Source organism: Micromonospora rubida (genome assembly GCF_009908295.1).
GTDB lineage: Bacteria > Actinomycetota > Actinomycetes > Mycobacteriales > Micromonosporaceae > Micromonospora > Micromonospora rubida.
Genome location: NZ_JAAALO010000016.1, coordinates 1 through 44,922, shown reverse-complemented (window position 1 = coordinate 44,922; position 44,922 = coordinate 1). Strand labels below are relative to the sequence as shown.

Annotated in this window: 37 protein-coding genes, 1 tRNA gene, 1 rRNA gene and 3 pseudogenes; 30 read left to right on the top strand and 12 right to left on the bottom strand. The window is 72.5% G+C overall.

Translation table 11 applies throughout. The features are described from left to right. The first annotated feature begins 8 nt into the window (after positions 1-8). Positions 9-125, top strand: a 5S ribosomal RNA gene (rrf, locus tag GVV04_RS30945). A gap of 90 nt (positions 126-215) precedes the next feature. On the opposite strand, the gene GVV04_RS34180 is transcribed toward rrf, so the two are convergent. Continuing rightward, positions 216-1,349 carry a hypothetical protein gene (locus GVV04_RS34180; protein WP_201754430.1) on the bottom strand — a complete coding sequence of 378 codons (1,134 nt, stop codon included), beginning with the start codon at positions 1,347-1,349 and terminating at the stop codon, positions 216-218. Between the two features lie 171 nt (positions 1,350-1,520). Between GVV04_RS34180 and GVV04_RS30940 the strand changes: the two genes are divergently transcribed. Both GVV04_RS30940 and GVV04_RS30935 read left to right on the top strand, forming a co-directional pair. After that, positions 1,521-2,483 carry a Replicase polyprotein 1ab gene (locus tag GVV04_RS30940; RefSeq protein WP_407938863.1) on the top strand — a complete coding sequence of 321 codons (963 nt, stop codon included), beginning with the start codon at positions 1,521-1,523 and terminating at the stop codon, positions 2,481-2,483. Then, complete coding sequence (locus GVV04_RS30935; RefSeq protein WP_161692550.1) at positions 2,480-3,502, top strand: HAD-IIA family hydrolase; 1,023 nt, start codon at positions 2,480-2,482, stop codon at positions 3,500-3,502. Before GVV04_RS30940 ends, GVV04_RS30935 begins: the two co-directional genes overlap by 4 nt. A gap of 87 nt (positions 3,503-3,589) precedes the next feature. On the opposite strand, the gene GVV04_RS30930 is transcribed toward GVV04_RS30935, so the two are convergent. Then, complete coding sequence (locus GVV04_RS30930) at positions 3,590-3,928, bottom strand: SCP2 sterol-binding domain-containing protein (protein ID WP_161692549.1); 339 nt, start codon at positions 3,926-3,928, stop codon at positions 3,590-3,592. A gap of 112 nt (positions 3,929-4,040) precedes the next feature. Here GVV04_RS30930 and GVV04_RS30925 point away from each other — a divergent pair, with 112 nt between their 5' ends. From GVV04_RS30925 to GVV04_RS30905, 5 genes are all read left to right on the top strand, one after another. After that, positions 4,041-4,649, top strand: coding sequence for a phasin family protein (locus GVV04_RS30925; RefSeq protein WP_161692548.1), 609 nt, complete (start codon positions 4,041-4,043; stop codon positions 4,647-4,649). A gap of 28 nt (positions 4,650-4,677) precedes the next feature. Further along, the gene (locus GVV04_RS30920) at positions 4,678-4,902 is read left to right on the top strand and encodes a hypothetical protein (protein WP_161692547.1); all 225 of its coding nucleotides are present in this window, start codon (positions 4,678-4,680) and stop codon (positions 4,900-4,902) included. Positions 4,903-4,921: 19 nt separating this feature from the next. Continuing rightward, a complete protein-coding gene (locus GVV04_RS30915) occupies positions 4,922-5,803 on the top strand; it encodes a TlyA family RNA methyltransferase (protein WP_161692546.1) in 882 nt (293 codons plus the stop codon). Between the two features lie 52 nt (positions 5,804-5,855). Continuing rightward, positions 5,856-6,740, top strand: a complete 885-nt coding sequence (locus GVV04_RS30910) for an NAD kinase (protein WP_161692545.1) — start codon at positions 5,856-5,858, stop codon at positions 6,738-6,740. A gap of 240 nt (positions 6,741-6,980) precedes the next feature. Next, positions 6,981-10,703: a S8 family serine peptidase gene (locus GVV04_RS30905; RefSeq protein ID WP_161692544.1), complete on the top strand. Its 3,723-nt coding sequence runs from the start codon at positions 6,981-6,983 to the stop codon at positions 10,701-10,703. 52 nt (positions 10,704-10,755) lie between these two features. On the opposite strand, the gene GVV04_RS30900 is transcribed toward GVV04_RS30905, so the two are convergent. Beyond that, a complete protein-coding gene (locus GVV04_RS30900; protein WP_161692543.1) occupies positions 10,756-11,739 on the bottom strand; it encodes a TrmB family transcriptional regulator in 984 nt (327 codons plus the stop codon). A gap of 90 nt (positions 11,740-11,829) precedes the next feature. On the opposite strand from GVV04_RS30900, the gene recN reads away from it, so the two are divergent. From recN to GVV04_RS30855, 9 genes are all read left to right on the top strand, one after another. Continuing rightward, positions 11,830-13,587, top strand: a complete 1,758-nt coding sequence (recN, locus tag GVV04_RS30895; protein WP_161692542.1) for a DNA repair protein RecN — start codon at positions 11,830-11,832, stop codon at positions 13,585-13,587. 120 nt (positions 13,588-13,707) lie between these two features. Continuing rightward, the gene (gene steA / locus GVV04_RS30890; protein WP_161692541.1) at positions 13,708-14,886 is read left to right on the top strand and encodes a putative cytokinetic ring protein SteA; all 1,179 of its coding nucleotides are present in this window, start codon (positions 13,708-13,710) and stop codon (positions 14,884-14,886) included. A gap of 27 nt (positions 14,887-14,913) precedes the next feature. Then, positions 14,914-15,849 carry a copper transporter gene (locus GVV04_RS30885; protein ID WP_161692540.1) on the top strand — a complete coding sequence of 312 codons (936 nt, stop codon included), beginning with the start codon at positions 14,914-14,916 and terminating at the stop codon, positions 15,847-15,849. An 85-nt stretch (positions 15,850-15,934) separates the two neighbouring features. Beyond that, entirely contained in the window at positions 15,935-16,783 is an 849-nt protein-coding gene (locus tag GVV04_RS30880; RefSeq protein WP_201754434.1) for a hypothetical protein, read from the top strand. 1 nt (position 16,784) lies between these two features. Continuing rightward, positions 16,785-18,482 carry a murein biosynthesis integral membrane protein MurJ gene (gene murJ / locus GVV04_RS30875; RefSeq protein WP_161692538.1) on the top strand — a complete coding sequence of 566 codons (1,698 nt, stop codon included), beginning with the start codon at positions 16,785-16,787 and terminating at the stop codon, positions 18,480-18,482. 52 nt (positions 18,483-18,534) lie between these two features. Then, positions 18,535-19,695, top strand: coding sequence for a glycosyltransferase family 4 protein (locus tag GVV04_RS30870; protein WP_161692537.1), 1,161 nt, complete (start codon positions 18,535-18,537; stop codon positions 19,693-19,695). Next, complete coding sequence (locus GVV04_RS30865) at positions 19,695-22,034, top strand: hypothetical protein (protein WP_235967262.1); 2,340 nt, start codon at positions 19,695-19,697, stop codon at positions 22,032-22,034. The genes GVV04_RS30870 and GVV04_RS30865 overlap by 1 nt, the downstream gene beginning before the upstream one ends. A 151-nt stretch (positions 22,035-22,185) precedes the next feature. Continuing rightward, entirely contained in the window at positions 22,186-23,949 is a 1,764-nt protein-coding gene (locus GVV04_RS30860; protein ID WP_161692536.1) for a CTP synthase, read from the top strand. Beyond that, positions 23,946-24,551 carry an NUDIX domain-containing protein gene (locus GVV04_RS30855; RefSeq protein ID WP_161692535.1) on the top strand — a complete coding sequence of 202 codons (606 nt, stop codon included), beginning with the start codon at positions 23,946-23,948 and terminating at the stop codon, positions 24,549-24,551. Before GVV04_RS30860 ends, GVV04_RS30855 begins: the two co-directional genes overlap by 4 nt. 135 nt (positions 24,552-24,686) lie before the next feature. On the opposite strand, the gene GVV04_RS30850 is transcribed toward GVV04_RS30855, so the two are convergent. Beyond that, positions 24,687-24,938 (bottom strand): TM2 domain-containing protein, encoded by a 252-nt coding sequence (locus GVV04_RS30850; RefSeq protein WP_161692534.1) that lies wholly within the window; start codon positions 24,936-24,938, stop codon positions 24,687-24,689. Positions 24,939-25,226: 288 nt separating this feature from the next. Between GVV04_RS30850 and ald the strand changes: the two genes are divergently transcribed. From ald to GVV04_RS30805, 9 genes are all read left to right on the top strand, one after another. After that, positions 25,227-26,342, top strand: coding sequence for an alanine dehydrogenase (gene ald / locus GVV04_RS30845; RefSeq protein WP_161692533.1), 1,116 nt, complete (start codon positions 25,227-25,229; stop codon positions 26,340-26,342). Further along, on the top strand, positions 26,339-27,346 hold the full coding sequence (locus GVV04_RS30840; RefSeq protein ID WP_161692552.1) for a site-specific tyrosine recombinase XerD: 1,008 nt from the start codon (positions 26,339-26,341) through the stop codon (positions 27,344-27,346). Before ald ends, GVV04_RS30840 begins: the two co-directional genes overlap by 4 nt. A 221-nt stretch (positions 27,347-27,567) precedes the next feature. Beyond that, the gene (locus GVV04_RS30835) at positions 27,568-28,491 is read left to right on the top strand and encodes a ParA family protein (protein ID WP_161692532.1); all 924 of its coding nucleotides are present in this window, start codon (positions 27,568-27,570) and stop codon (positions 28,489-28,491) included. An 88-nt stretch (positions 28,492-28,579) separates the two neighbouring features. Beyond that, positions 28,580-29,593, top strand: a complete 1,014-nt coding sequence (locus GVV04_RS30830) for a segregation and condensation protein A (protein ID WP_328822667.1) — start codon at positions 28,580-28,582, stop codon at positions 29,591-29,593. Further along, positions 29,590-30,585 (top strand): SMC-Scp complex subunit ScpB, encoded by a 996-nt coding sequence (gene scpB / locus GVV04_RS30825; RefSeq protein ID WP_161692531.1) that lies wholly within the window; start codon positions 29,590-29,592, stop codon positions 30,583-30,585. Before GVV04_RS30830 ends, scpB begins: the two co-directional genes overlap by 4 nt. After that, complete coding sequence (locus tag GVV04_RS30820) at positions 30,572-31,342, top strand: pseudouridine synthase (RefSeq protein WP_161692530.1); 771 nt, start codon at positions 30,572-30,574, stop codon at positions 31,340-31,342. The genes scpB and GVV04_RS30820 overlap by 14 nt, the downstream gene beginning before the upstream one ends. Before the next feature lie 184 nt (positions 31,343-31,526). Beyond that, complete coding sequence (gene cmk, locus GVV04_RS30815) at positions 31,527-32,207, top strand: (d)CMP kinase (protein ID WP_161692529.1); 681 nt, start codon at positions 31,527-31,529, stop codon at positions 32,205-32,207. Then, a complete protein-coding gene (gene der / locus GVV04_RS30810) occupies positions 32,204-33,607 on the top strand; it encodes a ribosome biogenesis GTPase Der (protein WP_161692528.1) in 1,404 nt (467 codons plus the stop codon). The genes cmk and der overlap by 4 nt, the downstream gene beginning before the upstream one ends. A gap of 193 nt (positions 33,608-33,800) precedes the next feature. Continuing rightward, positions 33,801-33,874, top strand: a tRNA-Pro gene (locus tag GVV04_RS30805). A gap of 104 nt (positions 33,875-33,978) precedes the next feature. Here the strand turns inward: GVV04_RS30805 and GVV04_RS33700 are convergent. The 4 genes and pseudogenes from GVV04_RS33700 to GVV04_RS30785 all read right to left on the bottom strand — a co-directional run. Further along, positions 33,979-34,191: a site-specific integrase gene (locus GVV04_RS33700; RefSeq protein ID WP_235967266.1), complete on the bottom strand. Its 213-nt coding sequence runs from the start codon at positions 34,189-34,191 to the stop codon at positions 33,979-33,981. Positions 34,192-34,231: 40 nt separating this feature from the next. Continuing rightward, positions 34,232-34,612 (bottom strand): annotated as a pseudogene (locus GVV04_RS33695) (helix-turn-helix domain-containing protein); the annotation flags it as partial. Positions 34,613-34,626: 14 nt separating this feature from the next. Continuing rightward, the gene (locus GVV04_RS30790) at positions 34,627-35,532 is read right to left on the bottom strand and encodes an IS3 family transposase (protein ID WP_161692527.1); all 906 of its coding nucleotides are present in this window, start codon (positions 35,530-35,532) and stop codon (positions 34,627-34,629) included. A gap of 98 nt (positions 35,533-35,630) precedes the next feature. Further along, positions 35,631-36,208, bottom strand: a pseudogene (locus GVV04_RS30785) (transposase); the annotation flags it as partial. On the opposite strand from GVV04_RS30785, the gene GVV04_RS30780 reads away from it, so the two are divergent. The 3 genes from GVV04_RS30780 to GVV04_RS30770 all read left to right on the top strand — a co-directional run bounded on the left by GVV04_RS30780 (position 36,207) and on the right by GVV04_RS30770 (position 39,431). Continuing rightward, entirely contained in the window at positions 36,207-37,793 is a 1,587-nt protein-coding gene (locus GVV04_RS30780; protein WP_161692526.1) for a polymorphic toxin-type HINT domain-containing protein, read from the top strand. The pseudogene GVV04_RS30785 and the gene GVV04_RS30780 overlap by 2 nt on opposite strands. Before the next feature lie 573 nt (positions 37,794-38,366). Further along, positions 38,367-38,546, top strand: coding sequence for a hypothetical protein (locus GVV04_RS30775; protein ID WP_161692525.1), 180 nt, complete (start codon positions 38,367-38,369; stop codon positions 38,544-38,546). Positions 38,547-38,651: 105 nt separating this feature from the next. Further along, positions 38,652-39,431 (top strand): transposase family protein, encoded by a 780-nt coding sequence (locus GVV04_RS30770; protein WP_328822666.1) that lies wholly within the window; start codon positions 38,652-38,654, stop codon positions 39,429-39,431. Between the two features lie 697 nt (positions 39,432-40,128). Here the strand turns inward: GVV04_RS30770 and GVV04_RS30765 are convergent. The 3 genes from GVV04_RS30765 to GVV04_RS30755 all read right to left on the bottom strand — a co-directional run bounded on the left by GVV04_RS30765 (position 40,129) and on the right by GVV04_RS30755 (position 43,103). Beyond that, positions 40,129-40,671 carry a hypothetical protein gene (locus tag GVV04_RS30765; protein WP_161692524.1) on the bottom strand — a complete coding sequence of 181 codons (543 nt, stop codon included), beginning with the start codon at positions 40,669-40,671 and terminating at the stop codon, positions 40,129-40,131. 621 nt (positions 40,672-41,292) lie between these two features. Next, the gene (locus GVV04_RS30760; protein ID WP_201754427.1) at positions 41,293-42,474 is read right to left on the bottom strand and encodes a tyrosine-type recombinase/integrase; all 1,182 of its coding nucleotides are present in this window, start codon (positions 42,472-42,474) and stop codon (positions 41,293-41,295) included. A 23-nt stretch (positions 42,475-42,497) separates the two neighbouring features. Beyond that, positions 42,498-43,103, bottom strand: a complete 606-nt coding sequence (locus GVV04_RS30755) for a TetR/AcrR family transcriptional regulator (RefSeq protein ID WP_161692523.1) — start codon at positions 43,101-43,103, stop codon at positions 42,498-42,500. Between the two features lie 96 nt (positions 43,104-43,199). Between GVV04_RS30755 and GVV04_RS30750 the strand changes: the two genes are divergently transcribed. Further along, entirely contained in the window at positions 43,200-44,402 is a 1,203-nt protein-coding gene (locus GVV04_RS30750; RefSeq protein ID WP_161692522.1) for an MFS transporter, read from the top strand. Positions 44,403-44,799: 397 nt separating this feature from the next. On the opposite strand, the pseudogene GVV04_RS33690 reads toward GVV04_RS30750, so the two are convergent. Then, positions 44,800-44,922: pseudogene (locus tag GVV04_RS33690) on the bottom strand (transposase); the annotation flags it as partial.

Here is a 44,922-nt window from a genome sequence, read left to right as displayed (position 1 = left end):
GATAGAGTTACGGCGGTCATGGCGGAGGGGAAACGCCCGGTTACATTCCGAACCCGGAAGCTAAGCCCTCCAGCGCCGATGGTACTGCACTCGGGAGGGTGTGGGAGAGTAGGACACCGCCGGACATTCTTTCCAGTCGAGGGCCGCCCCATCCGGGTCGGCCCTCGACTGCGTAGCGTCGTTCCGGCGCAATCAGGAAGGATGTACCTGTGAGTTCAGGACCGCACGACGGCGACCGTCCTCGTCGTTACGAAGACCGCTCCGACCGACGTGACGGGGCGCCCCGACGCGATGACCGCCCCCCGTACCGCGGAGACCGCGACGACCGTGCCGGTGGGCAGCGCGGCAGCTACGGCGCCCGCGACGGTGGTTTCCGTGGAGGTGAGCGCCGCGAGGGCGGGTACCGGGGTGCCTCCCGTGACGATTCCCGCCCCGCCGGCGGCGGTGACCGCCGGGAAGGCGACAACCGTGGGGCACCGCGCGGTGAGGGCCGCGACTTCCGTGGTGGCGACCGCCGTGAAGGTGGCTTCCGTTCCGGTCCGCGTGAGGGTGGTCCGTCGCGTGAGGGTGGCTTCCGTGGTGGCGACCGCCGTGAGGGTGGTTTCCAGGGCGGCGGTGACCGTCGTGAGGGCGGTTTCCGTTCCGGTCCGCGTGAGGGTGGTCCGTCGCGTGAGGGTGGCTTCCGTGGTGGCGACCGCCGTGAGGGTGGTTTCCAGGGCGGCGGTGACCGTCGTGAGGGCGGTTTCCGTTCCGGTCCCCGTGAGGGTGGCTCGTCGCGTGAGGGCGGTTTCCGCTCGGGTCCGCGTGAGGGTGGCTCGTCGCGTGAGGGTGGTTTCCGCTCGGGTCCGCGTGAGGGTGGTCCGTCGCGTGAGGGCGGTTTCCGTGGTGGCGACCGCCGTGAGGGTGGTTTCCAGGGCGGCGGTGACCGTCGTGAGGGCGGTTTCCGTTCCGGTCCCCGTGAGGGTGGCTCGTCGCGTGAGGGCGGTTTCCGCTCCGGTCCGCGTGAGGGTGGTCCGTCGCGTGAGGGTGGCTTCCGTGGCGGTGACCGCCGTGAGGGTGGTTTCCGCTCGGGTCCGCGTGAGGGTGGTCCGTCGCGCGAGGGTGGCTTCCGTGGCGGTGACCGCCGTGAGGGTGGTCCGTCGCGCGAGGGCGGCTTCCGTGGTGGCGACCGCCGTGAGGGTGGTTTCCAGGGCGGCGGTGACCGCCGTGAGGGCGGCTTCCGTTCCGGTCCGCGTGAGGGTGGTCCGTCGCGTGAGGGTGGCTTCCGTGGCGGTGACCGCCGTGAGGGTGGCTTCCGTGGCGGCGATCGGGCCGGTCAGGGCGAGCGTCCGCGCCGCGATGATCGCCACGGTTCCGATGACCGGCGACGGGAGGGCGGCTACACCGCCGGTCCCGCCCGCGACGACCGGCGGGACCGCGCCGGGTCGGCGGAGGGCGACCGTACTGCGGATGCGCCGGCGCTGCCCGACGAGATCGTCGCGACCGACCTTGACTCGACCGTCCGCGCCGAGTTGCTCTCGTTGGCCAAGCCGGTGGCGGACACCGTCGCTCGGCACCTGGTCGCGACCGGCCAGCTGATCGACGAGGCCCCGGTCGAGGCGCTGGCGCACGCGATGGCCGCCCGGCGGCTCGCGTCGCGGATCTCGGCGGTCCGGGAGGCGGTCGGGCTGGCCGCGTACCACACGGGGGAGTGGCAGACGGCCATCGCCGAGCTGCGCACGTACCACCGGATGACCGGGTTGCAGAGCCACCTGGCGGTGCTCGCCGACTGCGAGCGGGCGCTCGGGCGGCCGGAACGGGCGATCGACCTGTTCCGGGGCGCCGACCAGGAGAAGCTGGACCAGGCAGTCTCGATCGAGCTGTTGATCGTGGCCGCCGGTGCCCGTGGTGACCTCGGCCAGAAGGACGCTGCGGTGGCGATGCTCCAGGTGCGTGAGCTGACGAGCGAGGCGACCGAGTCGTGGGCCGGCAGGCTTCGGTACGCGTACGCCGACGCGCTGCTCGCGGTCGGGCGGAACGAGGAGGCCCGGGAGTGGTTCTCCCGGGCAGCCGACGTCGACACCGACGGCGAGACCGACGCGGCCGAGCGGCTGCTCGAACTCGACGGGGTGCTGATCGAGGGCGACGACGAGGACGACGAGCCGGCCGAGGAGATCGCCGCCGGGCCGGGGAGCCCGGGCGCGGTGCCGGCTGAGCCGGACGCCGATCTCACCGGCGCCGCCGACCGGTCCGACGACGAGGACGCCCTCGGTGTCGACGATCGGGACGACGACCTCGACTCTCCGGACGAGGACGACGACGAGGACGAGGACGACTCTCCGGCCGCCGCCGCTGACCGCGACGAGGACGATCGGGACGGTGACGCCGGGCGGCGCGCCGACGAGCTGACCGACGACGAGGCCGGCACCGCCGCGGCCCGGACCGGGTCGGCGCGTGGCGAGGAGCCGGCCGGCGACCGCGAACCGGGCGCGGACCAGCGGTGACCACGGACGCCGGGGGGCGGCTGGCCGACGGGTACTCGCTGGTCGTTTTCGACCTGGACGGGGTGATCTACCTGATCGACCGGCCGATCCCCGGCGCCGTCGCGGCGGTGGGTCGGCTGCGCGCCGAGGGACGGGCGGTCGCGTACGCCACGAACAACGCGTCCCGCCGTTCCAGCGAGGTCGCCGACCTGCTCTCCGGGATGGGTGTGCCCGCCACCCCGGAGGAGGTGCTGACCTCCGCGGCCGCCTCCGCCGAGCTGCTGGCGGAGCGGCTGCCCGCCGGTGCGGCGGTCCTGGTGGTGGGCGCGGAGGCGCTGCGCGCCGAGGTCGGCGCCGTCGGCCTGCGCCCGGTCTCCCACGCCGACGAGGCCCCGGCCGCGGTGGTGCAGGGGTACGGCCCACAGGTCTGCTGGGCGGACCTGGCCGAGGCGTCGCTGGCGGTGCGGGCGGGGGCGATCTGGATCGCCACGAACACCGACCGGACCCTGCCCAGCGGGCGCGGCCCGCTGCCGGGCAACGGATCGCTGGTGGCCGTGCTGCGCACCGCGCTGGACCGGGAGCCGGACGTGGTGGTGGGCAAGCCCGAGCCGGCGCTGTTCACCACCGCCGCCCGCCGGGCCGGCGAGGGGCGCACCCTGGTGGTGGGCGACCGGCTGGACACCGACATCGAGGGTGCACGCCGGGCCGGGCTGGACAGCCTGCTGGTGCTCACCGGCGTCAGCGACGTGCCCGAGCTGCTGGCCGCCGCCCCGGCGCGTCGCCCGACGTACGTCTCGGCCGATCTGGCCGGGCTGTTCGATCCGACGGCGGTGGTCCGGGTGCCCGGCGAGCCGGAGACCGGCGGCTGGTCGGCGACCGTGGCCGACGACGGCGCGCTGGAACTGACCGGGGCGGGACGACCGCTGGACGCCCTGGCCGCGCTCTGCGCCGTCGCGTGGGCTGCGGACGCCGGCCCGGCGGTCCGGGCGGGCTCGCCGGAGGCCACCGAGGCGCTGGCCGACCTCGGCCTGACGGACTGATCCAAGGGCCGGCCCCGCCGTACGCGATCGGGGCCGGCCCGCCTGGTCGGTGGTCCGCCGCGGCGGGGCACCGGCGTCCCGACGCGGTCAGAGCAGCTTGCGGAGCTTCAGCAGGTCGAACGGGTTTGCCTTGATCGAGACTCGCTTGGACGCCACCGCCTGGGTGACGTCGAGCTCGCCGCGGACGAGGGCGAGCAGATCGTCGCTGCTGGTGCTCAGCGCGATCTTCGCCTTCGGGTCGTCTCCGTCGGTCAGGTCGAGCAGCCGTCCGTCGGTGAGCCGGCCGTGGAAGGCAGCACTCAGATCGGTCACCCGGCAGGCCAGGGTCCGGTCCAGGTCGATCCGCTCCCGTACGGTCTCGGCGTTGTGGTCCAGCCGGGCGGCCAGATCCTGCAACGCCTGCCGGCACTCGTCCACGCTGGCCACATCGTCTCCTCACGCTCGCCACGCCCGTTTCCCGGCACCGTACCGCAATGGGCGTCGCCTGGCGCCCGGTAGCGTGACACCGGTAACCCCACCCCCGTGGAAGGACTCAGGCATGCAGGACGCGTGGCGCGCCTACCTCGGACTGGCCATGGGCCTGACGGAGGCCCCCCGGAAGAAGGCCCAGGACGTCGTACGCCGGCTGGTCGGCTCCGGCGAGGCGACGGCCACCCAGCTCCAGGCCCTCGCCGAGGAACTGCTCTCGACCGGTGTGGCGAACCGGGAGGCGCTGACCAAACTGGTGCGCTTCGAGGTGGACCGGGCCCTCGGCGCGGTGGGACTGGCCGCCGCCGACGAGGTGGCCGAGCTGACCCGCCGGGTGCACGAGCTGGAGCGTCAGCTCCGGGAGGCCAAGGCGGGCCCCGCCGGGTCCGCGCTGCCGGCCGGCGCGGCGGCACCGGCAGCCCTGCCCACCGCCGGGGCGGCGGAGCCCACGGGCACCGCCGCCGGCATGGCGGAGCCGACGGGCCACACCGCCCCGGACGCGGTGGCGACGCAGAACGTGGCGAAGAAGACGGTGGCCAAGAAGACCGTCGCGAAGAAGACCATCGCCCGCAAGCCGCCGGCCACGGTGAGCCGCACCGGTGCCGACGAGGGCGGCGCGGAGCCGGCCCGGCCGGTGAAGGCGGTGCCACGCAGGCAGCAGCCGGGCGGCGCGGAGTGAGCGTACCCGTGACGGGTCGGGGCCGGCGGTGAGCGCGCCGTTCCGGCCGGGCCCGCCCCCCGGTCCCCGGCCGGGCCCGCCGCCGCGCCCGATCGGCGTCGACGCCGACGGAGCGGTCCGGCACCCGGCGGTGGACGCCGCCGTCCAGGCGATGGCGAACGCCGCGGCGCTCTCGCCGGCCGACCAGATCCCGCAGTACGAAGCGGCGTACCAGACGCTGCGCGAGACGCTCGCCACCATCGACCAGGCCTGACCGACCGGAGAACCTTCCCATGGCACGTCGCACCCGGCTCGACGCCGAACTCGTCCGCCGCGGGCTGGCCCGCTCCAGGGAGCAGGCCGCCGCGCTCGTGGAGGCCGGGCGGGTCCGGCTTCGTGGGGTGCAGGCCCGCAAGGCCGCCGCGATGGTCGACCCCGCCGACCCGCTGCTGGTCACCGGCGCCGACCCCGTCTCGGAGTACGTCTCCCGGGGCGGGCACAAGCTGGCCGGCGCCCTGGCCGCGTTCGCCCCGGGCGGGCTGGGGGTGGCCGGCCGCCGCTGCCTCGACGCCGGCGCGTCGACCGGTGGCTTCACCGACGTCCTGCTGCGCGCCGACGCGGCCGAGGTCGTCGCCGTGGACGTCGGGTACGGCCAGCTCGCCTGGTCGCTGCGCACCGACGACCGGGTACGCGTCCTCGAACGGACCAACGTTCGCACCCTGACCCCGGAGGTGATCGGCGGGCAGGTCGACCTGACGGTGGCCGACCTGTCGTTCATCTCGTTGCGGTTGGTGCTGCCGGCGCTCGCCGCCTGCACCCGGCCCGACGGCGACCTGGCGCTGATGGTCAAGCCCCAGTTCGAGGTGGGCAGGGAACGGGTCGGGGCCGGCGGGGTGGTACGCGACGAGGCGTTGCGCGCCGAGGCCGTCCTCGATGTGGCGGCGGCGGCGGCCACGCTCGGCCTGGGGCTGGCGGATGTGACCGCCAGCCCACTGCCGGGGCCCAGCGGCAACGTCGAGTTCTTCGTATGGTTACGCCGGGGCGCGCCGGCGGCCGACCCGGAGCGGGTGCGGGCCGTCGTGGCGGCCGGCCCGCAGGGCCCGCCCCCGTCCGGCACCATGCCGGATGAGGCCCCGCAGGAGCCGGAAACGGCCCCGGAGGAGGTGGCAGGGTGAGCGCGAGGAGTGAGCTTGCGAGCCCCGCAGTCGCGAACGGAGGGCGGATCCGGTGAGTCGTACCGCGCTGCTCGTGACGCACACGGGTCGGCGCCGCAGCACCGAGCACGCCCGGGCGGTCGCGGCGGACCTGATCGCCGCGGGCTTCGAGGTGCGGGTGGTGGCCGAGGAGGCCGAGGACCTGGACCTGCCCGGCGTGGTGCCGGTGACCGGCCCCGAGGCCGCGCAGGGCGCGGAGATCGTCTTCGCCCTCGGCGGGGACGGCACGTTCCTGCGCGCGGCCGAGCTGGCCCGCCCGACGAAGGTGCCGCTGCTCGGCATCAACCTCGGCAAGGTCGGCTTCCTCGCCGAGGCGGAGATCGACGACCTCGACGTGGCGGTGCGCGACGTGGTCGAGCGCAACTACACGGTGGACGAACGGCTCACCCTCGACGTGACCGCGGAGTTCGACGGCGGCCCGACGATCGAGTCCTGGGCGCTCAACGAGGTCAGCGTCGAGAAGGGCGAGCGGGCCCAGATGCTGGAGCTCCTCGTCGACGTGGATGGTCGGCCGCTGTCCCGGTACGGCTGCGACGGCGTGGTGTGCGCGACCCCGACCGGCTCCACCGCGTACGCGTTCTCCGGCGGCGGGCCGGTGGTCTGGCCGGAGGTGGAGGCGCTGCTACTGGTGCCGATCAGCGCGCACGCGCTGTTCAGCCGGCCTCTGGTCACCTCGCCGACGTCGACGTTCTCGATCACGGTGGACCCGTTCACCACCCTGGCGGTGCTCTGTTGCGACGGCCGGCGGGTGTACGACCTGCCGCCGGGCGCCCGGGTCACGGTGCGTCGTGGCGCGTTGCCGGTGTGTGTGGTGCGGCTGCGGGCCCGGTCGTTCACCGACCGGTTGGTGGCGAAGTTCGGGCTCCCGGTGCACGGCTGGCGGGGCTCCCGCCGCTGACCCGTCCGGGCCACGCGCGGGTCGCTCCGGCGGCCGTGCCCGCGCCGAGGCGCGGTGAGACATCTCGGCGGTGACCTGCCGGACACCTACCGCGCCGGCGGGTGCCTGTCCGGTGTCCACCTGGCGACATGTCGCCGGTGCGGCGCGCCGCAGCTAGTGACCGTGCGGTGAGCTGCGTCGCAGACTCCGAGCGGTTGATCTCCGTGAGAGGTCGGCCTTCGGAGAAGAGGAGCGCATCGCATGCACAGGCCCCCACGGTGGCTCACCGCCGGCGCGGTCGGCGCGTTGGTCGTCGGTCTCGCCGCACCGGCGTCCGCCGACCCGCCGGCCCGGCCCACCGGCCCGAATCCGGGCCCGACGGCCCCGGGTACCGCGCCCGCCCGCATCACCCTGATCACCGGTGACCAGGTCGACCTCGTTCCGGCGGCACCCGGCCGGGTCGCCGCCACCGTTCGCCCCGGGCCGGGGCGTGAGCGGGTCATCTTCCAGACGGTGGAGGTCGACGGCGGACTGCGGGTGCTGCCCAGCGATGCCGTGCCCTACGTCTCCGCCGGGGTGCTCGACGGCAACCTGTTCGACGTGCAGGAACTCGCCGAGGAGGGCTACGGCGACGCCGCGCAGGGCGTCCTGCCGCTGATCGTGCGCTACCGGGAGCCGGCCGCCGGCCGGGTCCGGCCGCTCTCCGTCGCCGCCGACGCCCGCCCTCTGGGGAGCATCAACGGCGCGGCGCTGCGGGTCGGCAAGGGCGACCTGGGTGGCCTGTGGACCACGCTGGCCGGGGCGCCGGCGGCCCGGACCACCCCGGCGGCCGCGCCGCGGCTGGGCGGCGGCATCGCCCGCGTCTGGCTGGACGGGCGGGTCCGCCCGACGCTCGAACACAGCGTGCCGCAGATCGGCGCGCCGGCGGCCTGGGCCGCCGGCCGGGACGGCAGCGGCGTGAAGGTGGCCGTGCTCGACACCGGCGTCGACGACACCCACCCGGACCTGGCCGGCCGGATCGTCGACGCGCAGGACTTCTCCGGCAGCGGCAGCGCCCGCGACGGGCACGGCCACGGCACCCACGTGGCGGCCACCGTCGCCGGCAGCGGCGCCGCCTCCGACGGGAGACGCAAGGGCGTCGCGCCCGGCGCGCGGCTGCTGGTCGGCAAGGTGCTCGACGACGGCGGTTCCGGCTACGACTCGTCCATCATCGCGGGCATGGAATGGGCCGCCCACTCCGGCGCGAAGGTCGTCAGCATGAGCCTCGGCGGCGCCGCGACGGACGGCACCGACCCGATGAGCCAGGCGGTCAACGACCTGACCGCCGAGACCGGGGCCCTCTTCGTGGTCGCGGCCGGCAACGAGGGCACGCCGCGCAGCGTCGGCACGCCGGGCGCGGCCGCGGCGGCGCTCACCGTCGGCGCGGTGGACCGCGACGAGAACCTGGGGGAGTTCTCCAGTCGCGGGCCGCGCCTCGGCGACAACGGCCTGAAGCCGGAGATCACCGCGCCGGGCGTCGGCATCGTCGCCGCCCGGGCCGCCGGCACCAGCATGGGTACGCCGGTCGGCGAGGCGTACACGGCCGTGTCGGGCACCTCGATGGCCACCCCGCACGTGGCCGGCGCGGCCGCGATCCTCGCCCAGGAACACCCCGACTGGCCGGCCGGGAAACTCAAGGACGCGTTGGTCAGCACCGCGAGGGCGAATTCGGAGCTGACAGTGTTCGAGCAGGGCGGCGGCCGGGTCGACGTGGCCCGGGCGCTCGGCCAGCGGGTGTACGCCTCGGCCACCGCCGACTTCGGACGGGTGAGCGCCGGTGGCGCGGCGGTCGAGCGCAGCGTCACGTACACCAATGGCACGGCGGCCCCGCAGACCCTGCGGCTGGCCCTGGAACTGCGCAACCTGGACAGCGGCGCGGCCGAGACCGACGGCGTCTCCGTCGCCTCCGATGAGGTGACCGTGCCGGCGGGCGGCAGCGTGGCAGTGTCGCTGCGGGCCGACCCGGCGAAGCTGGCCCGGGGACCGCACGGCGGCGCTCTGGTGGCGACCGGTGCGGACGGCGTCGCCGTGCGCACCCCGGTCGCGCTCACCCTCGCCGGCGCGGTACACCAGGTCACCCTGAAGGCGCTGGACATGCAGGGCCGGCCGACCATCTCTCCGGCGGTGACCTTCTTCGGCGAGCATCCCGAGTCGGACTACTGGGGCTGGATCGACGGCGAGGCCACCCTGCAGGTCGAGGAGGGCCCGTACACGGTGACCGCGCTGATCGAGCACGGCGCCCCGCTGGACGAGCAGCTCACCGAGATCATCGAGCCGGAGCTGGTCGTCGACCGGGACCTGACCGTGGTGCTCGACCCGCGCAAGGGCACGCCGGTGCGGATCGAGACGCCGAAGCCCACCGAGCAGCGGGACACGATCAGCTACTACCTGCACCGAGTCTTCGGCAACGGCCGGCAGGTCGACCACGGCGTGATGGCCTTCAGCACCATCGAGCAGGTCAACGTCACGCCGACCCGTCGGGTCAGCCAGGGCGAGTTCGAGTTCTCCTCGCGCTGGCAGTTGGTCGCGCCGATGGTGGACGCGAAGATCAGCGGGGTGTCCGGCCCGCTGGACATCAACCTGCTGGGCCAGTCGCCGGCGCCGACCGGCCGGCGGAAGCTGCCGCTGGTCTGGGCCGGCACCGGCACGCCCGCCGAGCTGACCCGGGTGCGCGGCGCCGCCGCGCTGCTCGCCGCCGACCCGGATCGCTCGGAGGAGGAGCAGGTCGCCGCCGCCGCGACTGCCGGCGCCGCCGCCGTGCTGATCGTTCGGCCGGCGGACTTCAGCGCGTGGACGGTGTGGCGCCCGACCGGCGACCGGTTGCCGATCCCGGCCATGGTGGTGGCGTACGACGACGGGCAGCGACTGATCGCGTCGGCCCGCAGGGGCCGGCCGACGCTGGACCTGACGCTGACCGTGGACAGCCCCTACCTGTACGACGTGTGGCAGGTGGCGAAGGGGCGGGTGCCGGAGCGGATCGTCCACCGGGTGACCGCGAAGAACACCGCCGAGGTGACCGCGAGCTACGGCGACACCGGCGCGGAGTGGGCCAGCGAGCAGCGGTTCGGCTGGCGCTCGTGGCAGGAGTACTCCTGGAACGACGACCAGCGGATGGTGCGCACCGGCACCACCCGGCAGGAGTTCGTCAGCTCCGGGGACCACTGGTGGCAGCACCGGGTGCAGCACAAGCTCATGTTCGACCAGTGGGGGAAGCTGATCGGCGGGCTCACCCAGGAGCCCCGGCGGTACGCCGCCGCCGACCGGGAGACGGAGACCTGGCACGCCCCGGTGGTCCGGCCGGCCGTGCCGGCCACCGGCGCAAGGGTGCCCACCCGCACCGGTGACAGCCTCGACCTGCGGGTGCCCGAGTTCGTCGACGCCGGCGGCCACTACGCTGCGGCCGGCCGCAGCGGGGAGTCGGACACCGTCGGGGTCCGGATCAGCAGGAACGGGCAGCAGATCGCCGACCTCTCCGGCGGTTGGGCACCGGTGCCCACCGTCGCGGCCCCGGCGCGCTACCGGCTGGACGTGAGCACGCGGCGGTCCTCGGCCGAGTGGCGCTACGCCACCCGCACCGACACGGCCTGGCAGTTCACCTCGGCCCGCCCGGCCGGGACCGCCGCCACGCCGCTGCCGCTGCTTCAGGTCGACTACCAGGTGCCCGCCGACCTGCGCGGCAAGGTGCCCGGTGGCCGGCCGCACCGGCTCGGCCTGACCCTGCGCCAGCCGACCGGGGTGTCCGCGCCGACCGGCACCAGCGTACGGGTCGAGGTGTCGTTCGACGGCGGGCGGACCTGGCGGAAGGCGCCCGTGCAGGGCCACGGCACCCGGTTCACCGCCACGGTGCCGGCCGGCCGTGGCACCGTGTCGCTCCGGGTGCACGCGAGCGACCGGGCCGGCGACAGCGTCGACCAGACCGTGATCGACGCGTACGGTCTGCGTTGACGCGGCTGGGGCGGGGCGGCGCGGTGCCGCCCCGCCCCCTCGCCCGTCGGGGTCAGATCCAGCCCCGGCGGGCGACCTGGAAGGCCAGTCCGGGGCGGGTGTCCACGCCGGCGACCGCCATCAGGTCGGCGAGGCGGCGTTGCACCGTACGCCGGCTCACCCCGAGCTGGGAGGCGATGGACTTGTCCGGTACGCCGGCCACGAAGAGCGACAGCAGCCGGACCTCGTCGGCGTCCGGCCGGTAGCCGTCCCCGCCGGGGTCGGCGGACAGGGCGGCGGAGCGCAGCGGGGTCGCCATCAGCCAGTGGCTTTCGAAGAGGGCGAGCAGCGCGTCGAGAAGTTGGCTGCGGCCGATCACCGCGGCGCTCAGTTCGCCGCTGTCCCGGTCCGGCACGAGCGGGCAGACCGCCGTCGTACCATCGACGATGGCCAGCCGGACCGGCAGCCGGTCGAGCACGCGGGCCTGCTCCCCGGCGTGGATGCCCTGATGGACGTCCTCCAGCGCGCCGGGTTCGAGGAGAATGTCGCGTTCGTAGATGGCCCGGTACCGTACCCCGCGAGCCAGCGCGTCGAACTCCTCCACGTTGTCCTGGCCCGGCATGGTCAGCGGGTTCGCCCGGCAGAACCAGAGCACCTCGACGCGGGCGCCGTTCTGGAGGTCACGCAGGCGCTCGCGGAGGACCTCAGCGCCGGTGATGACCTCGACCAGGTGGTCGGCGTCGTGGCGGCGCATTCCGGTCTGGTACTCCTCGGTCAGCTGGGTGACCGCCGCGCGGGCCGCCTCGAGGGCCTCCTGCCGGCGCAGCAGCGCCGCCCCGAGCGGGATGTCCGGCGCCAGCGGGCGCAGCGGCGCGTCGGGTTCCGGGCCGGCGGGCACCACCAACCCCTTGCCCCGCAGCGTGTCGAGCCCGGCGAGGATCTCGGCGCGGGGGCGGTGCAGCCGCTCGACCAGCTCGTCGACCCGCGCGGCGTTGAGCTGGACCAGGCAGCGGTAGAGGTCCTCGTCGCCCGGGGTCAGGCCGATCACGTCCAACACGGGGCAGAACTGTACGTCGCCGGCGGACGGGCCATGACGCGGCGTTGCCGGCTGGTCAACTGTCGGGGCTCGCGTCTACTGTCGGGTGCTGTGTTGGAAGAGCTGCGCATCACCGGACTGGGCGTCATCGAGGACACCACGCTGCCGTTGACCGCCGGGATGAACGTCATCACCGGCGAGACCGGTGCCGGCAAGACCATGGTGGTGACCGGCCTCGGCCTGCTCTTCGGCGGCCGGGCCGACGCCGGCCGGGTGCGCGCCCAGCCGGGCCGCGCGGTGGTCGAGGGGCGGCTGCGCCTCGGCGGCCGGGTCGCGGCGGCCGTGCACGCGCGGGTCACCGACGCCGGCGGCGAGCCCGACGACGACGGCACGCTGCTGCTGAGCCGGACGGTGACCGTGGAGGGGCGCTCCCGGGCGCACCTGGGCGGGCGGAGCATGCCGGTGGCGATGCTCGGCGAGGTCGGCGAGCAGGTGGTGGCGGTGCACGGCCAGTCCGACCAACTGCGCCTGCTGCGACCGGCCGAGCAGCGGGCCTCGCTGGACCGGTTCGCCGGGCCGGAGCACGAGAAGCTGATCGACGCGCTGCGCGAGGCGTACACCCGGTGGCGGACTGTGGTCGAGGACCTGGCCGACCGGCGGCGCAACGCCCGGGCCCGCAGCCAGGAGGCCGACCTGCTCCGGCTGGGGCTGGACGAGATCAGCCGGGTCGACCCGCAGCCGGGTGAGGACAACGAGCTGAAGGCGGAGGCACAGCGCCTGGAGCACGCCGAGGGGCTGCGCACGGCGGCGCAGACGGCGCATCAGTGCGTGGCCGGCGGCACCGAGCCGAACGACGAGACGCCGGACGCCACGGCGCTGCTCGGGCTGGCCCGGCGCACGCTGGAGGCGCAGGCCGGCACCGACGCCGCCCTGGGCGACCTGGCGGCCCGGCTGGAGGAGGCGGCCACCCTGGTCGCCGACGTTTCCGCCGAGCTGTCGGCGTACCTGGCGTCGCTGGACGCCGACCCGGCGCGGTTGCAGACCATCTACGAGCGGCGGGCGGCGCTGCGGGGGCTGACCCGCAAGTACGCCGACGACGTCGACGGGGTGGTCGCCTGGGCGGAACAGGCCCGCGCCCGGCTTTCCGACCTGGGCACCTCCGACGAGCTCCTCGACGAGCTGGACCGGGAGGCGTCCCGGCTGGCCGGTGAGGTGGCCGAGCTGGCCGGGCGGGTGTCGACATCCCGACAGGAGGCGGCGACCCGGTTCGCCGAGCAGGTCACCGTCGAGCTGGCCGGGCTGGCCATGCCGCACGCCCGGATCGAGGTGGCGGTGCTGCCCCGGTCGGTGGGGAAGTCGGAGCCGAGCCTGCCGGTCAACGGCGTCGAGGTCGGCGTCGGTCCGGACGGCGGTGACGAGGTGGAGCTGCGGCTGCTGGCCCATCCGGGCGCACCGTCGCTGCCGTTGCAGCGCGGCGCGTCCGGCGGTGAGCTGTCCCGGGTGATGCTCGCCATCGAGGTGGTCTTCGCCGGCTCCGGCGGCCCGCCCACCCTGGTCTTTGACGAGGTCGACGCCGGTGTCGGCGGCCAGGCGGCGGTGGAGATCGGCCGCCGGCTGGCCCGGCTGGCCCGCAGCCACCAGGTGCTGGTGGTCACCCACCTGCCGCAGGTGGCCGCGTTCGCCGACCGGCACCTGGTGGTGTTGAAGGACACCGGGGGCGCGGTGACCACCAGCGGGGTGCGGGTGGTGGAGGACACCGAGCGGGCCCGCGAGCTGGCCCGGATGCTGGCGGGTTTGCCGGACTCGGATCTGGGTATCGCCCACGCGGAGGAGCTGTTGGCCGTCGCGGCTCGGGAAAGGCGGCCCTGACCGCGGCCGATTGTGAGCGCAGGCACACCAGTGTGCGCTGCGGTGTGCTTCCCTGGGTAGGCGGCCCTGCCCAGGCATGTCGCGACAGAAAAGCCTGCCTCACATGCCAGGATGGTCACGATGCGTCTACCCACGTTGCGCCGGAACCGGAGCGCGGAACCGGACACAGTCCTTGGCACCGCGCGCCTCGATCGCCGGACGAAACGCCTGGTCGGCCGGCTGCGCCCGGGCGACATAGCGATCATCGACCACGTCGACGTGGACCGGGTGGCAGCCGACTCGCTGGTCGCTGTCGGGGTCACCGCGGTGCTCAACGCCAAGCCGTCGGTCTCCGGCCGATATCCGAACCTCGGCCCCGAGGTGCTGGTCGCGGCCGGCATCCCGCTCCTGGACGACCTCGGTGAGGGGATCTTCGAGCAGGTCCGGGAGGGCGACACCGTCCGGATCGAGGGCAACACCGTGTACGTCGGCGGCGAGCCGGTCGCGCACGGTGCCCTCCAGGACGCCGAGACGGTGGCCAAGGCGATGGCCGACGCCCGGGAGGGGCTGTCGGTGCAGTTGGAGGCGTTCGCCGCCAACACCATGGACTACCTCAGGCAGGAGCGCGACCTGCTCCTCGACGGCGTCGGCGTGCCGGAGATCCAGACCCAGATGCGGGGCCGGCACTGCCTGATCGTGGTGCGCGGCTACGACTACAAGGACGACCTGGACGTGCTGCGCCCGTACATCCGGGAGTTCAAGCCGGTGCTGATCGGCGTGGACGGCGGGGCGGACGCGCTGGTCGAGGCGGGCTACACCCCCGACATGATCATCGGGGACATGGACTCGGTCACCGACGACGTGCTGCGCTGCGGCGCCGAGGTGATCGTGCACGCGTACCCGGACGGGCGGGCGCCGGGGCTGCCCCGGGTCAACGGGCTGGGCGTCCCGGCGATCACCTTCCCGGCGGCGGCTACCAGCGAGGACCTGGCGATGCTGCTGGCCGACGAGAAGGGCGCGTCGCTGCTGGTGGCGGTCGGCACGCACGCCACCCTGGTCGAGTTCCTCGACAAGGGCCGGGGCGGGATGGCCTCGACGTTCCTCACCCGGCTCAAGGTCGGCGGGAAGCTGGTGGACGCCAAGGGCGTCAGCCGGCTCTACCGGCAGAGCATCTCCGGTTCCTCCCTGCTGCTGCTGGTGCTCGCGGCGGTGGCGGCGATGGCCTCCGCCGTGGCGGTCTCCACCGTCGGCAAGGCGTACCTGGGCGTGGTCAGCGAATGGTGGAACAATTTCGTGTTCCAGCTCGGCCAGCTCTTCTAGCTCCCGACCGATCAAGAGGCTGCAAGCGTGATCAACTTTCGCTACCACGTGGTGTCCCTGACCGCGGTCTTTCTGGCGTTGGCCATCGGCCTGGTGGTCGGCACGGCCGCCCTCAACGGCCCGGTGGCCGACTCGCTCAAGGACCGGGTGAACGAGCTGAGCAAGGACAACCAGCAGAGGCGCCAGATGGTCAACAGCATGCAGAAGGAACTGGAGATGGAGCAGCAGTTCGCCGCCGAGATCGCCCAGGTCATGCTGCCGGGCAAGCTCACCGGCCGCCGGGTGCTGCTGCTCGCCCTGCCCAGCGGGCGGGAACACACCGACGGCGTGCTGAAGATGCTCCGGACCGCCGGGGCCACCGTCACCGGGCGGGTCAACCTCCAGGACAAGTTCATCGAACCGGACAACAACAGCAACCTGATGGAGTTGGCCGTCACCGCCGCCCGACCCAGCGCCCCCGCCTCCGGGCTGCCCGGCAACGGCCACGGCGTGGAGACCTCCAGCGCCCTGCTGGCCAGCGTCCTGCTGGACCGGCCCGGCGGCACCCCCGTCACCGAGGCCGACCGCATGGCGGTGCTGGCGTCGTACACCAAGGCCGGTTACCTGACGACCGACGAGAAGGTGACCGGGCCGGCCGAGGCGGTGGTGCTGGTCAGCGGGCAGCCGTACGTGGACAAGGACTCGGCGAAGAAGGACGAGTCGGTGGTCAAGGTCGCCGAGCAGTTCGACCGGGCCGGCGCGATCGTGGTGGCCGGCACCGGCTCGGCCGACGGGAACGTGGTGTCGGTGGTCCGGAACGACCCGGTCCTGTCGCAGACCATCTCCACCGTCGACGACGCCAACACCACGCAGGGGCAGCTGGTCACCAGCCTGGCGCTGGCGCAGCAGGTCGTCGAGAAGAAGGCCGGCCAGTACGGCGTGGGCGACAACGTCACCGCGCTGCTGCCTAGACTGCCCCAGTGAGCGAACGACGTACCCGGCTGTCCGATCCCGCCCGCCACGCAGGCGGCGTCATGAACGGGGTGACCGAGTGAGCCTGTTGGGCCGCATGCTGATCGCCGGGGCCGGCGCCGCCGCCGCCCGGTACGCGCTGCGCGAGCTGCGCACCTCGCCGGTCGCCCCGGCCCTGGAACGCACCAACTTCCGGGGCCGCACCCTCACCCTGGCCGCCGGCCCGGCGCTCGCCGCCGGTGCCGCCGCGGCCGGCGCGCTCGGCGCTCCGAGCGGGGCCGCCGGCGCCGCCGCGTTGGTGGCCGGAGTGGGCGGGGGAGCGGTCGGCGTCTACGACGACATGGTCGGCGCCCGGCCGGAGCAGAAGGCAGCCAAGGGCTTCGCCGGGCACCTCGCCGCGCTGCGGGAGGGGCGGGTCACCGCCGGCCTCGTCAAGATCGTCGGAGTGGGCGCGGCCGGGCTCGGCGCCGCCGCGCTGCTCGCCGCCGACCCCGCCGTCGCCGCCCACCCCCGCCGGCAGCGCCACGGCACGTTCGGTCGCACCGTCGACGTGCTGCTCGGCGCCGGGGTGATCGCCGGCACCGCCAACCTGCTCAACCTGCTCGACCTGCGGCCGGGCCGGGCGTTGAAGTCCGGCCTGCTGCTCGGCGCGCCGCTGGCCCGGGGCCCGCACGGCGGGATCGCCGCCGGTGCGGTGGGCGCCGCCGCCGGCCTGCTCAGCGAGGACCTCGACGAACAGGTGATGATCGGAGACGGCGGGGCCAACGCGCTCGGCGCGCTGCTCGGGGTGGCCCTCGCGGCCCGCACCGGGCCCCTCGGCCGGGCCGGCGTGCTCGCCGTGCTCGCCGTGCTCACCGCGGCCAGCGAGAAGGTCAGCTTCACCCAGGTCATCCAGGCCACCCCGGGCCTGCGCGAGCTGGACGCACTGGGCCGGCGCACCGACTGACGTGAAGACTCCGGCACCCCTCGCCGGCGCCGGCCGGGTGGCCGGAGCGGCCGCGCTGATCGCCGTGCTCACCGTGGTCAGTCGGCTCGCCGGCTTCGGCCGCACCCTGGTGTTCACCTGGACGCTGGACTTCAGCGACCTCGGCGACATGTACGTCGTCGCCAACACCGTGCCGAACATCATCTTCGAGATCGTGGCCGGTGGGGCGCTGGCCAGCCTGGTCGTACCGCTGCTGGCCGGTCCGGTCGCGGCGGGGGACCGGCGGGCGGTGGGCGCGACCACCGGGGCACTGCTGACCTGGACGGTGACCCTGCTGGTGCCGCTGGCCGTCGCGGTCGCGCTGCTGGCCGGCCCGATCGTCGAGGCGTTCAGCTCCGGCCGCAGCCCGGCGGAGCTGGCCGCCGGCGCCCGGATGCTGCGGGTCTTCGCCCCACAGCTGCCGCTCTACGGCATCGGCATCGTGCTCGCCGGGGTGCTCCAGGCACACCGCCGGTTCGCCTGGCCGGTCATCGCCCCGCTGCTGTCCAGCCTCACCGTGATCGCGGTGTACCTGGCGTTCAGCGCGGTCGAGGGGCGCCGGGCCACGGTCGCCGGGGTGAGCCGGGGCGGCGAACTGGTCCTCTCCGGCGGCACCACCCTCGGCGTGGTGGTGCTGTCGCTGTCGCTGCTGATCCCGCTGCGCCGGTTGGGCCTGCGGCTGCGCCCCGGGTACGCGTTCGACGCCGACACCCGGGCCCGGGTCGGCGGCCTCGCGGTGGCCGGTGTGGTCACCGTCACCGCCCAGCAGATCGCCCTCGCGGTGATCATCAAGAGCACCTCGGGCGGCCCCACCGGCTCCCTCCAGGTGTTCAACCTGGCCCAGACGATGTACCTGCTGCCCTGGGCGGTGCTGGCCGTGCCGCTCGCCGTCGCCGCGTATCCGACCCTCGCGGCGGCGTCGGCGACGGGCGACGAGGCCACCTACCGGGCCACCCTCGCCTCGACCACCCGGGGGGTGTTCCTGTTCAGCTGCCTCGGCGCGGCGGCGCTGGCCGGCACCGCAGCCCCGGTCGCCGCGTTCTTCCGCCCGGAGGACCCCGCCCCGGTCGCCGCCGGGATCGCTGGCTTCGCCCCGGGGCTGCTCGGCTACGGGCTGTTCGCGGTGCTCTCCCGGGCCCTGTACGCCCGGGGCGACACCCGCCCGGCCACCGCCGCGATCAGCGTCGGCTGGCTCGCCGTACCGCTGGCCGTCGCCCCGCTGGCGGCGCTGCTGCCCCGCGCCGACCGGGTGCTCGCGGTGACCCTGGCCAACTCGGCCGGGATGCTGCTGCTCGGCGCCCTGCTGCTGCTCGCGGTGCGCCGCGCGGCCGGGCCCGCCACGCTGGCCGGCGGGGCCCGCGCCGGGGCCGCCGGGCTGCTCGGCGGGGCGCTCGGCGCGCTCGCCGGGGCCGGCGTCGCCCGGGTGCTGGCCGGGGCCGGCGGCGGCACCCCGACCGCACCGACGGCACTCGTGCAGGGCATGCTGTCCGCAGCCGTGGTCGGCGTCGTGTTCCTCGCCATCGTGTACCTGACCGACCGGCGGGACGTCCGGCCGCTGCTGGCCGCCGTGCGCCGCCGGCTGGGCGGGGCGGGCCGGGGAGCCGGGCGCGCCGTTGGGCCTCGGCAGGAGGGCGTGGTCCCCCCGGAGCGGGGCGACGGAAAGGAGACGGTGTCCGGGTGAGCGCGACGACGTGCGGCGGGCCGACGGCGATGGCGGCCCGGGGGTGGTCGCGGTGACGGACGCGACGCCGAACGTCCGCCGGAACGGCACCGTGGCACTGCTGATCGCCTCCAGCACCGGCGGCGTCGGCCAGCACGTCCGCTCCATCGCCCGGGGGTTCACCGAGGCGGGCACCCCGGTGCTGGTCTGCGGTCCGGCCGCCACCGAGGAGCAGTTCGACTTCACCGGCGTGGGCGCCCGGTTCCGGCCGGTGGAGATCCCGGCCAGCCCCACCCCCGCCGACGTCCGGGCGATCGCCGCGTTGCGCCGCGCGCTGGCCGCCGAGCCCGTCGCCGTGCTGCACGCGCACGGGCTGCGCGCCGGGCTGGTCGCCGTCCTGGCCCGGCAGGCGGCCCCACTGGTGGTCACCTGGCACAACGCGGTCCTCGCCCGGGGGTTGCGCGGCGGCCTGTCCCGGCTCGCCGAGCGGATCGTCGCCCGGGGCGCCCGGGTCGCGCTCGGCGCCTCGACCGACCTGGTCGAGCGGGCCGCCGCGCTCGGCGCCGCCGACGCCCGGCTCGCCCCGGTCGCCGCGCCGGCGCTGCCCGCGCCGCGCCGCCGCCGGGCCGCCGTCCGCGCCGAGTTCGGAGTGGCCGCCGACCAGCCGCTGATCGTCTCGGTCGGCCGGCTGCACCCCCAGAAGCGGTACGACGTGCTCATCGACGCCGCCGCCCGGTGGCGCGGCCGGACCCCGCCGCCGGTCGTGGTGATCGCCGGCAGCGGGCCGGCGTACCTGCCGCTGGCCGCCCGGGTCTCCGCCGCCCGTGCCCCGGTCACCCTGCTCGGGCACCGCACCGACGTGGCCGACCTGCTGGCCGCGGCCGACCTGGCCGTGGTGACCAGCGACTGGGAGGCCCGCCAACTCTTCGCCCAGGAGGCGCTGCACGCCGGCGTGCCCCTGGTGGCGACCGCAGTCGGCGGCCTGCCGGGGCTGGTCGGCGACGCGGCCGTGCTGGTACCCCCCGGCGACGTGGACGCGGTCGACGCCGCCGTGCGGGGACTGCTCGACGACGTGACCCGCCGGGCCGACCTGGGCCGGGCCGGCGCGGCGCGGGCCGGGACCTGGCCCACCGAGGCGGACACCGTCGCCGAGCTGGCCGCGCTCTACGCGGAGCTGGCCTCCGACGCGGCCGGCCCGGCCACCCCCGACGCCCCGTCGACGGGACGCCGGTGATGCTGCGCAGAGTCACGCCGATCCTGCTGACGCTGCTGGTCGTGGTCCTCGGCGTCGCCGCCCTCGCCGCGCGGCCGACCGGGGAGGCCCCCCGGCGCACCGCCGATTTCGTGGTACTGGCCGGGGTGGCGGGCCTGCGCTGGGACGACGTGGACCCGCAGACGACCCCGACACTGTGGCGAATGGCGCAGGAAGGCTCCATCGGCTCCCTGTCGGTGCGCTCCGCGCACCGGCCCACCTGCCCCGTCGACGGCTGGCTGACCCTCGGCGCCGGCAACTTCGCCGCCTGGAACGGCGGCCGCGGCACGGGCGCCTGCCCGTCCGTCGGGGTGACCGTGGAGCAGCCCGACGGCATCGGCGCGAACCTGCCCGACCAGGGGGCCGTCGTGCGGTACAACCAGCAGCGCCTGTCCTGGGGCGCGGTGCCCGGCGCGCTGTCCGAGTCGGTGCGCTGCTCGGTCGCGGTCGGCCCCGGCGCGGCGGTGGCCGCCGCCCGCCCGTTCGGTCGGGTCGACCGGTACGCCGCGGAGCTGCCCGACGATCCGGCCCCGCTGCTCGGCTCGTGCGTGCTGAGCATCGTCGACCTGGGCGCCGTCTCCGGCGAGGACCCGGCGGCCCGGGCCGAGCAGGCCCGTCGGGCGGATGCCGACCTGGCCCGGGTGCTCGCCGCCCGGCCCCCGAGCTCCCTGGTGCTGGTCGCCGGGGTCTCCGACACCGGCCTGCCGTCTCGGCTGCACGTCGCCGTCGCCGACGGCCCCGGCTGGGAGCGGGGTTGGCTCACGTCGCCCACCACCGGGCGGGAGGGCTACCTGCAACTGGTCGACCTGGCGCCGACCGCCCTCGCCGCCCTCGGCCGGCCGATGCCGGAGCGGCTGTTCCTCGGCCGGCCAGCGGTCACCGTCGGCGGCCGGCCGGCGGACCTTTCGACCGCGCTGACCGCACCGGCCGACGCCGACCGGGAGTCCGCCGCCCAGCGGCGGGTCGCCGGCTGGTTCTTCGCCCTGCTCGTCGGCGCGCAGGTGCTGCTCGCCCTCGCGGTGCTGCCGTTGCTGCGCCGCGCCCGCCGGCACGCCGGGCCGGTCGGCCCGAAGCCGGTGCCCCGGCGGGTGGTGGCGACCGTGGAGTTACTGCTCGTCGCCGTCGCACTGGCCGTGCCGGCGGCCCTGCTCGCCGACGTCGTGCCCTGGTGGCGCGGCGAGCACGCCGGCTGGTGGTTCGCCACGGTGACGGCGTTGCTGGTGGTCGGGGGGACCGTCGCCGTCCGGTTCGTCCCCGGGCACGCCTCGACGCTCGGCCCACTCGGCGCGGTCGCCGGCCTGGCCACCCTCGTCGTCGCCACCGACGTGCTCACCGGGGCCCGGTTACAGCTCAACGGGGTGATCGGCTACTCGGCCCTGCAGGGCGGCCGGTTCGTCGGCCTGGGCACCGTCGGGCTCGGCGTGTTCATCGCCGGGTCCCTGCTCTGCGCCGGCTGGCTGGCCCAGCGGGTCCGCCGCCAGTGGCGGCCCATGGTGATGGTCGCCGTCGGCGGGCTCGCCGTGGTGGTGGTCGGCAGCCCGTACCTGGGGGCGGACTCGATCGGCGCGATCGCGCTGACCGCCGGGGTGAGCGTGGCCGCGGCGATCAGCACCGGCGGCTGGCTGACGGTCAGCCGGCTGGTCTGGGCCACCATGGCCGGGCTGGCCCTCACCATCGGCTACGCGGTGATCGACCTGCGCCGGCCGGCCACCGAGCGGGGCAGCCTCGGCCGGTTCCTGGCCGCCGTCGGCGACGGCACCGGCGGGCTGACCGTGCACCGGTCCAGCAGCTCCAACTTCGAGACGTTGGTCAACAGTTCGCTGACCGTGCTGGCCGTGGTCGGCGCCCTGTTGGTCTGGTTCGCGCTGCTTCAGCCGTGGGGCGGGCTGATGCGGCTGTTCGGCATCTACCCGGCGATGCGGGCCGCGATGGCCGGCACGGCGGTTGCCGCCGTCATCGGTGGGGTGCTCAGCGGCTCCGCGCTCGACGTCGCCGGGGCCGCCGGGGCGCTGGTGGTGCCGATGGCGGCCCTCGCGGCGCTGCGGGTGCTCGACCACTCCACCGACCGGACCCAGCCAGCCGACGGCGGCCCGGCCAACGGCCGCCCCGGCGGGCCGCCGCGCACCCCGGACAGGGGCGACCTGGACGCGGTGCCGGCCCGGGGCGGCGGCCCTGCACCGGCCCGCCCGGCGGACGCCCCGGCCGACGCTTTGGCGGACGCCCCGGCCGACGGCTCGGCCGGTGACGCCGGTGGCGGGGACCCGGCCCGACGCACGCCGGGTCGGGACGCCCGCGCATCAACCGAGGTCGCTACGGCCTGACCTCCCGGCGCTGCACTGGCGGGGGACCTCGGGTGCGGGCTGCGGGCCCGGCCCGGGGAGGTGTTAGCGTGGAATCCCGTGGATCGCGTGATCACTTTGCTGATCGGCACGGCGGTCTGCACGACCGCGACGGACGACACGGGAGCAGGCCTTGGCCCCTTCAGCACGGACGACCAGGCACATTTTCGTCACCGGGGGAGTCGCCTCCTCGCTGGGTAAGGGCCTCACCGCCTCCAGCCTCGGCAGTTTGCTGAGCGCGCGCGGGCTGCGCGTGGTGATGCAGAAGCTCGACCCCTACCTCAACGTCGACCCGGGGACGATGAACCCGTTCCAGCACGGTGAGGTGTTCATCACCGAGGACGGCGCCGAGACCGATCTGGACGTCGGGCACTACGAGCGCTTCCTGGACCGGGACCTGTCCGGCAAGGCGAACGTCACCACCGGCCAGATCTACTCCGAGGTGATCGCCAAGGAACGGCGCGGCGAGTACCTGGGCGACACCGTCCAGGTCATTCCGCACATCACCAACGAGATCAAGGCGCGGATCCTCGGCATGGCCGACCCGGACGGCGACGGTCAGGCTCCGGATGTGGTGATCACCGAGGTCGGTGGCACCGTCGGCGACATCGAGTCGCTGCCGTTCCTTGAGGCGATCCGGCAGGTCCGCCACGACCTGGGCCGGGACAACTGCTTCTACCTGCACGTCTCCCTGGTGCCGTACCTGGCCCCGTCGGGGGAGCTGAAGACCAAACCGACCCAGCACTCGGTGGCCCAGCTGCGCAACATCGGCATCCAGCCGGACGCGATCGTGCTGCGCTGCGACCGGGAGATCCCGGACAAGCTCAAGGAGAAGCTCTCGCTCTACTGCGACGTGGACCGGGAGGCGGTCGTCGCCGCCCCGGACGCGCCGAGCATCTACGACATCCCGAAGGTGCTGCACCGGGAGGGCCTCGACGCGTACGTGGTGCGCCGGCTCGGCCTGTCCTTCCGCGACGTCGACTGGGCCAGCTGGGACGACCTGCTGGACCGGGTGCACCAGCCGCACCACACGGTGACGGTGGCGGTGGTCGGCAAGTACGTCGACCTGCCCGACGCGTACCTGTCGGTCAGCGAGGCGATCCGGGCGGCCGGGTTCGGCCACCGGGCCCGGGTGCAGCTGCGTTGGGTGCCCAGCGACGACTGCGTCACCCCGGCCGGCGCGGCGGCGGCCCTGGCCGGCGTGGACGGCATCGTCATCCCCGGCGGCTTCGGCGTGCGCGGCATCGAGGGCAAGATCGGCACCGCCCGGTACGCCCGGGAGAACGGCGTGCCCCTGCTCGGCCTGTGCCTCGGCCTGCAGTGCATGACCATCGAGGTGGCCCGCCACCTCGCCGGCCTGGACGGGGCGAACTCGCTGGAGTTCGACGAGGAGGCCGCGCACCCGGTCATCGCCACGATGGCCGACCAGGAGGACATCGTCGCCGGCCGGGGCGACCTGGGCGGCACCATGCGGCTCGGGGCGTACCCGGCGCGGCTCGCCGAGGGGTCGCTGGTCGCCGAGGCGTACGGCAGCACCGAGGTCAGCGAGCGGCACCGGCACCGGTACGAGGTGAACAACGCCTACCGTGACCAGCTCACCAAGGCCGGGCTGGCCATCTCCGGCACGTCCCCGGACGGTCGGCTGGTCGAGTTCATCGAGCTGGACCGAGCCCTGCACCCGTTCTTCGTGGCGACCCAGGCGCACCCCGAGCTGAAGAGCCGGCCGACCCGGCCGCACCCGCTGTTCGCGGCGTTCGTGAAGGCCGCCGTGACGTACTCCGAGGCCGACCAGCTCCCGGTCAACCTGGACGCCGCCCCGGCGGCGGAGGAGGCGGCCCGCCGGGCCGAGCGCAACGGTGGGGCGGCCGCCGAGAAGAAGACGACGTCGGCGTCGTGAGCGCCGTGGAGCACCGTTACGAGGTGACCGAACGGCGGCAGGTCTGGGCCGGGCGGATCTTCACCGTGGTCACCGACGAGGTCACCATGCCCGGCGGTGGCACCTCCGCCCGCGAGTACGTGAGGCACGTCGGCGCGGTGGCCGTCGTGGCGCTGGACGACGCCGGCCAGGTGGTGCTGATCCGGCAGTACCGCCACCCCGTCGGCCGGCACCTGTGGGAGCTGCCGGCCGGCCTGACGGACGTCTCGGGGGAGGACCTGGCCGCCGCGGCGGCCCGCGAGCTGGCCGAGGAGGCCGACCTCACCGCCGGCACGGTCGACGTGCTGGTCGACCTGCACAGCTCGCCCGGCTTCACCGACGAGATGGTCCGGGTCTTCCTGGCCCGGGACCTGGCCGACGTGCCCACCGAGCAGCGCCACCGGCGCAGCGAGGAGGAGGCCGACCTCCAGGTGGTCCGGGTCGACCTGGACGAGGCGGTGCGGATGGTGCTGGCCGGGGAGATCACCAACGCCTCCGCCGTGGCCGGGCTGCTCGCCGCCGCCCGCGCTCGGGACACCGGCTGGTCGGTGCTGCGCCACCGGGACGCGCCGCTGCCGCGCTGAGCGACCGCGCGGCTGGGCCGGCCGGCGGCCCGTGACCACGGGCTTTTCACCGGGGTCCGGGGCCCGGCCGGCGGGTACGACGAGGAGAGGGGCCGTGCGGCGAACCGCACGGCCCCTCTCCGTCGCTGTCGGACGTCAGTCGCGCAGGGGGCGACCCTGGCCGTCGACGCCGCCGTTGACCAGGATCAGGATGCCGTCGATGAGGCCCCAGATGCCGCCGGCGCCGCAGGTCACCAGGCTCACCACGAGCTGGATCACGCCGGTCTTGGTGTCGCCCATGTAGAAACGCCCGGCACCGAAGGTGCCGAGGAAGATGCCGAGGAGGCCCGCGACGAGTTTGCTCTTGTCGGAGGCGCCCTGCGGGTGCTGCTGATAAGGAGTGGTCATGGGGCGACACCCTAGTGATCCACTAGCGTCTTGTCCGCATCGGCACACCGGCGATGGGTCGATGGGACTCGAATACTGTCCTGACGGCTGATGCGGCCTCCACCGTCAGCCCCATCGATGCCTGACACATCGTCAGCACCAGCGGGGTCCGGATGTCACAGTGTCGGGGCTGCGCGGCGGACTGCGCGCCTAGACTGCCGCCGACGGGACCGGTGGACCGCGACGGCAACGGAGCCGCCGCGCACCGTGCGGTCGGGGTGGGACGCCCCGAAGAGAGGTGTCTGCATCGTGAAGGTCGGAATTCCCCGCGAGATCAAGAACCACGAGTACCGGGTGGCGATCACGCCCGCGGGCGTCAACGAATTCACCCGCGGTGGTCACCAGGTCTTCGTCGAGTCCGGCGCCGGCGCCGGGTCCAGCATCACCGACGACGAGTTCGCCGCGGCCGGGGCGAAGATCCTGGCCACCGCCGACGAGGTGTGGGAGACCGCCGAGCTGGTGCTCAAGGTCAAGGAGCCGATCGCCGAGGAGTACCACCGGATGCGCGAGGGGCAGGTGCTGTTCACCTACCTGCACCTGGCCGCGTCCAAGGCGTGCACCGACGCGCTGATCGACCGGAAGGTCACCGGCATCGCGTACGAGACCGTCGAGCTTCCCGACCGGTCGCTGCCGCTGCTCGCCCCGATGTCCGAGGTGGCCGGTCGGCTCGCCCCGCAGGTCGGCGCGCACCACCTGCAGCGGCAGGGCGGCGGGCGCGGCATCCTGATGGGCGGCGTCTCCGGCGTGTACGCGGCGAAGACCGTGGTCATCGGCGCCGGCGTGTCCGGGATGAACGCCGCCGCGATCGCGCTCGGCCTGCAGGCCGAGGTGCTGTTGCTGGACAAGAACGTCGCCCGGCTGCGCCAGGCGGACGCCATCTACCGGGGCCACCTGCAGACGGTCGCCTCCAACGCGTACGAGATCGAGCGGGCCGTGCTCGACGCGGACCTGGTCATCGGCGCGGTGCTGGTGCCCGGCGCGAAGGCCCCGACGCTGATCTCCAACGAACTGGTCTCCCGGATGAAGCCGGGCAGCGTGCTGGTCGACATCGCCATCGACCAGGGCGGCTGCTTCGAGGACTCCCGCCCCACCACGCACGCCGAGCCGACGTACCAGGTGCACGAGTCGATCTTCTACTGTGTGGCGAACATGCCCGGCGCGGTGCCGCACACCAGCACCTACGCGCTGACCAACGTCACCCTGCCGTACGCGCTGGAGTTGGCCAACCGGGGCTGGCGCGACGCGCTGCGCCGCGACCCGGCCCTGGCGCTGGGCCTGAACACCCACGACGGGCGGGTCGTCTACGGCCCGGTCGCCGAGGCGCACGGCGTGCCGGCCCTGCCGCTGGACGAGGTGCTGGCCTGACCGACGACGCGCGGAGCGCGACGACCGCCGGGGCCGGTTCGGGCGAGGAGCCCGCGCCGGCCCTGCGTCGCGCCGTGCGCGGCTACCTCGACCACCTCACCGTCGAACGCGGCCTGTCCGCGAACACGCTGTCGTCGTACCGTCGGGACCTGGAGCGCTACCTCACGACGCTCGCCGCGGCCGGCGTCGCCGACCTGGCCACCGTGGACGGCGGCCAGGTCGAGGCGCACCTGGCCCGGCTGCGCGCCGGCGACGACGGCCACCCGCCGCTCGCCGTCTCCTCGGCGGCCCGGGCGGCCAGCGCCGTGCGCGGCCTGCACCGCTTCGCGCTGCGCGAGGGGCTGACCGGCGTGGACCCGAGCCGCGACGTCCGGCCACCGGCCCCGCCGCGCCGGCTGCCCCGGGCGCTCGCCGTCGACCAGGTGGTCCGGCTGCTGGAGACCGCCGGATCGGTGGCCGCCACCGGCGAGGGCTCGGCGCTCGCGCTGCGCGACCGGGCTCTGCTGGAGTTCCTGTACGGCACCGGGGCGCGCATCTCCGAGGCCGTCGGCGCCGCGGTGGACGACCTGGACGCCGCCGAGGGGACGGTGCTGCTGCGCGGCAAGGGCGGCCGGACCCGCCTCGTGCCGGTCGGCGGGCACGCCGTCGAGGCGCTGCGCGCCTGGCTGGTGCGGGCCCGCCCCGGGCTGGTCGCCGCCGGCCGGGGCACCCCGGCGGTCTTCGTCAACGCGCGCGGGGCGGCACTGACCCGGCAGGGCGCGTGGACCATCCTGCGCCGGGCGGCCGAGCGGGCCGGCCTGCCGGTGACCGGCTCCGGCGCGGTCTCCCCGCACACCCTGCGCCACTCGTACGCCACCCACCTGCTCGACGGCGGCGCCGACGTGCGGGTGGTGCAGGAGCTGCTCGGCCACGCCTCGGTGACCACCACCCAGGTGTACACGTTGGTCACCGTGGAGCGGCTGCGCGAGGTGTACGCCACCGCCCACCCCCGCGCCCGGGGCTGACCCGCTCCCGCCCCACCCCGCCGGGCCCCGCCCCGGCGGCCCCGACCGGTACGGGGTGCCGGCCGACACGCCGTACCGGTGCCGATCGACCTGCTGGCCGGTGGCGTACAGTCGGCATGGCGCGGACCTCGCGGGGTGGATGACCGGGGTGCGCCGCGGCGCCGCGAGGGACGTCGGACGGCTCCGACACCGGGTGGTCGTCGGGAGGGGGCAACGAGGACATGGCTGGCAACGGTGACCGTGCCGAGACCTGGACGTCGGAGCTCCGCGAGCAGCAGGCCACGCTCGGTGCGGGTCTCGGTCCGGCGGACCCGGCGGCCTACACGATGCGCAAGCCGATCCCCGAGCCGATGCCCACAGACCGGCACGGGCCGGCCCGGATCATCGCGATGGCCAACCAGAAGGGTGGGGTCGGCAAGACCACCACCACCATCAACCTGGGCGCCGCTCTGGCCGAGTACGGCCGCAAGGTGCTGCTGGTCGACTTCGACCCGCAGGGCGCCCTCTCGGTGGGGCTCGGGGTCAACCCGCACAACCTCGACCTGTCGGTCTACAACCTGCTGATGCAGGACGACGTCACCGCCGAGGACGTCCTGATCAAGACCGACGTGGCCGGCCTGCACCTGCTGCCGGCCAACATCGACCTCTCCGCCGCCGAGATACAGCTCGTCAACGAGGTCGCCCGGGAGATGGCCCTGGCCCGGGTGCTGCGCAGCATCCGCAAGGAGTACGACTACGTCCTGATCGACTGCCAGCCCTCGCTGGGCCTGCTGGCGATCAACGCGCTGACCGTCGCGCACGGCGTGCTCATCCCCCTCGAATGCGAGTTCTTCAGCCTCCGGGGCGTGGCCCTGCTGCTCGACACGATCGACAAGGTGCGCGAGCGGCTCAACTTCGACCTGGAGTTGGAGGGCATCCTCGCCACCATGTACGACAGCCGCACCACCCACTGCCGGCAGGTGCTCCAGCGGGTGGTCGAGGCGTTCGGCGACAAGGTCTACCAGACGGTGATCACCAAGACGGTGAAGTTCCCGGAGTCCACGGTGGCCGGTGCCCCCATCACCACCCTCGACCCGGCCTCGTCCGGCGCCCGCAACTACCGCCAGCTCGCCCGCGAGGTGATCGCCCAGCAGGCGGAGCGGTAGCCCCCGTGCGCCGTCGTCCCAGCGTGCGCCCCCGATCCGGGGCGTGCCTTCCCGCCGGGGCCCGGGGAGCGTGGACTACGGTCGTCCGGTGACCGCCCCGCCCCTCGACCCGCCCGCCACCCTCCCGCCCGCCGGGGCCGGGGCGGCCGTCGACGCCGGCGCGGCGACCGGGTTCACCGTCCGGCTGGACAACTTCACCGGCCCGTTCGACCTGCTGCTGCAACTGATCGGCAAGCACAAGCTCGACGTCACCGAGGTGGCCCTGCACCGGGTCACCGACGAGTTCATCGCGTACATCCGGGCCATGGGCGACCAGTGGGACCTGGACGAGGCCAGCGAGTTCCTGCTGATCGCGGCCACCCTGCTCGACCTGAAGGCGGCCCGGCTGCTGCCCGCCGCCGAGGTGGAGAACGAGGAGGACCTCGCCCTGCTGGAGGCGCGGGACCTGCTCTTCGCCCGGCTGTTGCAGTACAAGGCGTACAAGGAGGCGGCGGCGCACATCGCCGCGCTGGAGGCGGTCGGCGGTCGGCGGTACCCCCGGGCGGTGACCCTGGAGCCCCGGTACGCCGAGGCGCTGCCCGACCTGGTCCTCGGCATCGGCCCGGAGCGGCTGCTCCGGATCGCCGTCAGGGCGATGACCCCGAAGCCGGCGCCCGAGGTGTCCATCGCGCACGTGCACATGGTCCGGGTCAGCGTCCGCGAGCACGCCGCGATCCTCGCCGAGCGGCTGCGCCGGGCCGGCACCGCGACCTTCTCGCTGCTCTGCGTCGACTGCGAGGCCACCCTGGAGGTGGTGGCCCGGTTCCTGGCCCTGCTGGAGCTGTACCGGGAGGGCCTGGTCTCCTTCGTGCAGGAGCAGGCCCTGGAGGAGCTGACGGTCCGCTGGACCGGCCCCGTCGACGGAGCCGCCGACCTGCACGTCGACGAGTACGCCGGCACCCCGCCCGAGCCGGTCGCCGAGCCGGTTGCTGTGCCGGTTGCTGTGCCGCGTGTGCCGGTCGCTGTGCCGCGCGACGGAGCCGGCGAGGCGCAGGGCGGGTCGCGGGACGAGGCGGAGGACGAGGCGGAGGACGAGGCGACGACGGAGGAGCGATCGGAATGAGCGAAGAGGAACGCCCCGACTCCCTGGCCGACCAGGCCGCCGCCTGGGTCCCGCCCTGGGACCGCCCCGCCCAGCCCCGCCCGGAACCCCCCGCACCGGTCGGCCCCGCCCAGACTCCGGAAGATCTTGGAAGCAAACGGCCCCCCGGAGGGCCGAATCCCTCCAAGATCTCCGACGGGGTCGCTGCGGCAGCGGAACCGGGCGCGGATCGGCACCGCCAGGGGGCGGAACCGCCCAGGGGCGCAGACGCGGGCGCACCGGGGGACGACGCGGACACCGCCGGAGCGGACGTGGCCGCCGCCGAGGACCTCGCGGCAGGCGGAGCAGTTGGCGGAGCGGGTGGCGGGGCCGTTGGCGGTGACGGGGTCGGCGGTGCTGCTCCTGAGGGAGGCGCGCCGAGGCGGGGCCGGCGGAGGGCACCCGAGCCGCCGCCGGCCGTGGTGCTCGACGACGCGGAGCTGCGCGGCGCGTTGGAGGCGATCCTGCTGGTGGTGGACGAGCCGGTCGCTGAGCTGACCCTCGCCCAGGTGCTGGAGCAGTCTCCCGAGCGGATCGGCCCGGTGCTCGACGACATCGCGGCCGGCTACACCGCCGCCGGGCACGGCTTCGAGCTGCGCCGGGCGGCCGGCGGCTGGCGGTTGTACACCCGGCCGGAATACGCTACGTACGTCGAGCGGTTCGTCCTGGACGGGCAGTCGGTCCGGCTGACCCAGGCGGCGCTGGAGACACTGGCCGTGGTGGCGTACAAGCAGCCGGTGACCCGGTCGCGGATCTCGGCCATCCGGGGTGTCAACTGCGACGGGGTGATCCGTACGCTGGTCTCCCGCGGCCTGGTCGAGGAGTGCGGCACCGAACCGGACAGCGGGGCGTTCCTCTACCGGACCACCACGATGTTCCTGGAAAAGCTGGGGCTGAACTCCGTCAACGAGCTGCCGCCACTCGCCCCGTTCCTCCCCGACGACGTAGAAGAGCTTGCCGATGCCACGCGATGAACGTGCCCCCAAACCCGACGCGCCCGTCTTCGAGGGGGCCGAACGCCTCCAGAAGGTGCTGGCCGCCGCCGGCGTGGGCTCCCGGCGTGCCTGCGAAGACCTGATCTTCCGCCGGCAGGTCACGGTGAACGGCCGGGTGGCCCAGCTCGGCGACCGGGCCGACCCGACCAGCGACGTCATCCACGTCGACGGCGAGCGCCTCCAGGTCGACACCCGCCTGGTGTACCTGGCGATGAACAAGCCACGCGGGGTGGTTTCCACCATGGCGGACGAGAAGGGCCGCGCCGCGCTGTCGGACTTCATCAGCAACCGGGTGGAGCAGCGGGTCTACCACGTCGGGCGGCTCGACGCGGACAGCGAGGGCCTGCTGCTGCTCACCAACGACGGCACCCTCGCCCACCGGCTCATGCACCCGTCGTACGGGGTGTCGAAGACGTACCTGTGCGAGGTGGCCGGGCCGATCCCGCGCAGCCTCGGCAGGCGGCTGGCGGCCGGGATCGAGCTGGAGGACGGCCCTGTGACGGTGGACTCCTTCAAGCTGGTGGACACCCTGGGCAAGACCGCCCAGGTGGAGCTGACCCTGCACGAGGGGCGCAAGCACATCGTCCGGCGTCTGCTGGACGAGGTCGGGCACCCGGTGGCCCGGCTGGTGCGTACCGCGATCGGGCCGATCCGCCTCGGCGACCTGCGCGCCGGGCGGACCCGCAGGCTCACCAACGCGGAGGTCGCCGCGCTGTTCAAGGCCGTGGGTGACTGACCCCGCAGTGCGGGGTACCACGACCGGTAGGCTTCCGTGGCGCCCCGGGCGGGGCGTGCGGTGGCGTGGGTCGCCACCGGCGGCGTCGCGCGCGGCCGAAAGTGGGCCGCGGGCATGATTGACGACGACAACCGCTCGCGACGGGCCGCCGGGCCCCGCGAGGCACGGGCTGAGGAGGATCACGGTGGAGGAAAACGTACGGGCCGGGCGCTGCGTGGTAGCTGTGGACGGGCCGTCCGGTTCGGGTAAGTCCACCGTCTCCCGGCGGCTCGCCGCCGGGCTCGGTGCCCGCTATCTGGACACCGGCGCGATGTACCGGGCGATCACCTGGGCGGTGCTGCGCTCCGGGGTCGACCTGACCGACGCCGCCGCCGTGGGCAAGGTCGCCGCTGAGGTCGACCTGCGCATCGGCACCGATCCCCAGGGGTACGGGGTGACCGTCGACGGGGTGACCGTCGACCGGGAGATCCGGGGCCCCGAGGTCACCGCCGCGGTCTCCGCCGTGGCCGCCGTGCCGTCGGTGCGAGCGCTCCTGGTGTCCCGGCAGCGGGAGTTGATCGCCAAGGCCGGCCGGATCGTGGTGGAGGGCCGGGACATCGGCTCGGTCGTCGCGCCGGACGCGGACCTGAAGGTCTACCTGACCGCCTCCGAGGTGGCCCGTGCCCAGCGGCGCAGCGCCGAGGACGCCGCCGACGTGGCCGCCACGGCCGCCGACCTGGCCCGCCGGGACCAGCTCGACTCGACCCGCAAGGCCGACCCGTTGCAGCAGGCGGCCGACGCGGTGGTGCTGGACACCACAGAGCTGGGCATCGACGAGGTCGTCGACCGGCTGCGCGCACTGCTGACCGAACGGGGAGTGGCATGACCACGGACGAGAGCTGGACGGAGCTGCGCGCTCCGGACCTCGACGCCGAGGAGCCGGCCGGCCCGGTGCCGGTGGTGGCCGTGGTGGGCCGCCCCAACGTCGGCAAGTCCACCCTGGTGAACAGGATCATCGGCCGCCGCCAGGCGGTCGTGGAGGACGTCCCCGGGGTGACCCGGGACCGGGTCCCCTACGACGCGCAGTGGACCGGCCGGGCGTTCACCGTCGTGGACACCGGCGGCTGGGAACCCGACGCGAAGGACCGGGCCGCGGCGATCGCCGCGCAGGCCGAGATCGCCGTTGCCACCGCCGACGTGGTGATCTTCGTGGTCGACGCGATGGTCGGCTCCACCGACGTGGACGAGGCCGCCGTGAAGATGCTGCGGCGCAGCGCCAAGCCGGTCATCCTGGTGGCCAACAAGGCCGACAACACCGCCATCGAGATGGAGGCGACCTCGCTGTGGTCCCTCGGCCTCGGTGAGCCGTACCCGGTCTCCGCGCTGCACGGCCGGGGCTCCGGCGACCTGCTCGACAAGATCCTGGAGGCGCTGCCCGAGGCGCCGCCCATCGAGGAGAACCGCCCGCGCGGGCCGCGCCGGGTGGCCCTGGTCGGCCGCCCCAACGTCGGCAAGTCCAGCCTGCTCAACCGGTTCTCCGGCGAGGAGCGGGCGGTCGTCGACGCGGTCGCCGGCACCACCGTCGACCCGGTGGACAGCCTGGTCACCATCGGCGGGGAGACCTGGCAGCTGGTGGACACGGCCGGGCTGCGCAAGCGGGTCGGCAGGGCCAGCGGCACCGAGTACTACGCCAGCCTGCGGACCGCCGGGGCGATCGAGGCCGCCGAGGTGGCGGTGGTGCTGCTCGACTCCAGCGAGCCGATCAGCGAGCAGGACCAGCGGATCCTGGCCATGGTCACCGAGTCCGGCCGGGCGCTGGTGATCGCCTTCAACAAGTGGGACCTGGTCGACGGCGACCGCCGGTACTACCTGGACAAGGAGATCGAGCGGGAGCTGCGCCGCATCCCGTGGGCGCTGCGGCTCAACCTGTCGGCGATGACCGGCCGCGCGGTCGACAAGCTCGCCCCGTCGCTGCGCAAGGCCCTGGCGAGCTGGGAGACCCGGGTGCCGACCGCCCAGCTCAACCAGTGGCTGACCGCGCTGGTGCAGGCCACCCCGCACCCGGTGCGCGGCGGGCGGGCGCCGAAGATCCTCTTCGCCACCCAGGCGGGCGTCGCCCCGCCGCGGTTCGTGCTCTTCACCACCGCGCCCCTGGACGCCGGCTACCAGCGCTTCGTCGAGCGCAAGCTCCGCGAGGAGTTCGGCTTCGAGGGCAGCCCGGTGGAGATCTCGGTACGCCCGCGCAAGAAGCTCGGCCCGGGCGGCCGGGGCAAGGCACACGGCTGACCCTTCGTCGTACGGCCTGAAGCCGGGCAGGGCCCAGTGCCCCGCCCGGCTTTTCCGTCCCCACCCACCCTCCTAGGACGCTTTGCGGGGTGTGGGGTGGCGCCGAAGTAGGCGGGGCCGATGCGGGCGCGGGGAAGATCGTGGGTTAAGCTGTATCGGCTATCGCGGGAAGGAAACGCCGCGCGGGAGCAATCGGGACGTGGCGCAGCTTGGTAGCGCACTTGACTGGGGGTCAAGGGGTCGTCGGTTCGAATCCGGCCGTCCCGACAGAGTTTCAGCAGGTCAGAGCCTTGATTCACCTACTCGGATCAGGGCTCTTTCGCTGTTCCGTCTCACGTACGCTCGTACTGTTTCAATCTGTGGTCCTGGCGTCACCCGAACAGCCCTGTTTCCAGGTGGTCGGCGGCCACATCGAGGTGGCCGCTGTCGGGGTGGACGTAGACCCGCTTGGCGAGCGTGCAGCCGTCCGCGTGGCCGGCCCAGGCGGCGAGCACGACGTCGGGGACGCCGACCCCGGCGAGGTATGTCAGGCAGGCGTGCCGGGCGTCGTACGGCCGGACCTTGCGCATCCCGAGTTTGGCCATCAGCTCGGTACACCTGGCGGTGCGGCCAGTCGGTGCGCGCGCCCACCCGTGTAGCAGCGTTGCGGCGCAGTTCCCGCGAGATCGTCGATGCGTCACTGCCCACCGCCCGGCTGATCTCCCGCACGCCTTCGCCCTGAGCTTTGAGCAGGGCGGACTCCTCGCGTTCGGCGAAGGACAGGTAGCGGCCCGACAGAGGTCTCAGCGATAAAGGCGACATACCGCCACCCTGACGAAACCAGCGCCCACCCACCGACTGCGACACACCACACGCCGCCGCGGCCTCCTCGCTCGACAGACCCTCAGCGATCCGCCGCCAGAACTGCCGCCGCACCTCCCGATGCTCGTTCACACCTGGCCGACCCGGCGACCGCATCGCCGGCCTTCCCGTCACCGTCGTCGTCCAGCCCGCAGGTCTTCCCATGGCACACCCCTCGATTAGGGTGTTGCGACGACCACTGGAATCCGCCCTGAACTCCGTGATCCGAGTGGATGATCGTGCCCGGTTGCGGTTGGCGGTTGCTGATCGCCATGCCCAGCGCGTTGGTGACCAGGGTGGAGGGTGGCGGTTTGCGTGGCGTCGATTGACCAGCCGACGACCTTCCGCGAGTAGGTGTCCAGCACGACCGCGCAGTAGACCTTGCCCTCCCTGGTCGGGTGCTCGGTGATGTCGGTAACCCAGAGCCGGTTGGGCTCCACACGGCTGAAGTCGCGGTTGACCAGGTCCGCCGCGGTCGGAGTTTGATGCTTTGGCCGGGGACGCCGTCGGTGGGGAAGGCCTTTGATCCCGGCCCGCCGCATCAACATCTCCACCGCGTTGTGGCCGACCACGATTCCCTGCCCGAGCCTCAGCTCCGCGTGGACCCGGCCTGCGCCGTACACGCCTCGCGACGCGACGTGGACCGCGCGGATCCGCTCGATCAGCCAGGCGTGCCGCAACGCCCGCGCCGACAGCGGTCGGCCGAGCCAGGCGTAGTAGCCCGACACGGACACCCTCAAGACGCGGCAACACACGTTCACCGGCAACCCCTCAGCGGCCATCTGTTTGATGGCCGCGTACCGGCCTTTTGGGGGCACCGCCTCCTTGAGCAACTCGGCGGCACGACGGTGGACCGCGAGTTCGGTCTCCAACTCGGCGATACGACGCCGCGCGGCGACCAGCTCGACCTGGTCCCTCGACGTGATCCCGGGTAGCTGCCCGGTGTCGATCAATTCCTGGCGCCGCCAGGTATAGACGGTCTGGTCGCTGATCTGCAGGTCCCGGACCAGGTCGGCCACCGATCGGCCGGCCTTCAGTAGATCAAGGACCTTGCGGCGGAACTCGGGTGGGTAACTTTTCGGCACGTCACTCCTCAACGAGCGAAACGCACGAAAGTCAACCAAACCGACTCCACCAAACCCGGGGAACATCAAACTCTCCATCAAACCCCGGGCTTGACACTGCGTTTGGCGAACACCGACCAGAGGCGCTGCGGTGAGCACAACCTGGCCACCCGGTTGCGGCCGGCGGTGATGCCGTGGGCGGGCAGTTCATCGGCGATGAACTGGTACCCGAACGCCGGATCGTCAGCGTGGATGTCGAGGGCAGCGTTGATCAGATGCGCGTCGTCGAGGTCCCGGCGGGTGACCGGGGTCTTCTTCCACGCGTAGTAGGCCTGCTTGCTGAATCCCAGCACCCGGCAGGTCACCGCGACGGGGATCCCGTCCGCGGCCAGGTCACCGACCAGCGGGTACGTCATTTTGGGGAGATCTCCTTGGCGAAGTACGCCGCGGCTCGACGCAGGATCTCGTTCTCCTGCTCCAACACCTTGTTCCTGCGGCGCAGCTCCCGCAGCTCCGCAGACTCGGAACTGGTGGTTCCGGGACGGACGCCCTCGGCGACGTCGGCGAGCTTGAGCCAGCGGTGCAGACAGGCCTCGGAGATCCCGAAGTCCTTCGCGATCTGGGTGATCGGGGCCTCACCCTTGCGGGCGACCGCGACCACGTCACGGCGGAACTCCAGGGGGAACGCTTTCGGCATGACAGACATCCTTCCAGCGAGGAACAGATCCTCACAGGTCAGGAGTCAACCGAACCGGGTGCAGTCCCGCATGTCCAAGGGCGTGGGCAAGTGTGTCAAGGAGACAGCCAAGAAGGCCGTTAAGAAAACCATCGACAGCGTCAAGTCAACAGTCCAGGCCATCAAGAAGGATCCCTGGCGGTTCGCCGCGACCGTGGCCGCGGGCCTGGTCGCCACCGTCGCCATAGGCGCCCTCTGCGCCACCGGCGTCGGCTGCCTCCTCCTTGCCGGCGCCGCAGCCGGCGCACTCGCCGCAGGCACCGGCTTCATGGTCGACGTCTCCCGCGGTGATGAGGAATTCTCCTGGAGCGGCCTCGCCGGCACCATGATCGAAGGCGGCCTCGACGGCGCACTGTCGGCGGGACTCGGACGATTCGGCGGCGCTATCGGTACCAAGGCGCTCGGCGGCGCAGCCAGCCGCCTGCCCAGCCTCGGCAGCCGGATGCCCGGCGGCAGCGCGGTGAAGGCCGGTGGCGGCTCCTCGGCCCGAGCCGCGGCGACGAAGAGTGGCGGTAGCGGCGGCTCGCCCGCACGGTCGGCCAGCCGATCCTCCGGCGGGAACTCGTCCGCCCCGGGTCCGGCCCGTAGGCAGGAGGCGGGCTGTCACAGCTTCGCTCCGTCCACCCTGGTCCTGCTGGCCGACGGCAGCAGCCGGCCCATCTCCGACCTCAGCATCGGCGACGAGGTAGCGGCAACCGAACCGGACAGCGGCAGGACCGAGGCGAAACGCATCACCCAGCTCCACATCAACCAGGACCGGGACCTGACCGACGTCACCGTCCGCGACACGAAGTCGGGCAAGCAGACAGTCCTCAAGACCACCCAGAACCACCCCTTCTGGGACGCGACCGAACAACACTGGGTCAACGCGGGCCAACTCAAGGCCGGACACCGCCTGCTGGTCCACGACGACAAACGCCTCGAGGGCGACGGCACCGGCGCCGGCATGGGCGGCGGCGGGCCCGGCCGCCAGGTCACGATCACCGCAGTACACAACTTCACCGGCAACCAGCGGATGCATGACCTCACCGTCGCCGACATCCACACGTACTATGTACTCGCCGGTGACCAGCCAGTCCTCGTCCACAACTGCGGTGATGGCGACGATGACCTGATCGACCTATACCATGGAACAAGTTCGGGTGGTGCAGACAATATTCGAAAGAATGGCGTGGATACGCAGTACGCCAATTCGGATAAGGACTTTGGGCAGGGCTTCTATACAACAACCGACAGGGCGCAGGCCGAGGACTGGGCTGCACGTAGGTATGGCAAGAATGGATCTGTACTTCATTTTCGGGCGAGCCGCTCGGCGCTTAACGGCTTGAACGGTTTGGATTTCCCTGGCGACGGTGGTGCCGCGTATAATCAATTTGTTCGCGGACAACGGACCGGCTCGGCGCCCATGCACGGATTTGATTGGGTTCAAGGCCCGATGGTTGCGAATGTTGGGCCGTTCAAGCGCGGGAAGTCCCCAGTGCTCATAGGTCAGCAGTTGTCGTTCCACACGGGCGCTGCGGCCGCGCTCCTAAGGTTGGTTGGTTAAGGTGACGGACAGGTTCGAGTTCGCCTTCCCCGTCGTCGACGACATGCGGGAGTATGTCTCGTCGATCGTTGAGGAGATGGTGCGGATATATGGGATATCGAGCCCAGACGCGTTGGCCATTCTCAACGAACATTGGGCATCGGTTGAAATTGGGTCAGATGACCTTATCGGTCATGAGGAACCTGAATATTGGGCGTGCACGATATTTGACCAATATCGTGAGGGCCCTGAGAGGCGCGGCGAGTCTCGTCAAGTCGAGTGACGTGATCAAATGGGTTTGGCTGGGCGTGGGAAATGCTCAGCTGAGCCCTGTGCCGTGCCAAAACTGGCTCGACGGCCTTGACCTGGTGTTTTGAAGATCGGCTCAGGCTGCCGGTGGTATTCGTTGATCACGCCCAGCGAGCCGTCGTCGGCGCCGTACGGGCTTGTCAGGGGGATTTTGGTGGCTGGGTCGTGGTTGGGTGGTCGCTGCTGTCAGCCTTGGTGTGGTCGCTGCGAGCGGCCGACAATTTTATGCTATGTCGGCCCAAGAGGATCCGATTGCCGTAGATGCGCTGGTGGGAGTCCTCCGCGATGAACAGGTCGTCCGCGCCCTCGGCGACCAGGGCACGCCGCCTCCGCGAAGAGCGCACCGACCACGTGCCGATCTACAGCGAGCGGCACGCCCTGGCCGTAGTCAACGAACACAGCGACCACTTCAACAACCAGCGGCTCACCCTCAACTACCGCACTATTGAGGCTTTTTCATCGTGATGGTGTTGGTCACGGTGGGTGCGAGGAGCCCGTGTCGACATAGGACGAGGCTCCCGGTAAGACAGCAGTCGACCAAGATCCGATGCCCCAACCGGGAGCCTCGCTGTGCTGTCTTACCCGTCCGCGATCGCGCTGTCCAGCCGGACCCTGAATCACCTGGCCGACCTCATTCGTGCCGAACGCGCTCGGCGCCGCGGGCGGTGGTGGCGCCTCGACGCCGGCCGGCAGGCCCTGCTTGCCCTGGCCCATCTCCGCAACGGTGACACCATCACCCGCCTGGCCTGCGGTTTCGCGGTCAGCGTCACCACGGCCTGGCGGTACGTCCGGGAAGCCATCGACCTGCTCGCCGTACACGCCGAGGACCTGAACGCAGCCATGCGCCGCATCGGCCGGCTCGCATACACGATTCTCGACGGCACCCTCATCCCGATCGACCGGGTCGCGGACCAGAGGCCGTACTACTCCGGCAAACACAAACGCCACGGGATGAACGTGCAGGTCATCGCGGACTGCGCCGGCCGCCTGATCTGGGCATCGCCCGCCCTCCCTGGCACTTTGCACGACCTGACCGCCGCCCGCACCCACGACCTTATCGACGCCCTGACCAGCGCGAACGTCATGACGTTCGCCGACAAGGCATACCAGGGCGCTGGCGGCAGCGTCCGCACGCCGTTCAAGCGGCACCGTCACCGGCCCCGACTATCCCGCCGGCAAGACCGTCAACCGCCACCACGCCAAGATCCGGGCCCTCGGCGAACGCGCCGTCGCCACCCTCAAAGGCTGGAAGCCCTGGCCAAACTCCGCTGCTGCCCCCGACGCGCCACCGCGATCGTCCAGGCCATCCTCGTCCTACATCACATCCACACCAGCCGAAACCCACGATGAAAAGGGCTCAGTGTCGCTTGCCGTACCCGTTCTCGGCGCTGGCCCCAAGCAACGCCTCGGTCGGGAGTCGTCGGTGGTGCCGGGGGATAGTTGCAGTTGTCCTAGGATGGCTTGCAGGGTGTGCCGTGCAAGATGGCTGATGGACTCAATGGCAGGTTCGACTCTTGACAGTCCGCCGTAACGGGCCCGGTAACGAGGAGGGACTTCGGGCTGCGGAGTGCCCCACATGGGCCAGCAAAGGGCGTCATGAGTGATACCGTTCTGTCCGCTTTCAAAGACGTAAAGGGCTGCTCCGGCATGGCGTGACAGAATCGTTGTAAAACTGGGGGTCAAGGGGTCGTCGGTTCGAATCCGGCCGTCCCGACGCAGGTCAGAGGGCTAATCCGGGACTCGGATTGGCCCTTCTTGGCGTCTGGGGACCAAGATCGGTCAAGCTGGCGGTACGTGGCGCTCCTTGACCGCTGGTCAAGTCCCAAGCATCCAGCCGGGATGCCTGCTGAATCGTTCGCTGTCTGCATCAAGGCGACCCGCAGGCGGGCCGCGCCGGCCCGGCCCCGGCCTGCTGGCGACCTCCGGCCGGCATCGGCCGGGCCGGCCGGCCATGCTTGGGAGTCGCAGGATCGGAAGACCTCGGGGCTCCGCCCCGAACCCCGACCCTCCTCAGAGATGCCGCCGCTTTCCAGCCAGGCCCGCATGGCTACTCAAGCATTGACCTGTAGCGTTCGCCAGCGTCGCTGATCGGGCGATAGTGCTCGTCGGCCGCCGCTGCGTGCAGTGCGGCCAAGAGCTCGTTTGCGGCCGGTAGATCCAGTGCTTCCCGGAGCCGGTCCCGTTCCATGTCGAGCTGCGACCAGTCAGCGCGGATGTAGTGGTCTGCCTGGGCCAGCCAGTCCCGTAGCTGGCTGCCATCATCACCGAACGGTTTTGCGGTCGCGTCGTGGAGACCGGACAGGCCAATGACGAGTGCCAGCGCATCACGCAGGGACGTGGCGATTAGCCCGCCCTCGCCTTCCGACCCGACGTACACGACTAGTCGCTGACTACCTGAGCCGACCAACATGAAGGCTCCGCCAGAGGCATCCCCGGCGATCATCTCAAGGGATTCACCGCCGGCCAGGTGGACCGGCTCAACCGGCCCGTATGCCGCCCGCGAGACATCGAAGTCGAACAACCGCGCCAACAGAGCCGCGATCCACGGCGTAGCGCGGATTTGATCCAGCAGAGCGCGATCGGATTGCACGTCAGCGACGGTACCGCCCAGGATCGACGGGCCATCCACGGGCCAGTAACGGTGTCCCTGGAAGGGGCACGAGCGGGCACGAGATGCAACCAGACCGCCCGCCGGCCGCAGGCGTTTCGGGCATCACACCCGATTGATGTCGGCTCCGCCTGAAAACTGACGGTTCGAGCGCGACCGGTTCGATCCCGCCGTGCCCGTTGCGTGCTCGTTGGGATGGGCGACGGCGGTCAGCTCCTGGACGTGGTGGCCAGCACGGCGAAGCAGGGTCAAGCCAGGTCGCTGCCGAGCGACTTTCGCCCGTGTCCACACTTCTAAATCGCGTGTTGCGGTCGCCAAGGTTGCGTCAGCGCCTGGGGACCAGATGGGGACCACACGGCCTGCGCGATGGTGCGCGGCACGACGTCGACCGCACGGCCTGATCTTGGGGATAGCGGGCGTGACGTGCGTGGACGTGTGACGAAGCGTCCTGGGGGTCAAGGGGTCGTCGGTTCGAATCCGGCCGTCCCGACAGTAAAACAGCAGGTCAGGGCCTTGATTCACTTCGGTGGGTTGAGGCCTTCTTGCTGTTCCGTCTCACAATTCATCACGTACGCGCGTACTGCTGAATTTCGGGCGCTGGAGTCACCCGAACAGCCCTGATTCGAGGTGCTCGGCCGCCACCTTCAGGTGGCTGCTGTCGGGGTGGACGTAGACCCGTTTGGCGAGCGTGCCGCCGTCCGCGTGACCGGCCCAGGCCGCCAGCACGACGTCGGGCACTCCAGCGCCGGCGAGGTAGGTCAGGCAGGCGTGCCGCGCGTCGTAGGGTCGAACCTTGCGGACCCCGACCTTGGCCATCAGGTCGTACACCCGGCGGCGGAACCAGTCGGTGCGCTGCGGCTGGCCGAGTTCGTTGACCAGGACGTAGCCGCTGTCGACGTAGGCATCGCCCGCCTTCAGTCGTTCTTTCTTGTGCAGCGTCTGGAGTGCTTTCAGGGCCTTCGTGACTGTGGTAGGCATCGGTAGGCCGCGTTTGCCGGCCGCCGACTTGGCCTCCTTCTCTTCGATCTCGCTGTCGACGAGCGTCCGCGTGTTCTCCCCGGCGGCGATCGTGCCGGCCTCGAAGTCGACATCGGACCAGCGCAGCCCACACACCTCAGCGGGTCGCAGGCCCATGAGTGACAGCAGGCAGGGGGCGTGTAAGCGTTCGCCGGTGATGCCGGCCAGGAACGCCTTCACCTCGTCCTGAGTCCAGGGCTTGCGTTCTGCCCTCGCCTCAGCGGCGGCCTTCGTCAGTGACCTGGGGATGGTTACGAACGCTGCGACGTTCCGCACCACGAGCTGGCGGCGAACCGCGACGTTCAGCGCGGTCCGGAGCCGGCCGAGAGTCAGGCGCACCGATCGGACACCCAGCCCTGTTCCCGGCTTGCCGCCACGTCGCCGGCCCTCCGTCAGCATCCAGTCGATCAGTGCCTCGATGTCGGCCTCGGTGACGTCCTGGAGCGGCTTGCCGCCGAGGCGGGCCCGGACCGGTAGGAGGGCGTCGCGGTAGTTCGCGGCGGTGGCCTTCTCGACATCGCGGGTGGCGGACGTCAACCACTCGTCGAGGAACTCGACGACGGTGATCTTGCCTGGTTTGACGTATGTGCCGCGGTTGGTCTCGTGCTTGATCCGGGCGTACTCCGCCTTGGCTTCCTTCCTGGTGTCGAAGGTGTAGGTGCGTTGGTCACGACGTCCGTCCGGCTTGCGCCCGAGGTCGAGGACGAACCGGTAGCGGGTCTTGCCGCTGCGAAGCATGATCTTCTTGATCGGGTCCGAGGTACTCACTGCTGGGCCCTTGGTGTTGGTGGTCAGGAAGGTTGTGTGGAGGTGAACCCCAGAGCCTGAATCACGGCGTCGATCGCGGTGGCCAGACGTGCGCAGTCGTGGCCGGCGCGTTCCCGTACCCGCAACCCGAGCACCGTGGTGAACAGCAGCTCCACGGTGGCGTCGATGTCGAGGCCGATGGGCAACTCGCCATCGTGACGGCCGTTGTGTAGAAGCGATCGCAGTGCCTGCCGGGTGACCTCGAAGGCGGCCTCGGTCCGCTGACGGACCTGGGCGTCGGTGGTGCCGAGTTCGGTGGCGGTGTTGACCACGAAGCAGCCTCGACCGGGCTCGCCGTCGGACGGGCAGGAGACCAGCCACAGCATCCAGTCCCGCAGTACTTGGCGGACCGGCCGGCCGGCGGCGTCCAACCGTTGCTCGGCCTGCGCGGACTCGGTAGCCCGGTAGTGGTCGAGCGCACGCAGAAACAGCGTGTGCTTGTCGGTGAACGTCCGGTACATGCTGCTGGGAGTGAGTTTGAGATCGGTACCCAGATCCCGCACCGAGGTGGCGTTGTAACCGCGACGCCAGAACAGATCGGTCGCCCTGATGACGGCGTCCTGCTCGTCGAACTCTCGGGGGCGTCCCATGCCGTCACTCTACCAGACTTGTGGATCGATCGTTCCCATACTAGGGTCCACCGGTGTATGGGAGCGATCGTTCCTGAATGAGTGGAGGAGGTATCGGTGACGACTACAGAAGAGGCCGCCGCCCAGGTGAGCGACCAACAGATCTCGCCGAGGAGTCACTGGCTGGCGGTCACCGCGGTGGCCTTGGGAACGTTTCTGCTGGTGACCGCTGAGCAACTACCAATCGGGCTGCTGACCGCCGTGGGATCGGCGCTGTCGGTCTCCGAGGGGACCGCCGGGCTGATGGTGACGGTGCCCAGCCTGGTCGCCGCGGTCGCGGCACCGCTGGTTCCGATGCTCGTCGGCGGAATGAACCGGCGGCTGCTTCTGCTCGGCTTGATGGGGCTGATGACGCTCGCCAATGTGGCCTCGGCCCTGGCGCCGACCTTCGCCATTCTGGTCTCCTCCCGGGTGCTGGTCGGGGTGGCGATCGGAGGCTTCTGGGCCGTTGCCAGCGGTCTGGCCGTCCGACTCGTGGCCCCCGCGAACGTGTCACGGGCCACCGCGATCATCTTCGGCGGCGTCGGCGCCGCGAACGTGTTCGGCGTCCCGCTCGGCACGCTGCTCGGCGAGTTCTCCGGATGGCGCATCGCCTTCGCGACGCTGAGCGCCCTGGCGTTCGTCGCGCTGCTCGCCCTGCTGACCGTGCTGCCGCCGTTGGCCGCGTCCCAGCCCGTCCGTCTGCGGCTGCTGGCCGAACAGTTCCGCAACCCAGGTGTACGCATCGGCATCCTTGCGACATTCCTCATCGTGACCGGCCACTTCTCGGCCTACACCTTCGTGAGCCCGGCGCTTCAGAAGCTGTCGGGGATCGATGAACGACTCGTCGGCCCGTTGCTGTTCGGATTCGGGCTGGCGGGCATGGTCGGCAACTTCGTCGCCGGCGCCGCGCTGGCCCGCAATCCGCACCGAACCCTGCTGGCAATCACCGTAACCCTGGCTGCCGCGATGCCGCTCTACCTGGTGCTGGGCCGGGGACCAGTCGGCGGGGCCGCACTCTTGATCGCCTGGGGCCTAGCCTTCGGCGGCGTGTCGGTCAGCCTGCAAACATGGATGATCAAGACCGCGCCACAAGCCGTGGAAGCGGCCTCCGCCCTGTGGGTGGCGGTGTTCAACCTGTCGATCGGCCTCGGCGCGCTGACCGGCGGTGTCATCGTCGACTCGCTCACCCTCCAGGCTGTTCTGTGGCTCGGCGGCGCCTGCGCCCTGGCAGCCGCACTCACGGTCTGGAGCGCCCGCACCAACAAGAACCTGCGATAACCAAACTCTCGGCCAGGGGCGGGAGTGTGTCGATTTCGGCTCTGGCTCGCTTTCGGTGGTTACATTCTGTAGCGGCGCCGCAGGCGTGCACGCGAGCCACTGACGTCGGTGCTTCAGGGCTGGCCGGTTTCGTGTGAAGGCTGGCAACCATGGATCCGCTACGCCTTTTGCCCCGATAATGCAGATTTGGGCAGTGCTGCCGTCCGGGCGAATGGGCCGCCACTCTCTGCGACCACCGAAAGTGAGCCAGAGCCTCGATTTCCGTGTTTGGGCCTGTGGTGTGATCGAGGTTGTTAGATGGTGATCCGGTCGCCGTAGGCGAGGATCAGGGCGTTGAGGGCCTTGGCCCAACCGTAGACCCGGCCGGTGATACTCCCGCCGCCCTTACGTTTCGCTGGACGACGAGGTAGAGGACCTTCATCGCGGCCTGCTCGGTCGGGAAGTGCCCTCGCCTGCGGGCGGCCTGCCGGAACCGGGCGTTGAGGCTCTCGATGATGTTGGTGGTGTAGAGAACCTTGCG

Bases quoted from the DNA above. Each gene is read 5' to 3' on its own strand.
- GVV04_RS30915 (WP_161692546.1), top strand. From the start codon at position 4,922: ATGGCACGTCGCACCCGGCTCGACGCCGAACTCGTCCGCCGCGGGCTG.
- GVV04_RS30755 (WP_161692523.1), bottom strand. From the start codon at position 43,103: ATGGGACGCCCCCGAGAGTTCGACGAGCAGGACGCCGTCATCAGGGCG.
- scpB (WP_161692531.1), top strand. From the start codon at position 29,590: ATGAGCGAAGAGGAACGCCCCGACTCCCTGGCCGACCAGGCCGCCGCC.
- GVV04_RS30835 (WP_161692532.1), top strand. From the start codon at position 27,568: ATGGCTGGCAACGGTGACCGTGCCGAGACCTGGACGTCGGAGCTCCGC.
- GVV04_RS30775 (WP_161692525.1), top strand. From the start codon at position 38,367: ATGAACAGGTCGTCCGCGCCCTCGGCGACCAGGGCACGCCGCCTCCGC.
- GVV04_RS33700 (WP_235967266.1), bottom strand. From the start codon at position 34,191: ATGGCCAAACTCGGGATGCGCAAGGTCCGGCCGTACGACGCCCGGCAC.
- der (WP_161692528.1), top strand. From the start codon at position 32,204: ATGACCACGGACGAGAGCTGGACGGAGCTGCGCGCTCCGGACCTCGAC.
- GVV04_RS30905 (WP_161692544.1), top strand. From the start codon at position 6,981: ATGCACAGGCCCCCACGGTGGCTCACCGCCGGCGCGGTCGGCGCGTTG.
- GVV04_RS30820 (WP_161692530.1), top strand. From the start codon at position 30,572: ATGCCACGCGATGAACGTGCCCCCAAACCCGACGCGCCCGTCTTCGAG.
- GVV04_RS30880 (WP_201754434.1), top strand. From the start codon at position 15,935: ATGCTGATCGCCGGGGCCGGCGCCGCCGCCGCCCGGTACGCGCTGCGC.
- steA (WP_161692541.1), top strand. From the start codon at position 13,708: ATGCGTCTACCCACGTTGCGCCGGAACCGGAGCGCGGAACCGGACACA.
- GVV04_RS30865 (WP_235967262.1), top strand. From the start codon at position 19,695: ATGCTGCGCAGAGTCACGCCGATCCTGCTGACGCTGCTGGTCGTGGTC.
- GVV04_RS30850 (WP_161692534.1), bottom strand. From the start codon at position 24,938: ATGACCACTCCTTATCAGCAGCACCCGCAGGGCGCCTCCGACAAGAGC.
- GVV04_RS30925 (WP_161692548.1), top strand. From the start codon at position 4,041: ATGCAGGACGCGTGGCGCGCCTACCTCGGACTGGCCATGGGCCTGACG.
- GVV04_RS30780 (WP_161692526.1), top strand. From the start codon at position 36,207: ATGACAGACATCCTTCCAGCGAGGAACAGATCCTCACAGGTCAGGAGT.